The sequence below is a fragment of the Pseudomonas sp. W2Oct36 genome (assembly GCF_041060465.1).
Classification (GTDB): domain Bacteria; phylum Pseudomonadota; class Gammaproteobacteria; order Pseudomonadales; family Pseudomonadaceae; genus Aquipseudomonas; species Aquipseudomonas graminis_B.
This window is the reverse complement of the sequence record NZ_JAUERW010000019.1, coordinates 1-56451: the sequence shown is the minus strand read 5'-3', so window position 1 is coordinate 56451 and position 56451 is coordinate 1. Positions and strand designations below refer to the sequence as shown.

Below are 56451 nucleotides of genomic sequence, written 5' to 3'. Positions count from 1 at the left end.
GGTTCGCGCCGTTCGGGCGCATGTCCTTCAAGTACGAATCCTTGTCAGCCGAGAGCTCCAGGCTCACGGTGGACTTGCGCTTGCCTTCATTGCGAACCACCACCGCGTCTTTTTGATCGCGCAGGAACTTGGTCGTCACCTTCAGGTGAATCAACTCATCCGTGCTAGGCGTGTGCAGAAGCAGATGCAGCCACTCGTACTGACCCACTGCCAGACGGCTCATGGGCAAATCAAACCACCAGATATTGCGCTTGGGGTCGAGCACGGCGAAGTGCGTGTTATTGGTGCCGAGGACGGCGCCGCCGAGCTGTTCATTACGGCGCGCAATGGCCTGCTGCTTATCGAGTTTCATAACATTCCTGGATCACGGTCTCGTCAACCTGGCCCGACGCCCTGAGCGCCGCCGGTTCGGTCGCGCATTCTCCGGGGTTCTCGGGGAAACATAAAGGCAAAATTGGCCGGCGCGATTCGCGGTCTTCGACAGGGACGCGGAGCGCCCCGGGCTGCATTCCCGCGCGGAGCGTGGGAACGATCAAATGTCAGCGCCTGAACGGGCCTCTTCCCGGCTAAAGCCGGTCCTACTAAAAGCAACGCTCGCAGCCAGTGGCACCGGCGCCGCCCGCTGTAGGACCGGCTTCAGCCGGGAAGCCCTTGATCTGCTTAACGCGCTTTTGAGCTGCTCTTGATCTTCGTACGCATAAAGTCCAGACACCACCAAGCGCGACTTGGGCGCAGGCCGAACGCAGACGATGCGCAGTGGGCCGAGCCGCATGGATGCGGCGAGAGCGCCGTCAGGACATGGATGTCCGTTCGGCGCGGGCCCACGGAGCGTCGTCGGAGTGAGGGTATTCCGACGGAGGAGGAACCTAGCCAGGAGCAAGCACCCTTGGTTACTTGGGGTGCTTTTCCAAGTAACTCGCCGAAGGCGAAACGTTCTGCCGTTAGGCAGGACCTAAGCAAACCACATATCCCCCAGACGCATTAAAAACCCAAGCCCACGACGCCCAATCAATCCAGTCGCGAATTAATTGAACCTCTGATTCACCGCTCCGGTCAGTTCTAGTGTCGAGTTAATGACATCCTATTTCCACCCTGGAGTGAACCCTATGAGCAGCACCGGCGATAAAGTCAAAGGCATGGCTAACGAAGCAGTAGGCAACGTCAAGCAGGGCGTCGGCAAAGTGACCGACAACGACAAACTGCGTGCCGAAGGCAAAGCGCAAGAAATCAAGGGCGAAGCCCAACAGACTGTTGGCGAAGCCAAAGACGCTGTGAAAAAAGGCGTCGACAAGGTCTAAATCCCTTGCGCTCTGAGCCCAATGGCTCCAGGCGACCTGATTTGCGACACCGTAACGGCCATCCTCTGATGGCCGTTATCATTTGCGTCACCGACCGCCTGAAACACATCAAATGTACCCAACACCCCGGGCACCCTGTAAAAAGCCAGCCCGTTCGGGTAACTGACGGAATTTCAACGCCATTGCCCGCTCGTATGCATACCGCTTGTAGATACGCTTGAATCAATAATCGTGCTTCGGCTACATCTGTGTCGCGAAAGGAGACGCCATGATATTCCCGGACTTGCGCCAGCTCAGCATCAAGACAGTGTTGGTCAGAACGGTCAAAGAGTTTCTCGATGACGAGATGTCGACCTACGCCTCGGCACTGGCCTACCAGATGCTGTTTTCGCTGTTCCCGTTCCTGCTCTTCCTCATTGCTCTGATCGGCTTCCTGCACCTGCCGGACTTTTTCAGCTGGCTGCGACTGCAATCGGAACTGGTCCTGCCGCCCCAGGCCCTTGACCAGGTCAACCCGGTCATTGACCAGCTGCAACAGTCCAAGGGCGGTTTGCTGTCGATCGGTATCGTCATCGCGCTATGGACCGCCTCGGCTGGCGTGCGGCTGATGATGAGCGCCATGAACGCCGCGTATGACGTGGTCGAAGCGCGCCCGGCCTGGAAGCGCATCCCGCTGTCGGTGTTCTACACCATCGGCATCGCCGGCATGTTGCTCACGGTTGCCGCGCTGATGGTCACCGGCCCGGTGGTCATGAACTGGCTCGCCGCGCAGATTGGCATGGAAGATTTCATCGTCACGCTGTGGACGGTTCTGCGCTGGCCGCTGATCATCATCCTGCTCATGGTCGCGGTGGCGATCATGTATTACGTCATGCCCGATGTTAAGCAGAGCTTCCGCTTCATTACCCCGGGCTCGGTGCTCGCGGTCGTGGTGTGGATCGTCGCATCGCTGGGCTTCGCCTACTACGTCAAAACCTTCGCCGACTACAACGCGATGTACGGCAGCATCGGTGCGATCATCGTGTTGCTGCTGTATTTCTACATTTCGGCGGCGGTGTTATTGCTGGGCGCTGAGATGAACGCGGTGATCGAGCACATGTCCGCCGAAGGCAAGGAGAAGGGTGAGAAGGAAGAAGGCGAGCGCGATGGCACGGCCGATTTTAATACGGTGCACCTCAAGCAGCACGTCTCGGGTCTCGGTCGCGATCACACCCATGACCATGACTACACGCCAACGCCGCCGGTGCTGAAGACCGACAAGTTCTGATAACGCTCAAGGCAGACGGCGCCCGCTGATGGCGCCTCTGCCCGTTGCAGAGGGCCCGCAATGATTCGCGAAATTCTGAAAATGGGCGACGAGCGCTTGCTGCGCATCGCGCCACCTGTCCCCGAGTCGATGTTCGGCTCCCGTGAGCTGAAGACACTCATCGAGGACATGTTCGAAACCATGGAAAGCGTCGGCGGTGTCGGCCTGGCCGCGCCGCAGATCGGCATTGACCTGCAGTTGGTGATCTTCGGTTTCGAAAGCAGCGATCGTTATCCGGATGCCGAGGCGGTCCCCCAGACCATCCTCCTCAATCCGCTGATCACCCCGCTGGAGCAAACCCTGGAAGAGGGTTGGGAAGGCTGCCTGTCGGTGCCGGGCCTTCGTGGCGTGGTCGATCGCTACGAGCACATCCGCTACGAGGGTTTCGACCCGGACGGCAAGCTTATCCAGCGTGAAGCCCGCGGTTTTCATGCGCGGGTCGTCCAGCACGAGTGTGATCACCTGATAGGCCGGTTGTACCCGTCACGCATTACCGACTTCAGCCGCTTTGGATTCATCGAAGTGCTGTTCCCGGGGATGGACCCGAACGCGGACGATTAACGCTTCGGAATTTCACAAAATCTTGGAGCAGATGAGTACCTATGCGGGAGTGAGCGCTCACGAAGAGCCCGGTACATCCGCTAAACATCCGGCGGCTGAGCGAGCGCTTTCGTGAGCAAGCTCACTCCCACAGGTTTCGCAGCGGCATCGTAAACAACCTCGCTTCCACAGGTTGTTCAGCGTTATCAGGGCGAGCACATTCGGCCGAGATTCTCTGCAGCTCATATTATTTCGCTGGCTTGATGAACCGCAGCGTCATGCGGTCGGACTCGCCGATCGCCAGAAACTTCGACTTGTCCTGCTCACCTTTGACCAACGCCGGCGGCAGCGTCCAGACGCCGTCGGGGTAGTCTTTGGTGTCCTTGGGGTTGGCATTGATTTCGCTCTGGCCAGCCAGTGTGAAACCCGCGTTCTGCGCCAGTTCGATCACGTAATCCGTCGGCAGGTATCCGTTTTGTGCGTTGTCCCTGGCCGTGGTGCCGGGTTTGGCCCGGTGGTCGACCACGCCCAGCGTCCCGCCCGGTTTCAATACCTCGTAAAACGCTTTGAACGTCGCCGCTTCGTTGCCGGCGTCGACCCAGTTGTGCACGTTGCGGAAGGTCAGCACCGTGTCGGCTGAGCCTGGCTTACCGAAGACCGGCACCCGGGGCGCGTAGGCCACGACCTCGACCTTGCCGTAATGCGCTGGGTCGGCCGCGTATTTCTGCTTCAGGCTGTCGGCGGATTTTTTCGCGTCATCGCCGGTGGCAGGGTCGACGATGGCTGCCACGTAATGGCCTTTATCTCTGAGCAGCGGCGCCAGCAGTTCGCTGTACCAGCCGTTGCCCGGCGTGATTTCGATAATCGTCTGATCAGGGCGCAGGTCAAAAAATGTCAGGGTTTGCTCGGGGTGACGGTATTGATCGCGGGCCGTATTTTGCGGCACGCGCCAGTCGCCGCTGAGGACGGTCGCGAACTGCTCGTGGCTGACGGTGGATTCAGGTGCAGCAGTTGCCGCCGCTGCCAGGCCCGTCGCCGAAAGTGCCGCGAGAGAGAAAACCATAAGCGCCGGGTTCATGTGCATCCTGCTTGATCGAGAAATGACCGGCGAGGCTAGCACGCGAGGCCGGGCCTCGGATGGCACGTTTGGTTTGGTCCACCGCAGGAAAGGTTCTAAGCCTGCCAGCATCATCCGCCGATCAATCGGCACATCGAACAAGCGAGATCAACGATTTGGTCTGTCGATAACGCGCCAGCCGTGCGGCCAGTTCCTGAGGCAGATCCTCAACCCCCGTGAAGCCGAGTCGCTGATAGAACCCGCCGAGTTCAGGCTCACAGAACAACCAGACATTGCCTTCAACCGACGTCAGCGCGGCCGCGATCAAGCCCGCCGCGACACCTCGCCCGCGCTCGGCTGGCGCGATAAACAGCCCGGTCAACCAGTGCCCGCCAGCGACCGGCGTCAGGCACAGGGCGCCGATAATGCCTGGCTGGCGCGCCACCCACACCTGCGCCTCGCCCCTGGCGCGCATGGACGACCGATGGGCGCGGTAGAACTTCTCCAGCAACGGGCGCTGCACGTCGGGAAGGGTTGAAAACTGGATGTCGGGCATGTGCGGCAGGCGTCGGCTTGAGGGTGGATTCAGCGCATCGTTCTACCCTCATAACCAATCGATCTACAAGTTTTTCCTGCGTCGTTGCACAACCGGTTATCAGCCCGAATGCAGGAACCGGCAATGCCCCACTACCTGGACGACGCGCAGCGCGAAGAGATCAAGCGCCTGCGTGCAAGCTTTACAGGCCGCACGGAATGGCCGACCTGGTTACTGCTGATCGGCGTATTCGCAGGCTGGCCGACGTTGCTGGTTGCCAGCCCGCAGCTGGGCGTTTGGCCGACCACGCTGTTGATGGTCCCGATGCTGGTGCTGTGGATGTCGGTGCAACATGAGGTGCTGCACGGCCACCCGACGCGTTCGTTGCGACTGAACAAGGTGCTCGGTTACGCGCCATTCGCGGTCTGGTACCCGTACACGCTGTATCGCGACACCCATATGCAGCACCACTGCGATGAAGACCTCACCGTTCCCGGTCGCGACCCGGAAAGCCGCTACCTTAGCCAGTTGGAATGGAAGCAGACCGGCATGCTGATGCGTGCGCTGCGCTGGCTCGACAAGACCCCGCCCGGGCGTCTGGTGTTTGGCGTGCCGTTGGCGCTGAGCAGTCTGATCGTCGGCGAAACCCGTCGATTGCTGCGTGGCGAGCGTCAGGCCTGGGCGATGTGGTCGACCCATGGTGGATTGCTGGTGCTGACGTTCCTATTCATCGAGCATTACGCCGCGATCTCGGCCCTGCATTACGTGATTTTTTGCAGCGTGCCGGCGCTGGCGGTGTCGATGGTTCGCTCCTATTACGAGCACCGTCCTGGCGTGCAACCCCAGGAGCGCACTGTCATCAATGAGGCGTCGTGGCCGTGGGCCTGGCTGTTCCTGAATCTGAATCTGCACCTCGTCCACCACGACTTGCCTGGCTTGTCGTGGTATCACATGCCCGTCGTGTATCGGGCGCGGCGCGAGGAGTGGCTGGCACGCAGTGGCGGTTTTCTGGTGGCCGGTTACGCGGAACTCTTTCGTCGCCACAGCTTCAATCCTATCGACAGCCCGCAACATCCCCATGTTTGAAACCCTATGTCTGAAACCCCAGGTCTGATGAGGAACACCGAACATGCCCCAAGGTTTCGCTGAACTGTTGATGTATGTCGCGCCGCCGCGCATTCGGCAGGCGCAGGAACAGTGGCTGAGCCGTGTGCTGGACATCCTCGGCGTGCAGCGTCTCGATGCTCAAGACCTGGAGCTGAAAGCGCTTTGGCTGTCGCCGCAGTTGCTGCTGACGCAAACCTGCGGTTATCCGCTGATGACTGAATTGCAGGGCAAGGTACAGGTGGTCGGGCGGCCTGTTTATCAGCTGCCCCACAGCGCCAATGGCAACCACTGCAGCCTGTTGATCGCCCGCGAGGACGATCCGCGTCAGGCACTCGTCGAATTCAGGGGCAGTCATGGCCTGCTCAATTCGCGGGATTCCAATTCCGGCATGAACCTGTTCCGCCACGCCCTGGCGCCGCTTCAACAAAACGGGGCGTTTTTTGCTGATGTGACGCTCACCGGCGGCCACCGCAGCAGCCTCGCTGCGATCAAAGCGGGTGACGGCGATCTGGCCGCCATCGACAGCGTGACCTTCGATTATCTGGCGCGCGACGGTAGCGAGGAGGTCGCCGGCGTGAAAGTGATTGCTCGAACGGCGGAGGGGCCGTGCCTGCCGTACATCACGCGCCTCGGCGCCGAGGCTGATGTCATCCGCGAGGCAATGAATCAGGCGCTGACCGAACTCCCCGATGTCGCCCACGTGTTGGCGATCAGCGAGGTGATGTCTGCGAGCGTGGAGGATTATCAGGTGTTGCTGGATTACCGGCAGCAGGCGGTATCACAAGGCCTGGCTTCGCTCTAGTTATTCCTCGATGGTCTATAAAGAACACTTTTAAGTATTTTTACTGCATAACCGCGCTTGCTAGCATGCCCACTCGGAAGGTCCCGATGATAAAAATTTCAGGGCAGGGGATGTCTTATGGCTGGCGCCGATATGATGCATCGCCAATACCTCGGCGAACTGTTTGAGCAGCACCACGCCTGGCTATGCCTGCGCCTGCGTCGGCTGCTCGACTCCGAGCAGAGCGCCGAAGACGTCGCGTCCGAAACCTTCCTGCAACTGCTGGCCTCGCCGAACGTTGTGCCAATTCGCGACCCGCGCGCGCTGCTGACCACCATTGCCCAGCGACGGGTGTATGAGCGCTGGCGGCGGCGTGACCAGGAGCGCGATTATCTGGAGGGATTGGCCCTGGAAGATGCTGTTCCGTGTGCATCCGCAGAAAGCCACGCCGCTACGCTGCAAATCCTTGACCGTCTGGATCGCCGCCTTGACCGCCTGCCTGCGAAGATCAAATCAACCTTTGTGCTCTCCCGTCGCGGCGGGCTGACCTATCCTGAAATTGCCGCGCAGCTGGGCATTTCGCAGCGTTCGGTGAGCGACTACATGGATCAGGCTGAAACCTGTTGCCGCCGCGCTTGTCTGGAATAAAGCGTGTGCTGTGCCCGGCCAACTGTGCCAAACCGATTGAGCTCCTCCCATCCTCGAGCGACGAGAGACATCCATGACACCAATCAAAAAACTGCTGGGCGGCTCGCTGCTGGCACTGGCTGCCCTGACGGGCTCGGCGTACGGCGCAGAAAAAACCGCGCCGATTCATTTCGGCGACATCACCTGGGAGAGCGGCAGCCTGATCACCGAAATCCTGCGCACCATCGTGGAAAAAGGCTACGGCTATCCCACCGACACACTGCCCGGCAGCACGGTGAGTCTGGAAGCGGCGCTGGCGAAGAACGACATTCAGGTGATCGGCGAAGAGTGGGCGGGCCGCAGTCCTGCGTGGGTCAAGGCGGAAGCCGAAGGCAAGGTCCACGGCCTGGGCAACATCGTCAAAGGCGCGACCGAAGGCTGGTGGGTGCCGGAATTCGTCATCAAGGGCGACCCGGAGCGCGGCATCAAAGCGCTGGCGCCAGACCTGAAATCGGTATCGGACCTGCCCAAATACAAGGACGTGTTCAAGGACCCGGAATCGCCGGACAAGGGCCGCTTCCTCAACAGCCCGACCGGCTGGACGTCGGAGATCGTCAACACCCAGAAGCTCAAGGCCTACAAGCTCAACGACAGCTACGTGAACTTCCGTACCGGTTCGGGGGCGGCGCTGGATGCTGAAGTTGCATCGTCGATTCGCCGCGGCAAGCCGGTGTTGTTCTACTACTGGTCGCCGACGCCGCTGCTGGGTCGCTTCAAGCTGATCAAACTGGAAGAGCCGCCATTCAACGAAGCCGCCTGGAAAACCCTCGCCGACGCCAGCAATCCCAACCCGATCGGCTCCAGCTCCCTCGCTGCGCACCTGGCCATTGGCGTGTCGGAACCGTTCCGTCAGCAGTACCCGGATCTGGTGAGCTTCTTCGAGAAGGTGGACCTGCCCATCGACCAGTTGAACAAGACTTTGGGCGAGATGAGCGAGAAGCGCCAGGAGCCCAGCGTTGTGGCGAAAAGCTTCTTGAAGGATCACCCGGAAGTCTGGTCTTCCTGGGTGCCAGCTGAGGTGGCCAGCAAGGTGAAAGCCGGCCTGTAAGCGCTTTCCCTTCAAGCTGTGGGCAAGCGGGCTGCCGCTTGTCCCACAGGCAACCCTGTTCATGTACGAGTCACGCTTCATGAACCCTTTATGCCTTCCCCTTCATACCGAACGCCTGATCCTGCGCGAACTCACCCCTGACGACACCCCGGCGCTGGCGCAGATTCTGGGCGATGCCGAGGTGATGCGTCATTCGGTGGCGGGCGTGTTGTCGGAAAAGGCGACAGGGGAGTTCATCGACTGGTGCCGGATTTCCTACCGTGAGCGCGGCTTCGGTCCGTGGGCGGTGGTGGAAAAATCCACCTCAACCCTGGCCGGCTTCTGCGGTCTCAATGCCGAGCGGGTCGATGGCAAGGACGAGATCGAGATCGCTATCGGCTCGCCACCGGGTTCTGGGGGAAAGGCCTGGGCACTGAAGCGGCGCGCAGCGCTCTGGCTTATGGTTTTGAAGAACTGCAGGTGCCGTCGCTGATCGCCATCGTTCAACCGGCCAATTTCGCGTCGGTGAAGGTGATTCAGAAGCTCGGGTTCGGCGGGTTCGTTCACAGCCAGTATCATCGACAGGGCGTGAGAATTTACCGCATGACCGCGCAGCAATGGGCGCTGGGTCGTGCAGTAGAATCACAAGATACGCAATTCCCGTAGGGCCGGCTTTAGCCGGGAAGGCGTCAGGCGTTTCAATGCAGAACTCACGGCGTGCGCGCTGGCCTCATCCCGGCTAAAGCCGGTCCCACAAGGTATGCATCGTTCGGCCAGAGATCGCTCACCGATGGATATCTCGCCCCTCAACTGTTAGCGTCCAGCAGACAATCAAAGCGTTGATCACCGATAAAAAGTCGCCGGGAGAGGACATGGAATATTGCAGATCGACAGCAATGACGATAATGAAGGCGTCACTCGGGCTGACTTTAGTGGGGGTGATGGCCCTGCAGAGCGTGGCATTGGCCGGCGAAACCGCGCCCGCCCCCGCTCCCGCACCCGTGGCCGGGGATTCCGCGCTGACCTTCGTGCAGGAGCGGCATCTGGGCGAAAGCCTGGGCTGGCTGGGTTATCAGGTGGCGTCCCACACGGTGACCTTCGCCACGATCGTCGAGACCGTCGGCCGTACCAAGGCCCAGGAAATCGTGCAGGACGAACTGCAAAGCCTGCAGCCGCAGTATCAGCAGGAATGGGACCGAAACCTCGCGGCCGCCTACGCCGCATCCTTCAGCCCTGAAGAGCTGAAGGCACTGGACGCCGCAGACCCGGCGCCGGACGTCGCCAACACATTCCGCAACAAGCAGCGCGATGTCGGCGCTGACATGAAGGACCGCTCCAGCGAGCTGCTCAAGGTTTACGTGTCCACCGCGCTGGACAACGCATTGAAAAAAGCCAAGCCTTGAGCGCGCGTTTTTATGAAGCGTTTTTTCGATCATCCCCGTCACGAAGGAAAGGAGAGACCATGGACCCGTTCATGCAAGCGGCCATTGATGAAGCGCAGAAGGGCCTGGACGAAGGCGGTATTCCCATCGGCTCGGTCATCGTCCACGACGGCAAGATCATCGGTCGTGGCCACAATCGTCGCGTCCAGGAAGGCAGCGCCATCAAGCACGGCGAGATGGACGCCTTCGAAAACGCCGGTCGCCAGCCCGCCCGCGTTTATCGCGAAGCCACGCTTTACACGACCCTGTCCCCCTGCGCGATGTGCAGTGGCGCGATCCTGCTGTACGGCATCCGCAAAATCATCGTCGGCGAACACGAGACGTTCATGGGTGAGGAGGAATTGCTCAAGTCCCGTGGCGTGGACGTGAATGTGCTGCACGACAAGACGTGCGTCGGACTGATGAAGCAGTTCATCGCGGACAAGCCTGAGCTGTGGAATGAGGACATTGGGGAGTAGGTCAGCGTCAGGCCTTGACTCGCGCCGTCCCGAATAACTGCACCTGCTGCAACTGCCCGTCGCGCTCGATCAGGCGCAACGGCGCGGTGCCGCCGGGCATCACCACGTCCACCAGACCCGCTTGGACCCAGCCGCAGAACCACGCTGCCGACGCGACCGCGCTGGCGCTGGTGCCCGATGACGCCGTCGGGCCTTCGCCCCGTTCGAACACCCGCGCTGTGATGCGGTTTGGCCCCGAACGCGCGGCCCATTGCAGATTGACTCCGCCAGGGCAGGGGTCGCCGCTCCCTGATTCGCCGGCGACGAAGGCGATGCGGGTCAGGGCGGCGTTCAACTCGGTTTGGTGAAGGTTTGCGAAGCCGGGCAGATCATCCACATCCGCCATCAGCGTGACGCAATGGGGGTTGCCCACCCTGACGAACACGCTGGTCTGCCATGCGGGGTGCAACGCCGCTATACGCTCGACCCGGTTAACCTCCCGCTCATTGAGCATCGCTTTACCGACACCGGCTCCTGTCGCGCCCACCGCCTGTGGGCCGAAAGTGGGGGCGCCGATGTCCAGCCAGAACCCGTTCACGCCGTCGACGGTTGCAGAAACCGCCTGGGTTGCTACGGGGCTTGGCATGTCAGCATTGTCGTGATGAACGCGCAGGCTGAACGGCGCGCTGTCGGTGCCAAGGGCTGAGTCTTTGAGTGATTGAGCGAAGATGGTCAGGCCGTTGCCGCTGCGTTCAGCGAGGGTGCCGTCGGTGTTGACGATCAATAGGTCGAACGGCGCGGTGTCCTGGAACGGGCCGACCAGAAGACCGTCCGAGCGGTGAGATTTGCTCCCCGGTGGACGCTGGCCAGCGGGCCAGTCACAGATCGCCGCGACGGCTTGAGCGGTCCAGGTGTGGCGGCCAGTGGCGGCTTCTATCGGTGACTGGGGCAGAGGGACGCCGAGGGTGCGCAGGGCATCGGGAGCAATCACCGCGTAGATATTGCCGCGAGCGTCGTAGAAGCGAGCCATGGTCAGTCCGGATCAGGGAGTCAGCGCGCATTAAATCACGCCGACCCGCGCGTTGCTGCCCACCCTTCACACCACCAACGTCAACCACGCCGATACCAGCAACAGCACCGCCATCGCCTGATTGAAGCGCTTCATGCTCTGCGCCGAGCGGCAGAATGTCGCGGCGCTGACGCCCAGCCAGGCCCAGGCGCTCATGCACGGGATCGACACCAGGAAGAACGCCAGCGACAGCCATATCACCCGCAGCATGCGATCGGCGTCGGTGCCGGCGAACACGCTGACCACGGCCAGCGCCATCATCCAGGTTTTCGGGTTCACCCACTGCAGGCTCGCCGCGCCCCACAGGCCCAGGGTCGGGCCGCTGCAGCGTTGCGTCGGGTCGATCGCTTCGGCGGGCGCGCTGAATATCTGCCACGCCAGCCAGGTCATCCAGGCGATGCCGACCCATGACATCAGCGTCTGCACCTGTCGATGCCGCGCCAGCACGTCGCCCAGCCCGGTGCCGACCATCAGCACCAGCAACGCCGCACCGGCGCAGGCCCCGAGCACAATCGGCAGCGTGCGGAGCAGGCCGTGGCGCGAGCTGTTGGTCAGTACCAGAATGTTCGTCGGGCCGGGCGTGATGGACGCGACGAAAGCGAACAGCAGAAAGGGCAGGAGGGTTTGCATAAGGCCACTCGGCGGTCATTGATCGTGGAGCAATGATCCGCGCGCCGTGGGCGGTCAGTCTGGAACAATTGAGCAGCGTCGGCGGTAGTCCGCCGGGGTCATGCGATAGGCGCGCTGGAACCAGCGGCCCAGATGGCTTTGATCCGCGAAACCCAGGGCCGCCGCGACGCTGACAGGCGCCTCGCCCCGCGCCAGCAGATGGCGGGCGCGGGTCAGGCGCAGCTGGATCAGGTAGGCATGGGGCGCCAGGCCGAACGCGGCCTTGAATGCGCGGCTCAGGCGGAAACGATCGACGCCGGTCACCTGCGCCAGATCGTCCAGGCCAATGTCCTGCTGCAAATGGCTGTGCAGATAGTCACGCGCTCGCTGGGCCACCAGCGGCAGGCGGGGATCGGGGTCGATCAAGGTGCGCCAGCGCAAGTGGCTGGTCAGGTTGGCCAGCAGGTGGTCCAGCGCGGTCTGGCGCACGATGCGCAGTTCGTCGTGGTGCATCGCTTCGAAGGCGTCGGCCGTCGCGATGGCGAGGCGCGGGTCGTCCGCCAGCGTTGCCGCGAAGCTGAGCTGGGCGTTGTCCGGCGCTTCTTCAAACTGCGCGCGTAACTCTCGGTCAAGCCAGCGCGGGTCCAGATACAACGTGCGGTAGGTAAAGCCGCCCGCTTCCGGGGCCGTGCCGTCGTGGATGTCGCCCGGCTCGAGCAGGAACACTTTGCCCGGCGTGCTGTTGTGCTGCTGTCGACGGCAATTGAATTGCTGCAGACCCTGTTCGGTGATGCCGACCAGATAGCTGTCGTGCCAGTGGGGATCGTAGGCATGGCCCTCGAAATGCGCGCGCACTGTCTCGATGCCGGACGTGGCGTCCTGCTTGAGCTCGATCCAGTTGCTGTCGGACATCGCATGGCCTCTGAAGGGGTAGCGGGTTTGGGTAGGCGGTCAAGCTTGAGTACGTTACCGCGCCGCTTACGGCAGGTCTGGAAGAATCGTGCAGCGGACGACGAAGTGTCGGCGCATGGGACGGTCCGGCGGGTCGGCGACTATTCTTGTTACAAAGCGAAAGGTCCTACACGTTGCTCATCCACCGTGACAGCGCGAACCTACGCGCTCGATCGCCATCAAAGACCGGAATCGTTACCCATCCCACAGAAGGTAAATGATGAACAGTTTTCCGCGACGCCTCGCCGTCGTCTTGCTCGGCGGACTGTTGTCCGCCGGGCTGGCGCAGGCCGATGATCACACCGCGCACTCGCCGCCGCTTCTGGCGGCCGCCGGTTACCCGAGCCGCTCGATCAACGTTCCCGATAACGGCGCCGTGCGCCGTGCCAATCCCAACAGTCGTCAGGGCACCGAGTCCATCGCGCCACGTGTCGGTGGCCCGAATCTCGGACCGACGCAGCCACGTCCGCCCACCCTTGAAAACGGTGGCATCGGCAACGGTTATCCGACCCGGCAGCAACCCGCCCGGCCTTCCGGCGATACCGAACGCCGCAGTAACTGAAATCACTGCCAGCCTCTCTTCCATTTCAGAAGGAACCGCCTATGTTGCGCGCCACCCCTTTTTACAAGCTCGCCCTCCGCAAGACATTGCTGGCGACCTTATGCGCCTCCGCATTATTGGGCCTCTCCGTGCAGGCCACTGCTGCGACCTATCAGAGCGAGGCTGGCACGCTGACCGTCGATGAGGTCGTCGGCGGGTTGCAGCATCCCTGGGCGGTGGCGTTTCTGCCGAACTCCCAGGGAATGTTGGTCACCGAGCGTACGGGCAATCTGCGCCGGGTGACGCCTGACGGCAAGTTGTCGGCGCCGATCTCCGGCGTGCCGAAGGTCTGGGTGCAAGGGCAGGGCGGTTTGCTGGATGTCGAGCTGTCTCCGGATTTCGCCAAGGACCGCATGGTGTACCTGACCTACTCTGAGGCCGCGAGCGACGGAAAAACCGGCGGTACGGCGGCGGGGCGCGCAAGGCTCTCTGAGGACATGACCAAGCTCGAAGGCTTCACGCGCATTTTCCAGCAGCAGCCGAAACTGTCGGTGGGCAACCACTTCGGCTCGCGCATCGTCTTTGATCGCGACGGCTACATGTTCATCGCCCTGGGCGAAAACAACGATCGCGCCACGGCTCAGGACCTCGACAAACTGCAGGGCAAGGTCGTGCGCCTGTACCCCGACGGCACCGTGCCCAGGGACAACCCTTTTGTCGGCCAGAAAAACGTTCGGCCGGAAATCTGGAGCTACGGTCACCGCAATCAACAGGGCGCCGCGCTCAACCCCTGGACCGGCACGCTGTGGACCAACGAGCACGGTCCGCGTGGCGGGGACGAAATCAACATCATCGAACGCGCCGGCAATTATGGCTGGCCCATCTCGACCTTCGGCATCGACTACAGCGGCGAGCCCATTTCCGAGTCCAAGGGCAAGGTAGTGGAGGGCGTGAAAAACCCCTTCCACGTGTGGGAGAAGTCCCCAGGCATCAGCGGCATGGCGTTCTACGACTCAAGCACGTTCAAGGCGTGGGACCACAACGTCTTCATTGGCGCGCTGGCATCGGAGGAGCTGATCCGCCTGGAGCTCAAGGAAGACAAGGTGGTGCACGAAGAGCGTTTGCTCGGCGAGCTCAAGTCCCGCATTCGCGACGTGCGACAAGGGCCGGATGGGTATGTGTATGTGCTGACGGACGAGGACAACGGGAAGTTGTTGAAGGTCGGGTTGAAGGTGGAGCAATAGGCTCTTGTAACGTGTATGGCTCACTTCTAATGGGTGAGCCTAATAGGGCTCATTATCGCGAAAATGTAATCTATAGAGCTCATTTGTCAGAAATGAGCCCTATATAGCTCATGCCTCTTGACCTGAGCCATATACATTACATACTCGCTGCTCGACAGTGAGGCTCCCATGAAAACTACCCTGCTGGACCAAATTAGAAAGCGGCGCCTGGCGCTGGGCCTGCAGATTCAGCAGATGCCACTGCGTGCGGGCCTGACACGTCAGCAGTACGGCAAGATAGAAGCAGGTGGGAATCCGCGGTTGACGACCCTCGACCAGATTGCAGAGGGACTCGATGCGGCTCTGCTTCTCGTCCCCAAGTCAAAGCTTGCGGCGGTGCAGCGAATCCTCGACAGCGAGGCCGCCCACGACATTGATCGCCCGTACGCGGCGCAGGTGAGTGAATCTTCAGGTCCAGAGCATTTCATTCATGAGGCTGACGAGAGTCCGTGGGGTGATCTCTGATGGCTGATGAAACAGTTGCGGCATTGCAGCTGACCCTTCAGGGGGAGCGTGTGGGGTACGTGGCGGGATATTCCAATGGCAAAAACGTATTCACGCTGGAGCCCGAGTACATCGAGAATCAAGCCCGACTCCCGCTGACGCTTTCACATACTGACCCTATGGCATTTGCGCAGCAATTGGCCAAACGGCACCCCTACGTCAGCGCCCATAAACTGCATCCGGTGTTGAGCAACCTCCTGCCGGAAGGAGCGTTGCGCGATTATCTCTCGCAAGCGATGAAGGTCCATCGCGATAACGAGTTTCCACTGCTCACCTGGCTGGGCCGCGACTTGCCGGGCGCTTTGGTTGCAGAGCGAATGGACGCTGCAGACATCCCCGGCCTTGCGTTGCAGCACCGTGGGAAAATCGCCCCGACCGTCATCGGCATTCCTGATAGCCAGGCGCATTTCTCACTGGCTGGGGTGCAGATGAAATTTTCCATGCGCGACAGAGATGGGCGGTACATCACCGGTGATCCTGATGCGCCTGGCGACTGGATCATCAAGACGCCTTCGACGATCCACCCGTTTGTGCCCCTCAATGAGTACACGGCGATGACGCTGGCAGCGCTCGCTGGTGTTGAAATTCCCGAGATCAGGCTGATCCCGATGGCTGACATCGAAGCGCTGCCAAATATAAACCTGCCGAATGAAACGCTCGCTTACGGCATACGTCGTTTCGACCGTCTGCCAGGAAACGTGCGGGTGCATGCTGAAGATTTCGCGCAGGTATTCTTCGCCTACGCACACGATAAATACCGCAATGCAAGCTCAGACCAGATTGGGAAACTGGTATATCGCAGCTCGCTCCACGCGCAGCGTGATGCAATACAGATGGCGAGGCGGCTACTGGTGAATGTGCTACTCGGCAATGGCGATGCGCACCTGAAGAACTGGAGCATGATTTATCGCGACGGTCGAAACGCCGAGCTTTCACCAGCCTACGACATTGTTACGACCAAAGCCTACATCGCCGACGAGAGCAAGCCTGCGTTGAATATGGCCAAAGCCAGAAACTGGTATGGTATGTCACTCGAACACTTCAAGAAGTGGGCTGAATACGGCGACATTCCTTGGCGACCGGTCCTTTACAACTTGAGAGCGACCATCGACAGCGCACGCACCCTGTGGCCCGGTGCGCTTGAAAATAGCCCCATGCCAGACGCGCAGAAGGACGCCTTGCGGGCGCACTGGAAAGATCTGCATCAAGACTTCCGTATCGGATGATTCTTCGCGATCTACTTCACGTTTATCCCTGCACTTAACATCAATCCCGGTTGTAAAAATTCCGCGCAGAACGTAAAAGAGGCGCCGCCGAACTGGCCTGTGTTTCTCGTTGCCCGACTGTCCCTCTCCAGGAATTCAACCGCCGATGATCACCTCGTCCCGTCCCGCTGCCGGCTTCACCCGTCGGCTGTTGCCGTTGAGTATCGCTTTCGCTTCGCCATGGCTGGCGGCCCAGGAAGCCGAGCCGGTGACCCTGGATGCACTGCGCGTAACGGGGGAGCAGGAGTCGATTTATCAAGCGAGTGGCGCGTCGGTTGGCGGTTTCAGTGAAGCGCCGCTGCGCGACACGCCGGCGTCGATTTCGGTGTTCACCGCCGAGCGGCTGAAGGACCAGCAGGCCAAGCTGCTCAGCGATGTTTTGCGCAACGACGCGTCGGTGGGCGACAGCTATGCACCGGTGGGCTATTACGAGAATTTCGTCGTGCGCGGTTTCTCGCTCAACGCGGCCAACAGCTACCGCATCAACGGGCGGAGCATCACCGGCGAGCAGAACGTGGCGCTGGAAAACAAGGAACAGGTCGAGCTGCTCAAGGGGCTCTCCGGCCTGCAGAGCGGCGTGTCGGAGCCGGCGGGCGTGATCAATTACCAGACCAAACGCCCGGAAGACGTGCGCTCGGTGACGGTCTCGACCAACGAGCACGGCGAGCGCTACATCGCCACGGACGTCGGCGGCTGGTTCGGCAGCGAGAAGCAATTCGGCCTGCGCGCCAACGTTGCCCACGAGGATATTCGCTCCTACGTCGAGCACGCCAATGGTCAGCGGGATTTCGCCTCCCTGGCCTTCGACTGGAACATCAACGACCAGTCCACCCTGCAGCTCGACGTCGAATACCAGACCAAAGAACAGCGCTCGGTGCCGGGCTACCAACTGCTGGGCGGCACCGCGCTGCCCCACGACGCTTCGCCGCGCAAACTGCTGGGCTATCAAAGCGGCTCGAACCCGGTGGGCATCGACTCGCTGAACATGAACGGCCGCTACGAATACCGCCTCAGCGACGACTGGAAAGCCAGCCTCAGCGCTTCACGCAGCCGCGTGGTCATCGACGATTACAGCGCTTTCGCCTACGGCTGCTATTACCAGAGCGACTGCCCTGCCGAGCCGTTGACCGGGCACTTCACGCCCAGCGGCGGTTACGACATCTACGATTTCCGCAGCCCGGACGACACGCGACGCAACGATGAAGTCGAAGCGTCCATGACCGGCCTGTTCGACACCGGCTGGCTTAAGCATGAGCTGACCTTCGGCAGCAGCGCGTTCCGGCGCACGGTCGACACCCGGCCGTATTTCAGCGAATACGTCGGCTCCGGCAACATCCACGAGACGCCAGACACCTTCGCGCCGTCGGACCTGTCCGTGGGCCACACCGAACGGCGCCTGGACAGCCGCCAGTACGGGCTCTTCGCCACCGACCGCATCCGTTTCAACGAGCATTGGCAGACGGTGATCGGCGGGCGTGAGGTGAAGCTCGATGAAAAGGCCTACAACGAGGACGGCAGCGACAACCGCCATACCGAGCGCTCGATCTTTCTGCCCCAGGCCGCGCTGATTTACAAGCCGATCGACAACGTTTCGCTGTACACCAGCTACAGCAAAGGGTTGTCCCTGGGCGGCACGGCGTCGGTGTTCGACAGCAATGTCGGGGAAATCCTCGCGCCGACGATCTCACGTCAACTGGAAGCCGGGGTCAAATACGACTGGCGCCGCATGAGCTTCACCGCTGCCGTATTCCAGACCCGCCAGGCGTATCAGTATTCGAAACCCAGCGACGACGGCAGCCTGACCTTCGTCCAGCGAGGCCAGCAGAAAAACACCGGCGTCGAGCTGAGCGCCAATGGCTACGTGACCTCGCAGTTGCAGATGTCGGCCAGCGTCGCGGCCATTCGCGCGCGGGTTGAAGACAGCGGCACCGCGGCTTACGAAGATCATCAGGCAATCAACGTGCCCAAATTCCGCGGCAGCCTGTCAGCCGATTACGCACTGCCGATTCAGGGGCTGGCGTTACTGGGCGGCGTGCAATACAGCGCCAGCAAATACGCCAACCGCGAAGGCTCAGTGAAAGTCGATGACTACGCGGTGTTCAACGCGGGCAGTCGCTACAGCACGAAAATCGAGGGCTACGACACGGTCTTGCGCCTGACCGTGGATAACCTCTTCGACAAGCGCTACTGGCGCGACGCGGGCGAATACCTGGGGGACGATTACCTGTTCCTCGGCGCACCGCGTACGGCGCGGGTGTCGGCGACGGTGAATTTTTAAATCAGCTGCTGAAACGCGTCAGCCGTCAGCGATCCGCCCGCAGGCCGTCAGCTTTGTTATCCTGCGCGCCTTTGTCGCACCCGCGTGCGTTTCAACCTGTGATTTGGGGTCTTTCATGACAGCCATTCTTCGACCACGCCCACAACCCATCAGCCGGGGAGACTACAAAACCCTGGGGCTGGCGGCACTGGGCGGGGCGCTGGAAATCTACGATTTCATCATTTTCGTATTTTTCGCGCTGACGCTCAGTCAGCTGTTCTTTCCGCCGGAAATGCCCGAGTGGCTGCGCCTGCTGCAAAGCTTCGGCATCTTTGTCACCGGCTACCTGGCGCGCCCGCTGGGCGGGATTCTGATGGCGCACTTCGCCGACAAACTGGGTCGCAAGCGGGTGTTCAGCCTCAGTATCCTGATGATGGCGCTGCCGTGTCTGCTGATCGGTGTGATGCCGACCTATGCCGACATCGGCTACTGGGCCCCGTTGATCCTGCTGGCGCTGCGCATCCTTCAGGGCGCAGCCGTGGGCGGCGAAGTGCCAAGCGCCTGGGTGTTCGTCGCCGAGCACGCACCGAAGGGCCATCGCGGTTATGCGTTGGGCGTTTTGCAGGCCGGGCTGACCTTCGGCTACCTCATCGGTGCACTGACGGCGACCTGGCTGGCGAAGGTCTTCAGCCACGCGGAAATTCTCGATTACGCCTGGCGCATCCCGTTTCTGCTGGGCGGGGTCTTCGGCGTTATCGGCGTGTGGCTGCGCCGCTGGCTCAGCGAAACCCCGGTGTTCATGGCGATGCACGCCCAGCGCGAGGGCATGACTGAGCTGCCGCTGCGCGCCGTCCTACGTCAACATCGGCAATCTCTGCTGCCGGCTGCGTTACTGACCTGCGTGCTGACGTCCGCCGTCGTGACGCTGGTGGTCATCACGCCTACGGTGATGCAGCAGCGTTTCGGCATGGCCCCCAGCGACACGTTCGCCCTCAGCAGCGTGGGTATCGTCTTTCTCAATATCGGCTGCGTGCTGGCCGGCATGCTGGTCGACCGAATCGGCGCCTGGCGCGGGGTGGTGCTTTACAGCCTGTTGCTGCCCGTGGGCGTCGGCGTGCTCTACGCCAGTCTGGTCAGTCACTGGCTGCCATTGAGCCTCGCTTACGCGGTGGCCGGCCTGGCCTGCGGCATTGTCGGCGTCGTGCCTTCGGTCATGGTCGGACTGTTTCCGGCGAACATTCGCGTCTCCGGCATCTCATTGACCTACAACATCAGCTACGCCCTGTGGGCAAGCACCACGCCGCTGGCGCTGATCGCCTTGATGCCATGGAGCCCGTGGGTGTGCGTCGGCTACTGCGTGATCATGGGCGCGGTCGGTCTGGTGACGGCCATGTTCTTTGGCCTGCGCAAGGGCATGCAGGTCGATGATCCGCGGGTGGTACAGGCTGGAAACTGACAGGGCAGGGGGCGTCGCAATGGCGCCCCTTGTCGACATGAGGGTGCGGATTTCAAATCCGTGCCATTTCAAACGAGATTGATCCGCTGATTTGTAACAGATGATTGTAATTATCATTTGCAGCGTTTATTGTCCCCCGTCTATACAACTCACCCGCTGTTATATAACCAAATGGCTCTGCATTGGGTCGTGCGTGGATCAATTGTCTGCTGGTTCAGTGGGGATGTTTCGCCAATATTTGTAGGAAACTTTACTTATCATTGTTCGGTTATTAACCGGGCTTGACTGTGCACATTCTCTAACCGTTAGAGATTTAAAAATCAATAAGAACACTATTACGGCCATGGCTGAGTTACCGCCAGGGTCGGCACGTCGCGGAGACTGTTGAGGGCCAATGATAGAAGAACAACGCAAACGTAGACCATTGAAAAAAACCACCCCCAGAGAGCAGGAAGTCCTTCAGCTGGTGCTTCAGGGGCACACCAACAAAGCGATCGCCCAGCGGCTGGGGATCAGTGATTACACGGCCCGCGACCATGTGTCGGCCTTGCTCAGGAAGAACGAAGTCAGCAATCGGGCGCAGCTCATCGCTCTGCACGTTTCGGCAGCGCGCAAGAAAAAACTGGCACCACCCCTACATCTGACGGATTGTTCCGTCGAGCGGTAAGTGCATAATTAACCCGATTTAATCACTGAACTTTTAAAGCTGTCTTCGGCCTTTGCTTTGCCGCGATGACGCTGGCGTCGTAATAAGTGGTCTTTTGAGTGATGACCCTGTTTTCGCCACTTCGATGTGTCTTCACGAAGTGTTCGCGATGATGCACCCACAATAACGATCAATAATAAGGATGAAATCGATGACCCTTCAAATCGCAACGTCTGAGCCCTTGAAGCAACCGTGCATCGATGCAGACTTTAATGTGGACGCGTCAAGCGCGTTTCAGCAATTGGTCGATGAGCAAAGCCAGCTGTCCCGAGACCAGTTGAGCGAGCTGCACAAGCAATGGCTCGGGCCCCACGGGGTGTTTGCCACCTTCAGCGCTGAGGTCGAACGACTGGGGCGTCAGGCCCCCGCGCTGGATGATCTTTCCAGCCTGGGCAGCGCGGAGCGGATGAACGAAGCCGAACGGGCGGTAGCGTTCGCGCTGGCGCAGAGCAATCGCCGGCGCGCGACCAACAACCCCTTCGGCTCACGCTCGCGTCAGGACCTGTGTTGCGTGGTGTTCGACGAGACCGGCGCGTACACCCTGGCGGAGCGTTATGCCGCGTACGAAGCCATGCGCCAGAGCGACTCGGATTTCTTCATCAAACTGATCGCCACCACTCGCGGCGTCACCGAACGGCGCATCGTCTTCCACGGTTTGCTGGAACATTACGACCGCCTGCTGCCGATCGAAAAAAGCATCTACCCCGAGGCCTACCGCGACGTGCAGCAAACGCATCTGGATCGGGAAGAAGGGTTGTATGGGCCGCTTATGTTGGGCGACAGCCTGCAGAACCTGCTGACGCAAATGACACCTCTTGAGCTGCTCAAGCAGATTAAGGCACCGACCGACGCCATGGCCTGCAGCGAATAGCGAGTCTTCAAGAGATCAACAACGCTGCCGACTCACCCCAACGCCGCACCCTCGCGCGCGCGCACGTCGCTGGACGGCTGCGCCGGAGTGACCCGATTGCGCCCGGCGCTTTTTGCGTCATACAGCGCCATGTCGGCTTCGTGCAGCCACATGGCGGCGTCGGTTTGGTGCGCGCCATAGGCCGCGACGCCGATGCTCAGGCTCAGGCTCAGCTTGAGATCGGGGAGGGCCGAGTGGGCGTGGTCATGAACCGTACGCCGCAGGCGTTCGAGTATTTCGGTGGCCTGGGCCAGGGTGGTGTCGGGGAAGATGACGCAGAACTCGTCGCCGCCGTAACGGCCGGCCATATCGGTCTGTCGCAGGCTGGCGGACAGCGCGTTGCTCAGTTGCTTGAGCACGTTGTCGCCGGTGATATGGCCGTAGGTGTCGTTGATGATCTTGAAGTGGTCGATGTCAATCAGCGCCACGCTGTGCTGGCGGTTGAGCTTCTGGCATTTCTCGAACTCCAGCGTCAGTCGATCCTTCCACGCGCCGTGGTTCATGAGCCCTGTAAGGCTGTCGGTGGCGCTGAGTTTTTCCAGCCCCTTCTTGCTCTTCGAGAGTTGCACCGCGACCTGATAACAGACCAGCCCGATGGCCATCGGGTAGATCACCAGCATGGGCAGGCAGGCGAATAGCTGCAGCTGAGAGACGTGGGGGAACAGCGCCGGCAGGAAAATCTTGTACGACACCAGGGCGCCCGCGATTTGCGCCAGCGAACCCAACATAAACAGACGTAAACCACCGGCCGCGATGTTATTCATCGCCATCATCGACAGCACCGTCACGGTGGGAAGCGGGCTGATCCCCATGGCGCCCGCCCAGAAACCGCCGCCCAGCGAGTCGTAGATCAGGTTGCGGCGCTCGGCGGCATAAGGCTGAGGTGAACGCTTGGCGAGCAGAAAAGCCATGTGCGGCCAGCCATAACCGTGGGCGATCATGGCGATCCACACCCAAGTCGGTGGGTGAGAAGGGTACAGCGCTGCAGCCACCGCGAAGAACCCAATGCCCAGGCCGATGCTGCGCGGCAAGTACATGCGTCTGGCGTAGGAGAGACCTTTTTGGACCGGAGTGTTCATAGCGCTCTACTGGGTAATAACGCAGCATCCCGACAGCCACATCGGTCACGACCAACGCTCCGAGTGTCCCCCGCCGACGGCGGTACTGGGAAGAGCATTTAGCCACTATTGGACAAATAATTTACGCCCGCGCCGTCGGAGGGTGCGCGTGTGCAGGTGCCGTTGGGATAAGTGACGGACGCCGTCTGTCATGGCGTGTTTTCCGGCCATCTGTGTATAGACGGTTCTACGGAGGTTGGCTGAAATATGCCTGCCATTCGGCACGGCCCGGATGCATTCGATCACGCCGGCAGGAGCCTCTGATGCCCGAACTCTCAAACCTCATCGCTTTTTCCCTGATCGCCCTCGGCATGGTGCTGACGCCAGGGCCGAACATGATTTACGTCATTTCGCGATCCATCTCACAAGGACGCAAGGCGGGACTGATCTCCCTCAGCGGCGTGGCCGTGGGCTTTATCTTCTACATGCTGTGCGCGGCGTTTGGCATCACCGGGTTGGTGATGGCAGTTCCTTATGCCTACGACACGCTGCGCATGGCCGGTGCCGTGTATTTGCTGTACCTCGCCTGGCAGGCCGTGAAACCGGGCGGTCGCTCGCCGTTTCAAGTGAAGGATTTGCCCAAGGACAGCAACCGGCAGTTGTTCCTGATGGGCCTGATGACCAACTTGTTCAATCCCAAGGTGGCGGTGCTTTACCTGTCGCTGCTGCCGCAATTCATCACCGTCGGCGACGGCACTGGCGTGCTCAGCCAGTCGCTGATCCTGGGCAGCGCGCAGATTGTGGTCAGCCTGAGCGTCAACGCCATGGTTGCTATGGCGGCGGGCTCCATCGCCGTGTTTCTGACCCAGAAGCCCGGTTGGGCGGCGGTGCAGCGCTGGCTGATGGGCACGGTGTTGTTCGGGTTCGCGGTGCGGATGGCGGTTGAGGGCAAGCGGTGAGGGCGCCGTCAGGCTTTGAGAAATCACGGCTGGCCCTTGCCAGACGCTCCGCGATTCGGGAGATTACTGGCCCCACTCGTTAGCATCATCACAAGGGACGTCTGATGCCTGTTTCTCTCTCCGTTTTGCGTATCACCTGCCTCGCCGCGCTGGTCGCGCCATTCACGCTGCACGCCGAGAATGCGGTCCATGTGCTGACAGGCACCTTGGGAAAATCGCCCATCGTCGTCGAGCTGGATCTCACCAGCCCGGAAGACGTGACGGGTCGCTATTTCTACGAGAAGTACCATAAGGACCTGGCGCTGTCCGGCACCTCAAAAGGGAATGATCTGACGCTGACCGAAGGCCTGAGCTACGACGATGAGGCCAGGTTGCCGAAGCTGGTCCTTCATAAAAATCCGGACGCGAGCTGGACCGGGGACTGGAGCAGCAAGGGCAAGTCCTACAAGGTGCAACTGGCCGAACGCGCTGTCACCGCGCCAGATGCTTCCGCTGAATCGGGGTGGCAGGCCATTTACAAACAGTCGGCCTATGACTACCTGCGGCTCACGCACCTGCCGCTCAAGGCGGATAAAACAGCTACGTTTATGGGCCATTCGCTGCAGTGGTGGGTCGAGCCGGAATCGGGCGTCTCGATGTTTGAAATCACATCGGGTTATTCGCCCGAGCAGGCTGCACCTATCAATCAGCGGCTGCGCTCCCGCCTGTGGCAAGAGGTTGTCAGCTATCACCAGTGCATGCTCAATGCGAGTCGCAACGGCGGCGACTTTGCCCAGACGGTCACGCCGCGCTTGCTTGCGCCCGGCATCGTGAGCCTGAGCGTCTTCACCGATTACGATTGCGGCGGCGCACACCCGGACTTCGGCGACTCGCCGCTGAATCTGGATGCCAGCACGGGCAAAGAATTGACCTTGGAAGATGTGGTGTGGGTCGGCAAGGGCGCGCCGTTTCACTACGAACGTGATGAAGAAGGTGGCACGAGTTTCGACACGTATTCCGACTACCGCAGCAAAGCCTTCGCCCCTTGGCTCGTTGACCAGTTGAAAGCGGCGCACCCTGCAGACATGGTGAAGCCTGCTACCGAAGACGACTGCGACTACGCCGACCCGTCGGTCTGGGAATTTCCGTCGTGGTATTTCACTGCAAAAGGCATCGTTTTCGGTCCGTCTTTCGCACGTGTTGCGCGCGCGTGTGAAGGTCCGGAATGGTCGGTCCTGCCTTACAGCGTCATCAAGGCGCATCCGGGCGGGAGCGAACTGACGCTGCCCAAGTAACTCAGCCTCTGTTGTTGTGTACCCGCATCTGACGACGGGGGGGGCTGGAATCGCTGCTTTTTCGGCTGCAATCGCTGCCCAAAAAGCCGCACTCCTCATTTCCCGCCGGTCACGCCCTTCACCACGTCGGCGTGGGCCTTGGCATCCTTCGCCAGGGAGATGACGTTGACCATTGCCGTGCGTTTACCGTAGGCCGCCGTAATCGTCGTACTCAACACTCGGCCGCCGTCTACGCTGCCTGAGATATCAAGCTGACGCATGCCGAGGCCTTTTCGTACGATCTTCTTCTCGCCCAGCTTTTTGAAGTCCTTGTAGCTGGACTGCTGCTGTTGCAGCGTGTCGGCGATGATGCCGTCGAGGATTGGCTTGTCGTTGGCGCCGACCTTCTGGTCATTGGGCAACGGCGCTTCGGTGATGATCACCACGCGCTTGGCCGGCTTGTTCATGTACAGCGAGCCGGTCACGCCCGCGGCCCTGGCCTTGGCGTCGATCTCTTCCATCGGGCCTTTGACATAGTCCTTCGGCAGGGTGAAGGCGAATTTGCCGCCGAGCATCGCGACTTTTTGCCCAGAAGGTTTCGGCGCGGGTTTGGTTTTGGACGCCGCCTGCGCGCCGACCATGCCCAGGCATGAGGCTAAAGCGGTGCAGACCAGCAGGGTTCTTAAACTGAACAAGCGCATTCCGACCACTCCTGGGGATGATTCCTACAAAGATCCGGCATTTTGCCTGAGGGTGATGGCAGGTTGATAGTCATGTGGGCGATGGTGTCAGCGGGACTCGCTAATGCCAGTCCTACGCGATGATCGCGGTGTATCTGTAGGACCGGCTTCAGCCGGGAAGAGGCCAGGATGTACAACACAAGATTTGCAGCGTGACGCCCGACGCCTTCCCGGCTAAAGCCAGTCCCCCAGGGTAAGCGGCGTGAGCCAATTTCCTGGGTGTACGCGGTGTCTAATAGGAACGGCTTCAGCCGGGAAGAGGCCCGCATGGACAACACAAGATTTGCAGCGTGACGCCCGACGCCTTCCCGGCTAAAGCCGGTCCCACAGGGTAAGCGGCGTGAGCCAATTTCCTGGGTGTACGCGGTGTCTAGTAGGAACGGCTTCAGCCGGGAAGGGGCCGGTATGGACAACACAAGATTTGCAGCGTGACGCCCGACGCCTTCCCGGCTAAAGCCAGTCCCCCAGGGTAAGCGGCGTGAGCCAATTTCCTGGCTGTACGCGGTGTCTAGTAGGACCGGCTTCAGCCGGGAAGAGGCCGGTATGTACAACACAAGATTCGCAGCGAGACGCCTGACGCTTCCCCTGTACAACACAAGATTTGCAGCGTGACACCCGACGCTTTCCCGGCTAAAGCCAGTCCTACGGGGTACGCGGTGTCTAGCAGGACCGGCTTCAGCCGGGAAGAGGCCGGTATGTACAACACAAGATTTGCAGCGCGACGCCCGACGCTTTCCCGGCTAAAGCCAGTCCTACTGGATGATCGCGGTCCTACCAGGCCATATGCAGGTCCGATGATTGTGAGCGCCCTCCACGGTTGGCTTTCCGTGCCAAAGGTGTACATTGAATTCAAAATACAATAAGCACAGGAGACAGACATGACCCATGCCACTGATCGCACCTTGCAAGTCCCTTTCGCCGGTCCCACGTTGTTGGGCACTCCACTGCTGAACAAAGGCACAGCCTTCAGCCTCGACGAACGCGAAGCCCTGGCCCTGCAAGGCCTGCTCCCCGAACGCGTCGAAACCATCGAACAACAGGCGAGCCGCGCCTATCACCAGTACCAAGCCTGCGCGACCGACCTGGACAAACACATCCTCCTGCGCTCGATCCAGGACTCCAACGAAACACTGTTCTACCGCGTCGTCGACGACCACCTCGACGAGATGCTACCGATCATCTACACCCCCACCGTGGGAAAGGTCTGCCAGGAATTTTCCCGCATCTACCGCAGCCATCGCGGCCTGTTCATCAGCATCGCCGACAAGGACCGCATCGACGAAATCCTCAACAACGTCACCAAAGACAACGTCAAAGTCATCGTCGTCAGCGACTGCGAGCGCATTCTCGGCCTTGGTGATCAGGGCGTCGGCGGCATGGGCATCCCCATCGGCAAGTTGTCGTTGTACACGGCGTGCGGTGGCATCAGCCCGGCCTACACGCTGCCGGTGGTGCTCGACGTCGGCACCAACAACCCGGCGCTGCTGGCGGATCCGCTGTACTTCGGCCGTGGCCAGGAGCGTGTTCGCGGCGCTGAATATGATGCCTTCGTGCAGGCATTCGTGGAGGGCGTGCAGCGCCGTTGGCCGGAAGCCATTCTGCAGTTCGAAGACTTCGCGCTGACCAATGCCATGCCCTTGCTCGCGCGCTTCCGCGATCAACTCTGCTGCTTCAACGATGACATCCAAGGCACTGCCGCCGTCACCGTCGGCACCTTGCTGGCCGCCTGCAAGATGAAGGGCCAGCGCTTGTCCGATCAGACCGTCGCCTTTGTCGGCGCCGGATCCGCGGGTTGTGGGATCGCCGAGCAGATCATCGCCGCCATGCAGCTTGAAGGCTTGTCCGAAGACCAGGCGCGCAGCCAGGTGTATCTGCTCAACAGCAAAGGGCTGCTGACCGATCGCCAGCCGGGCCTCTACGATTTCCAACAGCGCCTGGCCCACTCCAGCGATTCCCTCAACGACTGGGCGTTCAGCGCCCACTGGCCCTCGCTGCTTGAGGTGGTCAGCAACGCCAAACCCACCGTGCTGATCGGCGTGTCGGGCAAGGCCGGACTGTTCACCCAGCAGATCGTCGAGACCATGCACAGCCATTGCCCGCAGCCGATCATCATGCCGCTGTCCAACCCGACCTCGCAGATCGAAGCGCACCCCAAGGACATCCTGCAATGGACCGACGGGCAGGCGTTGGTGGCCACGGGCAGTCCGTTTTTACCCATTGAGGTGCTGGGCAAAACCTTTCCCATCGCGCAGTGCAATAACTCCTACATCTTCCCCGGTATCGGCCTCGGCGCCATCGCCAGCAAGGCGACCCGCGTCACCGACGGCATGCTGATGGCGTCGGCCCAGGCGCTGGCTGAGTGCGCAGCGGCAGGGCAGATGTTGCCGCCGCTTCGGGATGTTCAGGCCGTCAGCAAACGCATCGCGTTTGCCGTCGGCATGGTGGCCCAGCGCGACAGTGTGGCGCCACCGCAATCGGAAGATGAACTGTCAGCGGCCATCGAGAAAGACTTCTGGCAGCCCGTTTACCGCTCGTACGTTCGCCGCCCTGACTAAAACCGTCGCATACAAAAAGAACCCGCCAGCTCGGCGGGTTTTTTTATGGCAGCGAGGTAAAGCGTCAGGCCAGCGTCAATGAAACCGGCGGCAACCCTTCGATCTGCCCCAACACCTCAGCCATGCCCTGGGCGAAGTGCATGCCGGTGTATGAACCCGTCGTGATCACCAGGTCCTTGGACAACGGCAGTCCATTCAGGGTGTGATGGTTGACCAGCCACGGCAATAGCCGGCGCGGGTCGCCTGCCGGATTGCCGACTTTTGACGGCACGATGCTCTCGCCATTCACCGTGAAGGTCAGCGTCGGTGCAACAAAGGGAAACGACCCGTCGTAGGGTACGAAATCACCCACCACCAGGGCGCCGTGGTTAAGCAGATCGGCCAGTTGCGTCAGCGGCTCGATCTTGGGCCACGCCGCAAACCGGCTGGAAACCACCTCGACGGACGCCGCCATTTCGCCGATGCCGGCCATGACCTCCTCGTCGCTGTACGCCTCATCCCGTGGGCTGAAGTCGCGGTTTAAGCGGAAGGCAATTTCCAGCTCCAGACCCACCGGCGGATAGACGCTGCGGTCCAGTGTGCCAGTCGACGGGAACAGGCAGTCGCGGGGCAGGGGCGACCCCTGAATCGGCCCGTCCGTGGACTTCGAACCGATCTTCCAGCCGCCTGCTTCAACCCCACGCAAGCGCAGGATTTTCTGCTGCGTGAGGTACGCCGCGTCGCGGTCGGACGGGGTCAGCTCGAAATCCAGCTCGCCCAACAGGTCATGCTTGTTCTGCGCATCGACGATCAGCTGCGCCAGGCGCGAAGGTTGGGTGTCAGTGTCCAAAAGCGTTCTCCATTGAAGTGGCTCGATTGCAGGTGCCGGGCAGAAGCTTTATGGGTCAAGCACCGCCCGAAGGCGGCTCCCGGTGTCGCTTTATTTACTGACCACCGAAGCAGGTTCCGCGCCCGGCGTCAGCGGCGCAGCCGGCTGTCCGTAGTCAAACTTGTTCTGCGGCTTCATGCGGAATGACAGCACGACACCAATCGCCAGCAGAACAATGCTGACCAGAAACGGCAGCTGCCAGTTGCCAAACTTGTCGATCAACAGACCGGCGGCCACTGGGCTGACGATGGCGGCCATGGCCGATCCGGTGTTCATCATGCCGCTGGCGGTGCCGCAATGGTCGGGCGCGATGTCCATCGGAATCGCCCACATCGGGCCGATCGTCATCTCGGAGAAGAAGAACCCGATCGCCAGGCAGGCCAGGGAAATGTGCATGTCCTTGGTGAACATCAGCGGCACCAGCGACAACAGCGTCAGGCCCAGGCACACGGCAACCATCAGGCTGCGCGCCTTGTTCAGGTCCTTGGTGCGCGCATAAATGCGGTCGCTGACAATGCCGCCCAGGGTGTCGCCGACCACGCCGCCGAAAAACACCGTCGACGCGAAAATCGCCGTGCCCTTCAAATCCAGACCCATGTTCATGAAGTACATCGGCACCCAGCTGAGCAGCAGCCACAGCGTCCAGCCGTAGCAGAAGTAAACGATCGTGACCGGGGCCATGCGCTTGAACAGGCGACCCCATGGCAGCACGATACTGGATTTCACTTTTGGCGGCGGCAGGGTGTCCAGTTCCTGCTTGGAGATGCGCGGGTGGTCTTTCGGGTGCTCGGTGAACACCGCCATCCACAAGATGACCCAGACAAAGCTGGTGGCCGCGCAGACATAAAATGATTCGCGCCAGCCGTAGGTGGCCATCACCGCGATCATCGCTGCCGGCGCCAATGCGTTGCCGAGGCGGGCGAAGGCGTGGGTGATGCCCTGGGCGAAGCCGCGTTTTTCCTTGGGAATCCAACGGGACATGGCGGCCGTTGCTGCCGGGAAGGTCGCGCCCTCGCCGAGGCCGAGGAGGATCCGCGCGACGATCAGCGAGACGAAGCCGCCCGCCAGGCCGGTCAGCACCGTGGCGCTGGCCCAGATCAGCCCGCACACCACCAGCGTGCGCTTGGCGCCAAATCGGTCGCTGACCCAGCCGCCGATGATTTGAAAGATGAGGTAGGGGTACGCGAAGGCCGAGAAGACGATGCCGATTTCGGTTTTGCTCAGGTTGAACTCTTTACCGAAACCGACCGCGGCGGTGCTGACATTGACGCGGTCCAGGTAGGTGATGAAATACATGGCGCACAGCATGAACAGCACCACCGTGGTGGGGCGCAGACGTAAAAACTTCATGTGCTATCTCCAGTTTCTTATTGTGTTCGCTGACAACGCGATGATTCGGGATAGTGAGATGTGTCAAAAAAGCTGCGGGCGTGCCGCAGCCAGGTGTGGCATTAGTCGCGTCGCAGCGGCACCGATTGCCCTCCCAGGTAATCCATGGCGGCCAGCACGCCGCTGGACTGAAGTTTTACGCCGGCCATCTGCAGGCCCATTTCGCAGCCGGTCAGGGTGGCCATCAGCATCAGATCGTTACAGTCGCCCAAGTGACCGATGCGGAACATGCGGCCTTTCATCTTGCCCAGGCCGGTGCCGAGGGACATGTCGAAGCGCTCGTAAATGGTCTTGCGCAGCTGGTCGGCGTCGATGCCTTCAGGCGTCATCACGCCGGTGAGCACGGGGCTGTAAACGCTCGGGTCGGCGCACTGGATTTCCAGGCCCCAGGCGGTTACCGCGGTGCGGCACGCCTTCGCCAGACGGTTGTGACGGATGAACACGTTGTCCAAGCCTTCGCCGAGGATCATGTCCAGCGCTTCGGACAAGCCGTAGAGCAAGTTGGTGTTCGGCGTGTAGGGCCAGTAACCGGTCTTGTTCATCTCGATGATCTCGTCCCACGCCCAGAAACTGCGTGGCAAACCGGCGCGTTTGCTGGCCTCGATAGCTTTCGGCGACAGGGCGTTGAAGCTGATGCCCGGCGGAAGCATCAGGCCCTTCTGCGAGCCGGAGACAGTCACGTCCACGCCCCATTCGTCATGACGATAATCGGCGGAGGCCAGGCCAGAGATGGTGTCTACCAGCAGCAGGGCAGGGTGGCCCGCCGCATCAATGGCCTTGCGCACGGACGCGATGTCCGAGGTCACGCCGGTGCTGGTCTCGTTGTGCACGACGCACACGGCCTTGATGCGATGCCCGCCGTCAGCGCGCAGGTGGTCTTCGATCATTTGCGCATCGACGCCACCGCGCCAGCCTTCAATGCCCGGCCGACCGATGAACTGCGGTTTGAGGCCTAGACTCAGGGCCATCTTCTGCCACAGCGTCGCGAAATGGCCGGTCTCAAACATCAGCACTTCGTCGCCCGAACTCAGCGTGTTGCACAACGCCGCTTCCCAGGCCCCGGTGCCCGACGCTGGATAAATCACTACCGGATGCACGGTTTTGAAGATCTGCTTAATGCCTTCCAGCACCTTGAGCCCCAGCTCGCCGAACTCCGGGCCGCGGTGATCGATGGTGGGGTAACTCATCGCCCGAAGGATGCGATCCGGCACTGGGCTGGGCCCTGGAATCTGAAGGAAGTGGCGACCGGCAGGGTGGAAATCGAGCTTCAGCATCGGTGACTCCTGGTTTTTTATAGTTTTGTATTTTGAATTCAAAATTAACCTAGCACAGGGCGATGCTGTGTCAAACGGCCTAATTACGCTAATCTTCCCAGCGAACTGGAGCATTTTCGAATAAGGACTCGATGCCAGAGCGGGTCCGATAAGGATTTTGTATGCAAAATTTTAACGAACTATCCGACCAACCGGCGCCCCGTCTCATTCCCAAGGTCGAACGCCAGCGCCTCCATGACATCGTCATTGATCACCTGCGCGGCTTTATCACCGAAGGCGTGCTCGCCCCGGGCACCAAACTCAACGAGCGCGAGCTGTGCGAAACCCTTGGCATCTCCCGCACGCCGTTGCGCGAAGCGTTAAAAGTGCTTGCCGTGGAAGGGCTGATCGAAATCAACCCCAACCGTGGCGCCAGCGTTGCCCGCATGTCGGAGCTGGAGATTCGCGAAACCTTCGAACTGATGAGCGGCATCGAAGCCTTCGCCGGAGAGCTGGCCTGCGAGCGCATCACCGCTCAGGAAATCGAAGACATTAAAGCGCTGCACTACGCCATGGTGGTCAGCAAAAACCAGAACGACCTGCCGGGTTACTACCAGCGCAACCGCGCCATCCACGACCTGATCAACCTGGCCGCGCGCAACTCGGCGCTGCGGCAGGTCTACCTGTCGCTGAACCGGCGCATCCACGCATTACGCTTTCTCTCCAATCATCAAGCCCCGAAATGGGACCGCGCGCTGCACGACCACGAAGAAATGATCGAGGCCCTACAAGCCCGGGACGGCAAGCGCCTGAGCAGCATCCTGCGGCACCACCTGCTTGAAAAACGCGACGCCCTGATGCTGCTGGTCAGGGACGAGTCCGAGCACCCGGATTCCATCCGTCGTTGATGCGTCATTAAGGGAGCTGCCGACCATGCCCCGTGATCTCGATGCATTGCTCGCCGCTTGTGCCGACCGGTTGCCGCAACTGGAAACCCAGCGCCTGATGCTCTATGCCGGCGCCAACCTCCCCAGCGCCCGCGCCATGGCCGCGTACAACCCTGCGCTCAGCGCCTACCCGGCGATGGGCCCCACCGGCCACAAAGAACAGCCCGACACCGAACTGGTCAGTGAGCTTGAAAGCTTCACCCGCCAGGCGGCCATGACCCTGTTCGGCGCGGCATGGGCCGAAGTGCGGTTAGCCAGTTGCACCCTGGCCAACTTGGCCATCTTCCACGCCTACTGCCGACCGGGGGACAAAGTGCTGGCACCCGCTGCCGGGCACGGCGGGCACCTGAGCCAGCGCCGGGGCGGCACCGCAGAATTGGCAGGTCTCATCGTTGAAGACCTGCCGTTCGACCGCCGCAATTGCCAGCTCGACGCAGCGCGCGCGGCGGAAATGATCACGCACACCCGCCCCAGGCTCGTCGTGCTCGGACGCAGCGTCATGATCAAGGCCGACGACATCGCCTCGGTGGTCAGCGCGGCCCGAGCGGTCGGCGCCAAAACCCTGTTCGACGCCTCCCACGTGCTCGGCCTGATTGCCGGCGGCACATACCCCAACCCCTTTGACGCCGGCGTCGACCTCATCAGCAGCTCCACCTACAAAACCCTGCCCGGCCGACCCCAAGGGCTGGTGCTCGGACGTGACCCGGACGATGCACCGGCGCTGCACAACCTGCTCGACACCCGCCTGCTCGCTAACTACGACGCCGGCCGACTGCCCTCCCTGGCGGTCACCCTTACCGAGGCCCAGGCCACTGGCCGGGAATATGCCGCCAGTATCGTCAGCAACAGCGCGGCGCTGCATCGCGCGTTGGTCGATGCGGGTTTGCCTGTCATAGGGGCTAATGACGGCGAGGTGCATACCCATCAATTGCTGCTGCCGCTGTCACTGGATGCTGATCCGCGCGCTGTGATGCACGCGTTGCAGGCGCAGGGGATTCTGATTGGCACTTGTGTTGATCCTTCCCGTGCGGGGCATCAGGCGTTGCGGTTGGGTACGCAATTTATTACCCGGCAGGGGATGGAGGCGGGTGGCATGGTGGAGGTGGCGCGATTGCTGGGTGATGTTTTGCGTGTCGGCGGTTGCGGTCGGCTGCATGCTCGGCCGGTCGCTGATACCGCGCAGATATCAGGTCGGATTCAGCAAATCCTGAGCAAAAAAAAGCCGCTGGGGAGCGGCTGAAGTTTGGAGCTTGGAGGCACCACGTCGGGAGCAACGACGCAGCGAACGACAGAAACAAAATGCTAAAAGCTGATCAGGCGTTTGACGTTCTCCGGCTTGGGTGTGGGTTTCCATCGTTCCTGCGCTGGGCGGGTTCGATGGGGTGAAGCCACTTTAGGAACGAAGGGCGGCGGGGGCAAATGAAACCCGGGTAACTATTGGTTAGCGAAAATGTTATGTGCGGGGAGGGGGTGAGGGCGGAACTTTCTGGGTTTCGTGGTGCTTCGCGGCACGGCGCTTTGTATGAGGGCCGCCAGATAGTTCCTGCCAGGCACACATCCACTGTAGGAGCGCGCTTGCCCGCGAAAATCGTGCAGCACCTGATTCGTCACTGACACACCGCCATCTCATACCGCCGCTAGCGTGTTGGCGCGGCGGGGGCTGGTTGGTGCGAGATTTGTGCGGAACACGTCAGGGGTTAGCTGACGTGCTCATTTGGACTGGCGGCGTTACTTCACCGTCATCGGCGCGAAAATCGCCCGGATCCCACGGCATTTTGGATAAGCCACACAACCCCAGAAATTCCCGCCCGCGTTGGCGCCGGTTCTCGCGACACGTATCACCATGGTTTTGCGGCAGTGTGGGCACAGAGGCGCTGGGGGCAGGGCAGCGGGTTCAGGCTCGGCTTCTCGTGTGACGGGTGGCGTCGCGGTTGGAGCTGGCGCTTGAACGGGGATCGGAGCTGGAGCGGGACTTGGCGTAACGACCACCTCTGGCTCAACGATGGCTGGCTCGACACGCTCTGACACCACCTCGACCGTCGGCCCTGGACCAGGCTTCTTCGCCTCGGCGATCCACTGCTTCAGCACCGATCCGTCGACCAGTTGCACGTTGCGACCTGCTGCAAAATCCCTCGCCGGTTTGGTGAATGTCCCACTGGTGACCACGAAACCGCCGACAGCGCCCTCAGCCGCCATCGCGCCATACAACTCCCGCACCACCGGCACACCGACCTGCACCGAACGCCACTGCTTGCACTGCACCACGTACGTCTCGCCGTCTTTGCGCGCGATCAAATCAATGCCGCCGTCCGGGCCGTTTTTGCCTGTTTCCCGTACTGAGTAGCCGCGCCGGCCTAGGGCTTCGCCCACCAGTAACTCGAACTCGTGCCAAGAGATGCTCAGCAGTGGGTTGCCTTTGGTGGCGGCGGCGGATTCGAGGAGATTGCGGCGTTTGCGGCGGCCGATGATAGAAGCGATGGCGCCGGCGGTGAAGATGAATGGCAGCAGGTATTGCCCAAACAAAGCGCCGGTGTGCGCCATGGTGCTGAAGACTACCGACTGCAAATGCTGAGGGTCGGAGTAGACGGGCATTGGCGCGGTCGCTACCGAGTGCAGGTAGAGGCCGGAGCTGATCGCAATGAGCGCGCTGATCCACCAGGGCAGTTTGCTGGCGATGTGAAACAGGTCTTCGAAGAGGGAGGTTTTTTTGGCCATGTCCTTGGTCTTTTGTTTGGTCCGTGAGGGTGGAGATTTTGCGAGCGCTCAAAAATCTGTAGGATTGAGCTTGCTCGCGATGCGGCGTGGCGGATAACCGTGTATCGGCAGGATTACTCACACCGATAGAGCATTCACTTGTACCTACGTTGGTACTGCGGACTTTTTCGATCTTTTAGCTTCTTGCAAAGCTTTGGCTAATGCATTCTCCTTCGTCATTATCGCGACACGAAGTTCTTCATTCTTCTTGCTGCCATCTCTCCCGTAGTGAATCTCGCGATGGCACGTCGGACACACCCCGCCCACGAAGTTGGGGTGATCCAATCCCCCGTCAGAAAGTCGATTTACATGGTGGGGCTCTAGGTATGGAGCGCCGTCGACTTTGTAGAAGGGGGCAGGTTTTCCGCAGCTCTCACAGGTCCCATCTGCTCGCAGTAACACGTAGCGTTTTACTTTTTTACTCCGAGCGTAAACAGTTTTTAACACAAGGTTTTGGTCTCCCTCAGGCGTGTCGGAAGCCTCAAGCGCCGTCTTTCTTGCGGCCGAGAGCGACATGTCCACCGCCTCGTCTTCTTCGTTATCTGCATCAGGTTTGACCTCATCCTGCACATTCACGCTCACGGGGACTAAGCGGAAGACGATAGTTCTTCTCTTGTTGCCGTGTTTGTCGAGGCCTTCGCCCCATTGATAACTTGCACAGCAGAACTCATCTAGATAGCGATGTCCTTTTCCGTGACCCAGCGATTCAAATAGGTGCAGCGCTCGCCCCTCACGCGCATGGTTCAGAATCGCGAGGTTTCCTTTCGACAGCGTCATGTCTCCGGTCTGACCTTCCCCTGTGTAGGAGTAGACACCCAGGTCGTCTTTCTTATCGTGGTAGCCGTACTGCTCCCCGGATTTACCGGTGAATATGAAAACAGCACTCGATTTTGTTGAGCGAGTAATTCCCGGCTGATAACTGCCTCCATAGGGGAGGTGGATGTCGCGCTGTCGTTGGTAGATTTCTCCTTTGGTGAAGCGCGGCTGAGCGCGCTCAGGCTGAGTAGAATCAACCTCCTTTGACGACATCCTCTGGCTTAACGTGGGGGGCACTGTTCCATTCCGCGTGTAGGAAAAATTACCTAGCACTGTACGAATGGTTTGGATTTTTGGCTAGTAGCCTTACGCCTCTTATCCTTGGCCTCGCGATTAGCCGATCCCCTCAGACTTCGGGCGGGCTACCACCTTGATTTCAAAGTTCAGGTGATCCGATCGTTCCCACGCTCTGCGTGGTAATGCAGCCCAGGACGCTCCGCGTCCTTCAGCACCAACGTTGTACCTCGATCAAACCCGACTCACCTTGATAATCACGCGCACTCGAATATCGCCATTGCTCCCCGAAGTCGACATACCCTCGCTTCACAGGGTTCTGGTGTATGTAGTCGAGCTTCTGCTGCATGACATTCTCGCTGTAGACCATCTCCGCATGCACGCCTTCCTGCCAGACCTGATAAACGCGGTCGACCTTATGCGCGCGCTTAGCGAATCGAAGGCGTTGGAGGGTGCTCTCAGCATTCGCGAGTTGGAGGTAGTCGATGATGTTTCGCGCCGTGTAAGACTTGAACCCAGCTACAGATTTTGCGAGGTCTGGTGATTGGGCGAGATAGTGAAGATGATTTTCTAAGACGACATACCCATAGAGCTGTAGACCCTGATTCGCTTGTTGATAGCGCCATGTATTAAGCACGATGTCGACCAATGCCGGGCGGGTAAAGAGCGGCAGCCATTCGACGATGGTGCAGGTCAGGAAATGGGGTTTATCGATTTCCGTGATCATGTAGCGGCTTCGGCCCATGGATTCGTCCTTTAATCTGAATGGGGGCGGAGCGTCGGAGGCTAGTTTAAGTGGGTGGTAGGGAGTACCGCATTGGTGTTGCTGGGTGCTTCAGCCTGTTTAGTCGGCTACGGCGTGATGGACGCGGAGCGTCTAGGGCTGCATTCCCACGCGGAGCATGGGAACGATCAAGGTGCCTGCTCGGCGGTCCGCAATAAAAAGGGCCGCCATTTCTGGCAGCCCTTTCGTGTGCAGTTCACTAAGTCGAGATCAAATCAATCCCAGCTCAAAGCCCCACCCGTCTGATACTCAATAACCCGTGTCTCAAAGAAGTTCTTCTCTTTCTTCAAGTCCATGATCTCGCTCATCCATGGGAACGGGTTCGTGGTCCCTGGATACTCTTCCTTCAAACCAATCTGGCTCAAACGACGGTTCGCGATGAACTTGAGGTAGTCCTCCATCATCGCAGCGTTCATGCCCAGTACACCGCGAGGCATGGTGTCGCGGGCGTATTCGATTTCCAGTTGGGTCCCTTGCAGGATCATCTGAGTTGCTTCTTCCTTCATTTCGGCGTCCCACAGGTGTGGGTTTTCGATTTTGATCTGGTTGATCACGTCGATGCCGAAGTTTAGGTGCATGGACTCGTCACGCAGGATGTACTGGAACTGTTCTGCGACGCCGGTCATTTTGTTGCGGCGACCCATGGAGAGGATCTGGGTGAAGCCGCAGTAGAAGAAGATGCCTTCCAGGACGCAGTAGTAGGCGATCAGGTTGCGCAGCAGTTCTTTGTCGGTTTCGACGGTGCCGGTTTCGAACTTCGGATCGGAGATCGAACGGGTGTACTTCAGGCCCCAAGCTGCCTTTTTGGCGACCGACGGGATCTCGTGGTACATGTTGAAGATCTCGCCTTCGTCCATGCCCAGCGATTCGATGCAGTACTGGTAGGCGTGGGTGTGGATCGCTTCCTCGAAGGCCTGGCGCAGGATGTACTGGCGGCATTCAGGGTTGGTGATGAGGCGATACACGGCCAGCACGAGGTTGTTGGCAACCAGGGAGTCGGCGGTGGAGAAGAAGCCCAGGTTGCGCAGGACGATGCGGCGCTCGTCGTCGGTCAGGCCTTCCGGGTCTTTCCAGAGGGCGATGTCCGTGGTCATGTTGACCTCTTGCGGCATCCAGTGGTTGGCGCAACCGTCGAGGTATTTCTGCCAGGCCCAGTCGTACTTGAAAGGCACCAGCTGGTTGAGGTCGGCGCGGCAGTTGATCATGCGTTTTTCGTCGACCGCGACGCGGGCGGCGGAGCCTTCGAGTTCGGCAAGACCTTCAGCGACGTCCAGTTTGTCCAGCGCGGCTTTGGCGCGGGCAATGGCGTCGGAGTCGTTTGCGCTGACGGCGCGGGCTTCAAGCGCAGCAGCACCACCGGCGCTGTCGAGTTTGTCCATCGCGGCTTCGGAAGCGTGACCGGCGTTGGCGCCTTTGGCGGGTTCAGCGGCGTCTTCTTTGTCGAATTCGTCCCAGCTCAGCATGGTGAGGAGGCTCCTGCTAGAGGACCGGTTTTACGCGGCCTGTGGATTTTAAAGTATGCGTTGCCAGCGTTGCTGATAGCGGGGCTGGCAACGGGAATAGGTTGGGCGGTTCTTAGTGCTTACTGTGATTGATCGACAAAGATGCTAAACGCTGCTTCGGATCGATCGACGAACATGCTGCGAGGGTTGCCTGCGTTGCACCTGCGGAACAAGTCAGCAGAGGCTGATTTCAGAGTGACGATTTTGCGAGTGCAAGCGGTCATTTTGAGTACCCTGGATGAGCGCGGGATTATACAGATTTTGCCCGGCGCAGGTTCGTCCGTGACGGAATTTGAGGGCCGATTTGCCGTCATTTTCCTTTGCGTTAATTCCCGATTCGTGCGTTGGGAAAACGGCCATTGAATCAGGTTGGATCACGTATCTAGTGTGTCTACGTGTTGCGAGACACATCATATAGTGCGTCAGATCGCGCGGCAATCGGTTGACAGGCGTCAATGTGTCGCTACGAATGCGGCGACAGAAGCGGCTTTTTTGCTTTCAGATGGTAATCGTTGCGGATTCAAAGGGCCGTAGCTTCAGGCGCCATCGCATCGGCCGTTATAGGCCCGCAATGTTGATGAAAAAATTGGGACCTAATCGCGACGAATGGCGTTACGCAGGTGACCGGTCACCCAAATCAAGCTCCTTTGCAATCAATTGCAATCGCCCCCCCAACACACCGCTCAAACACCCGAACCAACCCCTCATAATCACACCCCACCGCATCCACATTCGCCCGTATCCATTCCTCCGCTTCAACCGGCCACCAGCTGATCTCAAACCCCGCATTCACGATGAGGTGTTCAAACAGAATCCGCTGCGCCCGCCCATTTCCTTCTCGAAACGGATGAACCACGTTCAAATCCCCAAACAGCTCCGCACTGGCCGCAATCAAGCGCCCCCGATCCAGCTCCTGAAACCAGTTCGCGTCGGCCAATGCCTTGAACAGCTTGTTGGCCTCGGGCTCGATGCGGTGGGTCACGCAGAAGTGGGTCTGGTCTTTGGAGATGTCGACGGTGCGCAGTTCGCCCGCCCAGTCATAGAGATCGGCGAACAGCTGGCGGTGGATGGCTTGCAGGTAGGGCAGGTCGTAGGGAGGAGGGGAGAAGTCGATGGCTTCGGCGGCGACTTCGGACAGGTCGCGCTCGGCTTGGGCCAGGGTCTCTGCGTCGGTGAGGTCGAGGCGGTTGCGCAGCACAGTGCTGCCGGGCGGACAGTAAGGGTCCTGTCCGACGCCGTATTTGTCGACCATCAGGCCTGTTTTTTGCGGTAGCTGGTGAGCAGCTCTTCCCGGGAGGGCAGGCGGCGTTCGGAGTCGGCGGGCGAGCTCTCGTAACCTTCCAGACGCAGGCTGGCGGCGTAGTTGGAGCGGCGCGTTTTGGCGCAGTAGGCTTTTTTGGACTCTAGCGAGGCAGCTGGCATGGGCATTCTCCTGGCTGGGAATGAGGGGAGTGTAACGCAAGAAGGCCCCGCGCCCTAGGGGACGCGGAGCCTTCAATCAGGGCGTCACCCGAAGGTGACGCTTGACGCGCTGTTACTGGCAGGCTTCGCAGTCCGGCTCGTCGATCGCGCAAGCTTTCGGCACTGGCGCTGGACCGGCCGGAGCCGCTTCGGCTGGACGCGGGGCGGTGATCGCCGAGTCGTCCGGGCCGTGGCCACCGCTGGAAACGGCGTTCAGCTTGCCGGTGTTGATGGTCGACTTCTCGGTGCTGGTCGCGGCCAGGGCACGGAGGTAGTAAGTGGTTTTCAGACCACGGTACCAGGCCATGCGGTAGGTCACGTCCAGCTTCTTGCCCGAAGCGCCGGCGATGTACAGGTTCAGCGACTGGGCCTGGTCGATCCACTTCTGACGACGGCTGGCCGCGTCAACGATCCACTTGGTGTCCACTTCGAAGGCCGTCGCGTAGAGGTCTTTCAACTCCTGCGGGATGCGCTCGATCTGCTGCACCGAACCGTCGTAGTACTTCAGGTCGTTGATCATGACCGAGTCCCACAGGTCGCGGGCTTTCAGGTCGCGAACCAGGTACGGGTTGATCACGGTGAATTCGCCCGAGAGGTTCGATTTCACGTACAGGTTCTGGTAAGTCGGCTCGATCGACTGCGACACGCCGGTGATGTTGGCGATGGTCGCGGTCGGTGCGATGGCCATGATGTTCGAGTTACGAATGCCTTTCTGAACGCGAGCACGCACAGGCGCCCAGTCCAGGAATTCGTTGAGGTCGACGTCGATGTACTTCTGGCCACGCTGCTCGATCAGGATCTGTTGCGAATCCAGCGGCAGGATGCCTTTGGACCACAGCGAACCCTGGAACGTCTCGTAGGCACCGCGCTCGTCCGCCAGATCGCAGGAAGCCTGGATCGCGTAGTAGCTGACGGCTTCCATCGAGCGGTCGGCAAATTCCACGGCAGCATCGGAACCGTAAGGAATGTGCTGCAGGTACAGCGCGTCCTGGAAGCCCATGATGCCCAAGCCGACCGGACGGTGACGGAAGTTGGAGTTCTTCGCTTGCGGCACCGAGTAGTAGTTGATGTCGATCACGTTATCGAGCATGCGCACGGCAACATCGATGGTGCGCTTGAGCTTGTCGGTGTCCAGCTTGCCGTCGACGATGTGGTTCGGCAGGTTGATCGAGCCCAGGTTGCAGACCGCGATCTCGTCCTTGTTGGTGTTCAGGGTGATCTCGGTGCACAGGTTCGAGCTGTGAACCACGCCCACGTGCTGCTGCGGGCTGCGCAGGTTGCACGGGTCCTTGAAGGTCAGCCATGGGTGGCCGGTTTCGAACAGCATGGACAGCATTTTGCGCCACAGGTCTTTGGCCTGAATGGTCTTGAACAGCTTGACCTTGCCCGGGTACTCGGTCAGCGCTTCGTAGTACTCGTAGCGCTCTTCGAAGGCTTTACCGGTCAGGTCGTGCAGATCAGGCACTTCGGACGGCGAGAACAGGGTCCACTTGCCGTCGTCGAAGACACGCTTCATGAACAGGTCAGGGATCCAGTTGGCGGTGTTCATGTCGTGGGTACGACGGCGATCATCACCGGTGTTCTTGCGCAGCTCGATGAACTCTTCGATGTCCATGTGCCAGGTTTCCAGGTACGCACAGACAGCGCCTTTGCGCTTGCCGCCCTGGTTTACGGCCACGGCCGTGTCGTTGACCACTTTCAGGAACGGCACGACGCCCTGGGATTTGCCGTTGGTGCCCTTGATGTAAGAGCCCAGCGCGCGAACCGGCGTCCAGTCGTTGCCCAGACCGCCTGCGAATTTGGACAGCATGGCGTTGTCGTGGATCGCGTGGTAAATGCCCGACAGGTCATCCGGAACGGTGGTCAGGTAGCAGCTCGACAGCTGTGGACGCAGGGTGCCGGCGTTGAACAGTGTCGGGGTCGAGGCCATGTAGTCGAAGGACGACAAAAGGTTGTAGAACTCGATGGCGCGGTCTTCGCGGGCTTTCTCTTCGATCGCCAGACCCATGGCCACACGCATGAAAAAGATCTGCGGCAGTTCGAAACGGATGCCGTCCTTGTGAATGAAGTAACGGTCGTACAGGGTTTGCAGGCCCAGGTAGGTGAACTGCTGATCGCGCTCGTGGTTGATCGCCTTGCCCAGTTTTTCCAGGTCAAATTCGGCCAGCACAGGGTTCAGCAGTTCGAACTGGATGCCTTTCTCGACGTAAGCCGGCAGCGCCTTGGCGTACAGGTCGACCATTTCGTGGTGGGTGGCGCTTTCGGCGACACCGAGGAAACCCAGGCCTTCGGCGCGCAGGGTGTCCATCAGCAGGCGGGCGGTGACGAACGAGTAGTTCGGCTCACGCTCGACCAGGGTACGCGCGGTCATCACCAGTGCAGTGTTGACGTCTGTCAGGGCAACGCCGTCGTACAGGTTCTTCAGGGTTTCGCTCTGGATCAGGTCGGCATCGACCTCGGCCAGGCCTTCACACGCTTCGGTGACGATGGTGTTCAGGCGGCCCATGTCCAGCGGCGCGAGGCTGCCGTCTTTGGCGGTGATGCGAATCGACGGGTGCGCTTGCACGGGGGTTTCGCCAGCGCTGCGACCGGCACGCTCCTTGGAGCGCTCGTTGCGGTAGATCACGTAGTCGCGGGCGACTTTCTGCTCGCCGGCGCGCATCAGCGCCAGTTCGACCTGATCCTGGATTTCTTCGATGTGGATGGTGCCGCCCGACGGCATGCGGCGCTTGAAGGTCGCGGAGACCTGTTCAGTCAGGCGCGCAACGGTGTCGTGGATACGCGACGAAGCGGCAGCGGTGCCGCCTTCAACTGCGAGAAAGGCCTTGGTGATGGCGACGGTGATCTTGTCATCGGTGTACGCAACGACGGTGCCGTTACGCTTGATCACACGCAGCTGACCCGGCGCGGTGGCGGACAGGTCCTGCTGGGTCGCACCTGTCTGCGGCGCGGTGGCCTGCGGATTCTCGCGAGTTGTGTCGGTTTGCATGGGTGTCTCCACGTTCTTTAAGTTTGTTTGGACGCGGAGTACGCGCCCACCGTTTCGTCTTGCGGCAGTGAACTGACAAATGTCAGGCCATGACTTCAAGACGAATGGGAAGGCGGATTTACCCTCCCTGGCGTTGAAGTCGAAAAGGGTGCCGGACTTAAGCCCGTCACCCCAAAAACTGTTGCAGAATGCGCATGTGATGTTGCAACACGTGTGCCGCTGCGCGCAGATCCCAAGGCTGGGTGGTCTGCCATTCGCGCTGGCGGGGTAGAGCGGTAGATTCGGGGGTAATTCAGCCCTTCGTACACAGGTAACGCGCGAGAAAAAAACCTTGAAATCGCGACATGACTTGTGTTTGGGATTTAGACAAAAACCCCACATGTAGGGTCTATGCCGTCGAAGGGCTACAAGATATGCGTTTCGGACACTTACTGCAACGCATGACCTGTGGATAAGGCTGTGTGTAATTTGTGTGTGAAACGGCGAAATCCCGTGTAGGCCGCATGGCGTCTGGGATGAGCGCTTTGTCGGCGGCCGAAATCATTTTTTCGGGAATTTTGCGGACGTGAACGCGATCGCGAAAGCCCGTTGCGCAAGCACTATTAATAACAAAAAACAAGGAGCCTCACCGTGCAGCCACAACCCTGGCAGGTGCTGATCGTCGAGGATGACCAGCGGCTGGCCGAGCTCACCCGCGACTACCTCGAAAACAATGGCCTGCGCGTGAGCCTCGAAGGAGACGGCGCGCGGGCGGCCCGGCGAATCGTCGACGAGCAGCCGGATCTCGTGATCCTCGACCTCATGCTGCCCGGCGAGGACGGCCTGAGCATCTGCCGCAAGGTGCGCAGCCGCTATGACGGCCCGATCTTGATGCTCACCGCGCGCACCGACGACGGCGACCAGATCCAAGGCCTGGACATGGGCGCAGACGATTACGTCGGCAAACCGGTGCACCCCCGCGTACTGCTCGCGCGAATCCATGCCTTATTAAGGCGCAGCGAAACCGTCGAAAGCCCCGTCCAGGCACAGCACCGTCTGGAATTCGGCGCGCTGGTGGTGGACAACACTCTGCGCGAAGCCTGGCTCAACGACCAGAGCGTCGAGCTGACCAGCGCCGAATTCGACCTGCTGTGGCTGTTGGTCAGCAACGCCGGGCGCATCCTCTCTCGCGAAGAAATCTTCACCGCCCTGCGCGGCGTCGGCTACGACGGCCAGGACCGCTCCATCGATGTGCGCATCTCGAAAATCCGCCCGCGCATCGGTGACGACCCCGACCACCCGCGCCTGATCAAGACCGTGCGCAACAAGGGTTACCTGTTCGTGCCCCACGCCGCCGCGCAACTGCCATCCCCCAAGCGCGACGGCTGACCGATGAATTCCATCTTCCTGCGCATCTATGGCGGCATGCTCGGCGTTCTGGTGCTGGTGGCATTGCTCGGCGTGCTGACCCTGCATCTGGTCAACGCCGTGCGCGCCGATCAGTACCGCGAGCAATTGGCCCACGGCACCTTCACGCTGATGGCCGACAATCTGCGTGGCATGAATGACATCGAACGCACCCGCGCCCTCGCCGTGTGGGAGCGCCTGCTGGGCATTCCGCTGACACTGCAAACCGCCGAGCGCGCGCACTTGGACGGCGGCGCGCGCAGTCGGCTGAGTCGCGGGCAGGTGGTGGTCGAACAGACCGGACCCCATGCCGCGCAAGTGTTTCGGGAGGTCGAGCCTGGGCTGTCAGGCAATCCGTCCAGCGGCTTGCTCCTGACCGGCGAGGTGCGGCAGATCAGCGAGCAACTGGCCCGCGCGACCATCTTTCTGTTGCTCGACGAATTGGTGCGTCTGCCCGTCGATGAGCAGCCGGCGCGGCTGGAAGACTTGCGCCAGAGCAAGGGTTTTGGCTTCGACATGCAGCTGATCCGACTGGAGAAGCTGGACGTGGATGACGACCAGCGTCGGCGCATCGACGAGGGCGATACGGTGATGGCGCTGGGCAAGGGCGGCGATTCGATCCGCGTGCTGTCCGGTGTCGGCGAAACCCCGTGGGTGCTGGAGATCGGCCCGCTGTTCCAGATGAACCCCTATCCGCCGGAGCTGCTGATCCTGATCGCGTTTCTCGGTCTGTGCCTGATCGGTCTGGTGGTTTATTTGCTGGTGCGTCGGCTCGAGCATCGTCTGCGCGGACTGGAAGCGGCGGCCACGCAGATCGCCCAGGGCAGCCTGGAAACCCGCGTGCCTGTAGCAAGTGCGGGGGCGGGCGCGGATTCGGTCGGGCGGCTGGCGTCGGCATTCAACGGCATGGCCGAGCACCTGCAGCGTTCGCTGATGATCCAGCGCGAGCTGGTGCGCGCGGTGTCCCATGAGCTGCGTACGCCGGTGGCGCGGTTGCGTTTCGGGCTGGAAATGATCAACGACGCCACGACCCCGGAAGCGCGGCATAAATACATGGTCGGCATGGACAGCGATATTCAGGACCTCGACAAGCTGGTCGACGAGATGCTCACCTACGCGCGCCTGGAGCAGGGCGCGCCGACCCTGAATTTCCAGCGCATCGACCTCGACGCCCTGATCGATCAGGTGATTGCCGAACTGGCGCCGCTGCGGCCGAATATCAGTGTCAGGCGCGGGGAGTGTGTTGATGCGCTGCATCGTGTCGGATCGGGCGAAGAGCACTGGGTGGAGGCCGAGCCGCGATACTTGCACCGTGCGCTGCAGAATCTGGTGAGCAACGCCATGCGCCACGCCGAGTCGGAGGTACGCATCGGCTATCAGTTGAGTGAAGAGCGCTGTCGCATCGACGTGGACGATAACGGACCCGGCGTGCCGGAAAGTGCCTGGGAGCGGATCTTCACGCCGTTTATGCGTCTGGACGACAGCCGCACCCGGGCGTCGGGCGGGCATGGGCTGGGATTGTCGATCGTGCGCCGCATCATCCACTGGCATGGCGGCCGCGCGCTGATCGGGCGCAGCCAGACCCTCGGCGGCGCGTGTTTCAGCCTGGCCTGGCCCCGCCAGCAAGGGGAGGCGTGATGTTTGACGGTGCCTTGGCCGGGTTTGCCCGCACGGTGGTGGTTGATCAAAAGCGGCCTGTGTCGCCGTTGACCGAGCTGTTGCAGGATGAGGTTTTGGATCGCCTGCTGCTTAAGGTGTACGGGCCGGCATTGCTGAGGGAGCAGTTGCCGGTGCTGGTCTCGCAATGGATGAAGTACTACGCCATGCAGCTGATCCCGCCGGTGGTGGTGGCGAGTCTGTCCTATGGCTTGGGGTGGACGCTGGGGCTGGATCGCCTGAGTTTTGCCCTGCATGAACGTGGCTATCTGGATGGGGTGAGGTTTGAGGGGGCCGTTACGCCGGTGGCGGTTTCGGACGATCCGTTCGAGCGGTTTGCGCCGCTGCTGGAGAATCTTCAGCACGTGATCGATCGCTTGAGTGCCTACGGCGATGTGCCGACGGCGGTGCTGTGGGGCAACGCCGGAGATTATCTTGAAACCTGCTTGCGGCAGTTGTCTGCGGCGAGCGAGGTTTCAGTTGCGGCAGGGTATGGGCTGTTGCGGGAACGGCTGAGGCCGGATGGGCGGCGCAATCCGCTGTTCAATGCCGTTAGCTATATAGAAAAGGAAGGGCAGATGGTTCGGCAGCGGCGCACGTGCTGTTTGAGTCATCGGGTGGAATGGGTGGGGCGGTGTGGGCATTGTCCTTTGGGCGCGGCCGTCAGCCTCGAATCGCCACCAGACTCAACAGCTGCCCATCCTGCACGCTGAACTGCGCGTCCAGCGCCTTGCCGTTGTGCCATTCCGCCGACAGATCGATGTTCAGCCGCAGGCGCGCAGTGCCTTCGTCTGACCAGTCGAGCAACTCGGCGGCCTCGAAATAGAACCGCTTGAGCACGATGGGGTAGAGCGCCTTGAACAGGCTTTCTTTCAGGGAAAAGGTCAGGGTGACGAGCTTGGCTGCTTCATGCTCGGGGCTGGCGTTCAGGCGTTGCATTTCCGCCGGGGTCAGAATCTCACTGGCCAGACGCACGGCGCGCTCGTGGCTCATCAACTGTTCCACGTCCAGCCCTAGTCCGCGCCAGTCTGATTTGCGCGCCACGATCGCGGCGGCCCAGCCGGTGCTGTGGGTGATCGAGCCGGTGACGTCTTCAGGCCAGACCGGCGCGCGGTCTTCGCCAATCAGCGGGACGTGGAAGCGGCCGTCCAACCGGCGCATCGCCTCCCGCGCGCACAAACGACCGGCGAGAAACTCCGTCTTCCGCTTGGCCACCGACCGCTGAATGGAGGCGGGCGGCTCGATGAGACAGCGCTGAAAATCGCCGTCAATGAGCTTTTGCGGATCGAAGCGACTGCTCACCAACACCACATCCGCCAGCCCATGGGGCAAGGGCCAGTGGGCGGTGAGGGCGGGGCAACAGTCAGGCAGTGTCGGGGATCGAGTCATGCCCGGCATTCTGCCGGAACCGCGGTGTTGGGCGCAAAACGGGTTTGCGGGCAGGCAAATCGTCTTCGCGAGCAAGCTCGCTCTGCTAGCCTCTTCCCGGCTGAAGCCGGTCCCACAAAGAGCAGCGCGTGCACTCAGTGAAATGCGTGTTGATCAAACCGGCCTCTTCCCGGCTAAAGCCAGTCCTACAGTGGCCGCGGTAGATCTGTAGGACCGGCTTCAGCCGGGAAGCTTTTGATCTTCATGCGCAGAAAGCTCAGACACCGCCAATCGCGACTTGGGTGCAGGCTGAACGCAGGTCTCGCGCAGTGGGCCGAGCCGCATGGATGCGGCGAGAGCGCCGTCAGGACATGGATGTCCGTTCGGCGCGGGCCCACGGAGCGAGACCGGAGTGAAGGAACCCTGAGGAACGAAGGGCCCAACCAAGAGCAGGCACCCTTGGTTACTTGGGGTGCTTTTCCAAGTAACTCGCCGAAGGCAAAACCCGAGGCCGTTAGGCCGACACAAGAGATCTTCGCTGCCCGGGAATTCAGCGCCAGGCACAGAACCTGTGGGAGTCAGCTTGCTGACGAATGCGGTGGGTCAGTACGTGTTCAGGAGGGGTTCAGCGCTGGCTGGGTATGCTCCAAACCGTACCCAACAAGGCGCCTGGCGCCGGAGGACCTGCTCATGCTGACGTTCAACAAGCTCTTTCTGGCGCTGGCGTTCCTTGGCAGCAGCGCGGCGGCGCAAGCGGCTGATGGCAACGCGGACCTGTCCCGCACCGACTTCGGCAAGAACACCGAACGCGCCGACCGCCTCAACGGCCTGCGCCGCAGTCTGGCCACCACCAGCCAGGTCGGCAATTGGAGCCAGGCTTTCAGCCAGCAGCCTGTGGACGATCCCTACGCCGCCGGCTACGGAAATCTCACCGCCCGCGTCAATGGGATGAGCGTTCAAACGGGCAATCTTCCGGCCTTTTACAGCGTGCAGATGTCTTCACCGGGCACGTCTAGACTGTTCGAGACCGGCGCACCAGCCCGCACAGCGCAGCAACCGCCCTCGTTGAGCCTGAGCGAGAGCCCGTACACCTATTTACCTGTCCACCACGTTTTATAAGCCGGTTTATAAGCCGCCAGCCTGTTTTTAGCGGTGTCTGGATTGCACAATCACTGCCGGGCTCGTCACACTGCACGCGCTCGGCAGCGTCGTTGAGACTCTTGAAAAAAGAGGGTTGCCTTTGCCTGGGAGAGCGTCATGAAATTGCTGGTTGTCGAAGATGAAGCCCTGCTGCGTCACCACCTGCAGACCCGTCTGACCGAAAGCGGTCACGTCGTCGAAGCGGTGGGCAACGCCGAGGAAGCGTTGTATCAGGCGGGCCAGTTCAACCACGATCTGGCGGTCATCGACCTGGGCCTGCCGGGGGTGGGCGGTCTCGACCTGATCCGCCAGCTGCGCGTGCAGAACAAGGCATTCCCGATCCTCATCCTGACCGCGCGCGGCAACTGGCAGGACAAGGTCGAAGGCCTGGCTGCCGGCGCCGACGACTACGTGGTCAAGCCCTTCCAGTTCGAAGAGCTCGAAGCGCGCCTCAACGCCTTGCTGCGACGCTCCAGCGGTTTCACCCACGCGACCATCGTTGCCGGGCCGCTGACCCTGGACCTCAACCGCAAGCAGGCGTCCCTGGACGAACAGCCCCTGGCGCTGACCGCCTACGAATACCGGATTCTCGAATACCTCATGCGCCATCACCAGCAAGTGGTGCCCAAGGAGCGCCTGATGGAGCAGCTGTACCCCGATGACGACGAGCGCGATCCGAACGTGATCGAAGTGCTGGTCGGCCGGCTGCGGCGCAAACTCGAAGGGCCCGCCGGCTTCAAACCGATCGACACCGTGCGCGGCCTGGGCTACCTGTTCACCGAGCGCTGTACATGATTCGTTCGCTGCGCCTGCGTCTGATGCTAGGCGCCGCGACCTTGGCCGTCATCTTCATGCTGCTGATGCTGCCGGCGCTGCAGAGCGCCTTCAGCCTGGCGCTGGAAAGCTCCATCGAAAAACGCCTGGCGTCCGACGTCACCACGTTGATCTCCGCCGCTCGGGTCGAAGACGATCACCTGTTGATGCCGTCGTTATTGCCCGGTGAACAATTTGCCCTGCCCGACAGCCGCTTGCTCGGCTACATCTATAACCGCGCCGGCAAACTGGTGTGGCGCTCCCGGGCCACCGAAGACGAAGCCATCGACTACCAGCCACGCTACGACGGCCGCGGCAACGAATTCGCCAAGATCCGCCAACCCAACGGCGAAGAGTTTTTCGTCTACGACGTCGAAATCAAACTGCTCGGCGGGCGCAACGCCGCTTTCAGCATCGTCGCCCTGCAACCGGTGCGCGAATACCAGGAAACCATCTCCGGCCTGCGCCAGAAACTCTACCTGGGCTTCGGCGGCGCGCTGCTGGTTCTGTTGATTCTGCTGTGGGGCGGGCTGACCTGGGGCCTGCGCGCCCTGCGGGGCATGAGTCAGGAACTCGATCAGGTCGAGGCCGGCTCGCGGGAAAGCCTCAGCGAAGAACACCCCAGCGAACTGCTGCGCCTGACCGACTCGCTCAACCGCCTGTTGCGCAGCGAACGGGAGCAACGCATTCGATACCGCGACTCCCTCGACGATCTCGCCCACAGCCTGAAAACCCCGCTGGCCGTGCTGCAGGGCGTCAGCGAGCAGATTGCCAAACGGCCGGAAGACCTGGAGCAGGCGCGGATTCTGCAATCGCAGATCGAACGCATGAGCCAGCAGATCAGCTATCAATTGCAGCGCGCCAGTCTGCGCAAAAGCGGGCTGGTGCGTTATCACGTGGCCCTCAGGCCGGTGGTGCAAAGTCTGTGCAACACGCTGGAAAAGGTCTACCGCGACAAGCGCGTCAACGTGGTCCTCGACCTGCCGGACAACGGCCAGGTGCAAATGGAAGAGGGCGCCTTGCTGGAGATGCTCGGCAACCTGCTGGAAAACGCCTACCGCCTGTGCCTGGGCGAAGTGCGCGTGAGCTGGCGGTCATCGATGATGGGCGACGAGTTGTGCATCGAAGACGACGGGCCGGGCGTTCCGGAGAGCCAGCGCGCACGGATTCTCGAACGCGGTGAGCGGCTGGACACGCAAAACCCGGGGCAGGGGATTGGTCTGGCGGTCGTCAAGGACATCATCGAAAGCTATGGCGCGCAGCTGACCCTGGGCGATTCGGAACTGGGCGGCGCGGCCTTCCGCATTCAGTTCGCCATCTAACCTCAAGGCGTTCCCACGCCCGTCGAGGCGGATACCCGCCAGTGTGGCGAGGTATTTGCCGCCAAACGGCGGAAAACCGCCATCCCTTTCCGGTTTACGGGTCTACCGTTAAACAGACGGTTCACGGAAACCGGGCCTCTCCTGCGATTTATCAACACTGGCACGGTGCCTGCAAAGCACTGGGCAGAGGTCTGCCGCGCGCAGCTCGACAAAAACAAATCCCTCCGAGCAGGAGGGTTCGCACTTTAGGCGTCACTGCAACCGGAATGCTGCAGCTCGATGCTCTTGAGGAAACTGCAATGACGACTCGTCAGCCCATCTATAAATCCCTTTACGCCCAGGTGATCGTCGCGATCATCGTCGGTATCGCCCTCGGCCACTGGTACCCCGAAACTGCCGTAACGCTCAAACCGCTGGGTGACGGTTTCATTAAACTGATCAAAATGGTCATTGCACCGATCATCTTCTGCACCGTCGTCAGCGGCATCGCTGGCATGCAGAGCATGAAATCCGTGGGCAAGACCGGCGGCTACGCGCTGCTCTACTTCGAAATCGTCTCGACCATCTCGCTGATCATCGGCCTGATCGTGGTCAACGTCGTCCAGCCGGGCGCCGGCATGAACATCGACGTGTCCACCCTCGACGCTTCCAAAGTCGCGGCCTACGTGACCGCCGGTAAAGACCAGAGCATCGTTGGCTTCATCCTCAACGTGATCCCGAACACCATCGTCGGCGCATTCGCCAACGGCGACATCCTGCAAGTGCTGATGTTCTCGGTGATCTTCGGTTTTGCCCTGCATCGCCTGGGCGCGTACGGCAAGCCGATCCTGGACTTCATCGATCGCTTCGCCCACGTCATGTTCAACATCATCAACATGATCATGAAGCTTGCCCCGATCGGTGCGCTGGGCGCCATGGCGTTCACCATCGGTGCCTACGGCGTCAGCTCGCTGGTGCAACTGGGCCAACTGATGCTGTGCTTCTACATCACTTGCCTGCTGTTCGTGCTGCTGGTGCTGGGCTCCATCGCTAAAGCTCACGGCTTCAGCATCCTCAAGCTGATCAAGTACATCCGCGAAGAGCTGCTGATCGTGCTGGGTACGTCGTCCTCCGAGTCGGCACTGCCACGCATGCTGATCAAGATGGAGCGTCTGGGCGCGAAGAAATCCGTCGTCGGTCTGGTGATCCCGACCGGTTACTCGTTCAACCTCGACGGTACTTCGATCTACCTGACCATGGCCGCGGTGTTCATCGCTCAGGCCACCAACACCCACATGGACATCACCCATCAGGTCACCCTGTTGCTGGTGCTGCTGCTGTCGTCCAAAGGTGCGGCAGGCGTGACCGGTTCAGGCTTCATCGTGCTGGCCGCGACGCTGTCCGCCGTGGGCCATCTGCCGGTGGCCGGTCTGGCGCTGATCCTCGGCATCGACCGCTTCATGTCCGAAGCCCGCGCCCTGACCAACCTGTGCGGTAACGCCGTGGCAACCCTGGTGGTCGCCAAGTGGGTCGGCGAGCTGGACGTTCCGCAGATGCAGGCCGAGCTGGCGTCTGGCGGTCGTGCCATCGATAACACCGCGCCGACCGACGACCTGGGTGTGGCTGAAACCGCGCCTACCCCTGTTGTGCGTTCGTAAGATGCGTTAGCGGTAAAGGTTGTTCAAAAAGCCTGTCTTCGGACAGGCTTTTTTATGAGTATTTTTTGGGCGCTGGCCGCGGGCTACTCCGCGGACACAAAACCTGTGGGAGTCAGCTTGTTGAAGAATGCGGTGGGTCAGACAAAGGGGGGCGACTGACCCAATGCCTTCGCAAGCAAGCTCGCACACAATGGGTCTGCGGCAATCACTCCACCCGCGTCTCGCCGCTGAACACTAGAATCTCCCGGCAGCGCTTGCACAGATACCGGCGGCCTTTGCGCACTAGCTTGTGGCGCTGGGCGGTGAAGGGGAAATCACTTTCCGGGCACGGGCAGCGGTAGATGTAGCGAGTTACGCTGCGGCGCTGGATTTCGTAGGTGTGGCAACGGTTCGGCGGCAGCTCGTAGACGCCGCGCATGATCAGCTGCCATTCCTCGCCATGGGGCTGGATGGTGTCGCCGAACAATTGGTGAGCGATCAGATGCGCGACCTCGTGGGGGACGGTCTGGCGCAGAAAGTCTTCGCTGTTTTCGAGGTACAGCTGCGGATTGAAGCGCAGCATGTTCTCGTGCAGGTGGGCTACGCCGGCCTTCTGGCCGCGCAACTTGACGCTTACCACCGGACGTTTGAAGGGACGTTTGAAGAAGTCTTCGGCTTGCTGGTAGCAGGATTCGACGCGGGTGTTGAGAGGTTCGAGCATGTTTCATCGGTCTCCAGAGGAGGCGAGTATGCCGCAAAGCTCATGTACCGCCAAAACCCCAGGCGCCGAATGGTCACCCTGTATCAGTTCGTGAATTCCGGCCCGACTCCGACGCCCCACAGCACCACCGTAAAGGCCATGATCGCCACCAACACCACCAGCCCGACCGCCAGCACCGAGCTTGAGAACATGAAGCCTTCGTCGGGGTGGACGCCCATGAACACCGGCAAACCGACGTACAGCAGGTAAACCGTGTAGCAAACCGCCGCCAGCCCGACCATCATCCCCACCCACATGTGCGGGTACAGCGCGGCCAGCCCGCCGAGGAACAGCGGCGTCGCCGTATAGGTCGCAAAGGCGACGCAGCGCGCAGGGCTGGGCGTCGCGTCATAGGTGCGCGCCATCCAGTGGATGAAGCCGCCCATGATGCCGACTCCGGCGAGCATGGCGATGTACGACATCAGCGCCATCCACACTGCACTGTCGCTGGTCAGCATGACCGGCGCGCGGTCGCCTATTTGCCAGCCGACCTGCGTCGTGCCGATGTACGCCGACACCGCCGGGATCGCTGCCAGTATCAGTGTGTGGGTGAGGTACATATGGCCGATGCTTTCTTCACCTTCGCTACGTATCTGTTGCCATTCCTGATCGGGGTGGGTGAACAGCCCCAAGACGTGATGGATCATGTCCTTTACTCCCGTGAAGTGTGTCAGCGCTTGCGACGCAGCGCCTGACCGCCAGATGCCGTCAGGACAAGGTCTCAGTCGAGCAAGGGAAATGGCTGGGACCTCTCAGGTCAGTATAGAAAGCTGATCACTCCAAAACCGGATGCGTTAGAGCGATTGAGGTGTTCAAACACGCGGCTAATAGCGGTTAGCGATCAGAGACCCTCCGAAACCGACCGCGATCGAACCCGCAACCGGCCATTACCCGAGGCGGTCTTTTTGCGTAAAATGCCGACCCTTTCCCCACCTCACTTCACACCACAGCGAGCGGATACCAGCGCCATGGGCACCCTTTCAGTCAATCAGAACAAACTGCAGAAGCGTCTGCGTCGGCTCGCGGGCGAAGCAGTGGCCGACTACAACATGATTGAAGAGGGCGACAAGGTGATGGTCTGCCTGTCCGGCGGCAAGGACAGTTACACGCTGCTGGATGTGCTGATGCATTTGCAGAAAGTCGCGCCGATCCACTTCGACATCGTCGCGGTGAACATGGACCAGAAGCAGCCAGGCTTCCCCGAGCACGTCCTGCCGGCGTACCTGGCGCAATTGGGCGTCGAGTACCACATCGTCGAGAAAGACACCTACTCGGTGGTCAAGGAATTGATCCCCGAGGGCCGGACCACCTGCTCGCTGTGTTCGCGCCTGCGTCGCGGCACGCTGTATACGTTCGCGGATGAAATCGGCGCGACCAAAATGGCCCTCGGTCACCACCGTGACGACATCGTCGAGACGTTTTTCCTGAACATGTTTTTCCAGGGCAGCATCAAGGCCATGCCGCCCAAGCTGCGCGCCGACGATGGCCGCAACGTGGTGATCCGTCCGCTGGCCTACTGCGCCGAGAAGGACATTCAGGCCTATTCGGACATCAAGCAATTCCCGATCATCCCGTGCAACCTGTGCGGCTCCCAGGAAAACCTGCAGCGTCAGGTGGTCAAGGACATGCTGCAGGAATGGGACCGCAAAACCCCGGGCCGCTCCGACATGATTTTCCGCAGCCTGCAGAACGTCCAGCCGTCGCAACTGGCGGACCGCAACCTGTTCGATTTCACCAACCTGCGCATCGACGACACCGCCGCCTCGCGGTTTGTGAATGTGGTGAATGTGTAACGCCGACATCCCGGTTCCCGGCTAAAGCCGGTCCTACAATGGTCGCGAGTTCCGTCAGTAGGACCGGCTTCAGCCGGGAAGAGGCCGGTCTGTACTCCATAGATCTGCGCCGAAACACGCAAATCCGTCACCCCAAAACCGCAGGCATCACAACCCCACATCCGGCAACACCGGCTTGTTCGCCAACGCGGTCTTCATCAATTTCTCGACATATTCCCGATCACTGTCCGGCAGCGCCAGACGCGGTGGGCGGGTGAGGGCACTGCCGCGTTCCATGATCGCTTCGCACAGCTTGATGCACTGCACCAAGTCCGGACGCGCATCCAGGTGCAGCAGCGGCATGAACCACTCATACAGCGCCATCGCCTCGGCAAAACGCCCTCCCTTGGCCAGACGGAACAAGGTCTCGCCCTCTTTCGGAAAGGCGTTGGACATCCCCGACACCCAGCCCACCGCGCCCACGGCGACGCTCTCCACCAACACATCATCGAGCCCGGCAAACAGCACGAAGCGATCACCGACTTCGTTGCGCACGTCGATAAAGCGGTTGGTGTTCCCCGACGAATCCTTGAAACACGCGATGGTGTCGCAGTCCGCCAGGGAGATGAGGATGTCCGGCGTGACGTCGTTCTTGTAGATCGGCGGGTTGTTGTAAACCATCATCGGCAGGTCGGTGGCGGCGGCCACGGTGCGGAAGTGCGTGGCGGTTTCGAAAGGCTTGGCCGAGTACACCAGCGCCGGCATCAGCATGATCCCGTCGGCGCCGGCTTTCTGCACTTGCTTGGCAACGTCACAGGCGTTGGCGCTGGTGAACTCGGCGATGCCGGAAATCACCGGCACGCGCCCGGCCGAGGCGTCTTTGGCGGCTTCCACCAGGCTGATTTTTTCAGCGACGCTCAGGGAGGTGTTCTCGCCCACCGTCCCGCAGATCACCAGCCCCGACACGCCATCGCGCACCAGGTTGGAAATGACCTTATGGGTCGCCTCCAGATTGAGGGAGAAATCGTCATTGAATTGCGTGGTAACGGCAGGGAAGACCCCGCTCCAGGATACGGACTGGCTCATGATTGACTCCTGATTGGGTAAAGGTATTTCGTATACGTTCTGGTTTGGGCGTATGACGCCCTTCTTTTTCTGCGTTAGCGGTGCTTCAGGCTGTCCCCGACCCCTTGTAGGAGTGGGGGTGGTGGGGGCTGCGGCGGGGGGGGGGCCACCACCCACCCCGCCCCTACCCCCAAGCCGGCCGCCCCCCACCTCCCCGCTGTTG

General features: G+C 60.8%; 54 protein-coding genes (1 of these 54 only partly in view). 32 read left to right on the top strand and 22 right to left on the bottom strand.

Annotated features, from left to right (window positions below; genetic code table 11):
* On the bottom strand, positions 1-352 hold the 5' portion of the coding sequence (locus QWI18_RS21170) for a hypothetical protein (protein ID WP_065992698.1). It extends 29 nt beyond the left edge of the window; only the first 352 of its 381 coding nucleotides appear in the window; the start codon lies at positions 350-352; the stop codon falls past the left edge of the window.
* Positions 353-1106: 754 nt separating this feature from the next.
* Between QWI18_RS21170 and QWI18_RS21165 the strand changes: the two genes are divergently transcribed.
* The 3 genes from QWI18_RS21165 to def all read left to right on the top strand — a co-directional run bounded on the left by QWI18_RS21165 (position 1107) and on the right by def (position 3165).
* Entirely contained in the window at positions 1107-1298 is a 192-nt protein-coding gene (locus QWI18_RS21165) for a CsbD family protein (RefSeq protein WP_065992700.1), read from the top strand.
* Positions 1299-1566: 268 nt separating this feature from the next.
* Positions 1567-2565, top strand: coding sequence for a YihY/virulence factor BrkB family protein (locus QWI18_RS21160; RefSeq protein ID WP_065992702.1), 999 nt, complete (start codon positions 1567-1569; stop codon positions 2563-2565).
* A 60-nt stretch (positions 2566-2625) separates the two neighbouring features.
* The gene (gene def, locus QWI18_RS21155) at positions 2626-3165 is read left to right on the top strand and encodes a peptide deformylase (RefSeq protein ID WP_192134000.1); all 540 of its coding nucleotides are present in this window, start codon (positions 2626-2628) and stop codon (positions 3163-3165) included.
* A 226-nt stretch (positions 3166-3391) separates the two neighbouring features.
* On the opposite strand, the gene QWI18_RS21150 is transcribed toward def, so the two are convergent.
* Together QWI18_RS21150 and QWI18_RS21145 are read right to left on the bottom strand one after the other, a co-directional pair.
* Positions 3392-4222, bottom strand: a complete 831-nt coding sequence (locus QWI18_RS21150) for a class I SAM-dependent methyltransferase (protein WP_369319761.1) — start codon at positions 4220-4222, stop codon at positions 3392-3394.
* A gap of 121 nt (positions 4223-4343) precedes the next feature.
* Complete coding sequence (locus tag QWI18_RS21145; protein ID WP_369319760.1) at positions 4344-4757, bottom strand: GNAT family N-acetyltransferase; 414 nt, start codon at positions 4755-4757, stop codon at positions 4344-4346.
* 123 nt (positions 4758-4880) lie between these two features.
* On the opposite strand from QWI18_RS21145, the gene QWI18_RS21140 reads away from it, so the two are divergent.
* From QWI18_RS21140 to QWI18_RS21105, 8 genes are all read left to right on the top strand, one after another.
* A complete protein-coding gene (locus QWI18_RS21140; RefSeq protein WP_369319759.1) occupies positions 4881-5822 on the top strand; it encodes a fatty acid desaturase in 942 nt (313 codons plus the stop codon).
* A gap of 43 nt (positions 5823-5865) precedes the next feature.
* Positions 5866-6645 carry a phosphate/phosphite/phosphonate ABC transporter substrate-binding protein gene (locus QWI18_RS21135; protein WP_369319758.1) on the top strand — a complete coding sequence of 260 codons (780 nt, stop codon included), beginning with the start codon at positions 5866-5868 and terminating at the stop codon, positions 6643-6645.
* 117 nt (positions 6646-6762) lie between these two features.
* Positions 6763-7272, top strand: coding sequence for a sigma-70 family RNA polymerase sigma factor (locus QWI18_RS21130; RefSeq protein ID WP_369319757.1), 510 nt, complete (start codon positions 6763-6765; stop codon positions 7270-7272).
* Positions 7273-7345: 73 nt separating this feature from the next.
* A complete protein-coding gene (locus QWI18_RS21125; RefSeq protein ID WP_296306758.1) occupies positions 7346-8359 on the top strand; it encodes an ABC transporter substrate-binding protein in 1014 nt (337 codons plus the stop codon).
* Between the two features lie 61 nt (positions 8360-8420).
* Positions 8421-8831 carry a GNAT family N-acetyltransferase gene (locus tag QWI18_RS21120; RefSeq protein WP_369319756.1) on the top strand — a complete coding sequence of 137 codons (411 nt, stop codon included), beginning with the start codon at positions 8421-8423 and terminating at the stop codon, positions 8829-8831.
* Entirely contained in the window at positions 8765-9004 is a 240-nt protein-coding gene (locus tag QWI18_RS21115) for a GNAT family N-acetyltransferase (RefSeq protein ID WP_369319788.1), read from the top strand. Before QWI18_RS21120 ends, QWI18_RS21115 begins: the two co-directional genes overlap by 67 nt.
* 239 nt (positions 9005-9243) lie before the next feature.
* A complete protein-coding gene (locus QWI18_RS21110) occupies positions 9244-9741 on the top strand; it encodes a hypothetical protein (protein WP_369319755.1) in 498 nt (165 codons plus the stop codon).
* Positions 9742-9800: 59 nt separating this feature from the next.
* Entirely contained in the window at positions 9801-10238 is a 438-nt protein-coding gene (locus QWI18_RS21105; protein ID WP_065992720.1) for a nucleoside deaminase, read from the top strand.
* 7 nt (positions 10239-10245) lie between these two features.
* Here the strand turns inward: QWI18_RS21105 and QWI18_RS21100 are convergent, their stop codons facing one another.
* The 3 genes from QWI18_RS21100 to QWI18_RS21090 all read right to left on the bottom strand — a co-directional run bounded on the left by QWI18_RS21100 (position 10246) and on the right by QWI18_RS21090 (position 12807).
* Positions 10246-11247 carry a diaminopimelate epimerase gene (locus QWI18_RS21100; RefSeq protein WP_296306764.1) on the bottom strand — a complete coding sequence of 334 codons (1002 nt, stop codon included), beginning with the start codon at positions 11245-11247 and terminating at the stop codon, positions 10246-10248.
* A gap of 66 nt (positions 11248-11313) precedes the next feature.
* Positions 11314-11916 carry a LysE family translocator gene (locus tag QWI18_RS21095; RefSeq protein WP_369319754.1) on the bottom strand — a complete coding sequence of 201 codons (603 nt, stop codon included), beginning with the start codon at positions 11914-11916 and terminating at the stop codon, positions 11314-11316.
* A gap of 54 nt (positions 11917-11970) precedes the next feature.
* Entirely contained in the window at positions 11971-12807 is an 837-nt protein-coding gene (locus QWI18_RS21090; RefSeq protein ID WP_369319753.1) for an AraC family ligand binding domain-containing protein, read from the bottom strand.
* Positions 12808-13066: 259 nt separating this feature from the next.
* On the opposite strand from QWI18_RS21090, the gene QWI18_RS21085 reads away from it, so the two are divergent.
* From QWI18_RS21085 to QWI18_RS21050, 8 genes are all read left to right on the top strand, one after another.
* The gene (locus QWI18_RS21085; RefSeq protein WP_296306770.1) at positions 13067-13408 is read left to right on the top strand and encodes a hypothetical protein; all 342 of its coding nucleotides are present in this window, start codon (positions 13067-13069) and stop codon (positions 13406-13408) included.
* A 41-nt stretch (positions 13409-13449) separates the two neighbouring features.
* Positions 13450-14631: a PQQ-dependent sugar dehydrogenase gene (locus tag QWI18_RS21080; RefSeq protein ID WP_369319752.1), complete on the top strand. Its 1182-nt coding sequence runs from the start codon at positions 13450-13452 to the stop codon at positions 14629-14631.
* Between the two features lie 168 nt (positions 14632-14799).
* Positions 14800-15135: a helix-turn-helix transcriptional regulator gene (locus QWI18_RS21075; RefSeq protein ID WP_065992734.1), complete on the top strand. Its 336-nt coding sequence runs from the start codon at positions 14800-14802 to the stop codon at positions 15133-15135.
* Positions 15135-16400, top strand: coding sequence for a type II toxin-antitoxin system HipA family toxin (locus QWI18_RS21070; RefSeq protein WP_065992736.1), 1266 nt, complete (start codon positions 15135-15137; stop codon positions 16398-16400). The genes QWI18_RS21075 and QWI18_RS21070 overlap by 1 nt, the downstream gene beginning before the upstream one ends.
* Before the next feature lie 145 nt (positions 16401-16545).
* On the top strand, positions 16546-18717 hold the full coding sequence (locus QWI18_RS21065) for a TonB-dependent siderophore receptor (RefSeq protein WP_369319751.1): 2172 nt from the start codon (positions 16546-16548) through the stop codon (positions 18715-18717).
* Between the two features lie 115 nt (positions 18718-18832).
* Positions 18833-20152, top strand: coding sequence for an MFS transporter (locus QWI18_RS21060; RefSeq protein WP_192133970.1), 1320 nt, complete (start codon positions 18833-18835; stop codon positions 20150-20152).
* Positions 20153-20576: 424 nt separating this feature from the next.
* The gene (locus tag QWI18_RS21055) at positions 20577-20819 is read left to right on the top strand and encodes a LuxR C-terminal-related transcriptional regulator (protein WP_296306780.1); all 243 of its coding nucleotides are present in this window, start codon (positions 20577-20579) and stop codon (positions 20817-20819) included.
* Positions 20820-21009: 190 nt separating this feature from the next.
* Positions 21010-21729 carry a hypothetical protein gene (locus tag QWI18_RS21050; protein ID WP_369319750.1) on the top strand — a complete coding sequence of 240 codons (720 nt, stop codon included), beginning with the start codon at positions 21010-21012 and terminating at the stop codon, positions 21727-21729.
* A gap of 32 nt (positions 21730-21761) precedes the next feature.
* On the opposite strand, the gene QWI18_RS21045 is transcribed toward QWI18_RS21050, so the two are convergent.
* Positions 21762-22847, bottom strand: a complete 1086-nt coding sequence (locus QWI18_RS21045) for a diguanylate cyclase (protein WP_369319749.1) — start codon at positions 22845-22847, stop codon at positions 21762-21764.
* Between the two features lie 302 nt (positions 22848-23149).
* Here QWI18_RS21045 and QWI18_RS21040 point away from each other — a divergent pair, with 302 nt between their 5' ends.
* Together QWI18_RS21040 and QWI18_RS21035 are read left to right on the top strand one after the other, a co-directional pair.
* Entirely contained in the window at positions 23150-23785 is a 636-nt protein-coding gene (locus tag QWI18_RS21040; RefSeq protein ID WP_296314565.1) for a LysE family translocator, read from the top strand.
* A 104-nt stretch (positions 23786-23889) separates the two neighbouring features.
* Positions 23890-25059: a hypothetical protein gene (locus tag QWI18_RS21035; RefSeq protein ID WP_369319748.1), complete on the top strand. Its 1170-nt coding sequence runs from the start codon at positions 23890-23892 to the stop codon at positions 25057-25059.
* 95 nt (positions 25060-25154) lie between these two features.
* Here QWI18_RS21035 and QWI18_RS21030 read toward each other — a convergent pair whose 3' ends face one another.
* A complete protein-coding gene (locus QWI18_RS21030; RefSeq protein ID WP_369319747.1) occupies positions 25155-25739 on the bottom strand; it encodes a polyribonucleotide nucleotidyltransferase in 585 nt (194 codons plus the stop codon).
* A 917-nt stretch (positions 25740-26656) separates the two neighbouring features.
* Here QWI18_RS21030 and QWI18_RS21025 point away from each other — a divergent pair.
* A complete protein-coding gene (locus QWI18_RS21025) occupies positions 26657-28333 on the top strand; it encodes an NAD-dependent malic enzyme (RefSeq protein ID WP_369319746.1) in 1677 nt (558 codons plus the stop codon).
* Positions 28334-28397: 64 nt separating this feature from the next.
* Here QWI18_RS21025 and QWI18_RS21020 read toward each other — a convergent pair whose 3' ends face one another.
* The 3 genes from QWI18_RS21020 to QWI18_RS21010 all read right to left on the bottom strand — a co-directional run bounded on the left by QWI18_RS21020 (position 28398) and on the right by QWI18_RS21010 (position 31864).
* Complete coding sequence (locus QWI18_RS21020) at positions 28398-29162, bottom strand: 2-keto-4-pentenoate hydratase (protein ID WP_369319745.1); 765 nt, start codon at positions 29160-29162, stop codon at positions 28398-28400.
* Between the two features lie 90 nt (positions 29163-29252).
* Complete coding sequence (locus tag QWI18_RS21015; RefSeq protein WP_369319744.1) at positions 29253-30551, bottom strand: MFS transporter; 1299 nt, start codon at positions 30549-30551, stop codon at positions 29253-29255.
* 101 nt (positions 30552-30652) lie between these two features.
* Positions 30653-31864 carry an alanine--glyoxylate aminotransferase family protein gene (locus tag QWI18_RS21010; protein ID WP_192133952.1) on the bottom strand — a complete coding sequence of 404 codons (1212 nt, stop codon included), beginning with the start codon at positions 31862-31864 and terminating at the stop codon, positions 30653-30655.
* 161 nt (positions 31865-32025) lie between these two features.
* Here QWI18_RS21010 and QWI18_RS21005 point away from each other — a divergent pair, with 161 nt between their 5' ends.
* Positions 32026-32751: a GntR family transcriptional regulator gene (locus tag QWI18_RS21005; protein ID WP_192133950.1), complete on the top strand. Its 726-nt coding sequence runs from the start codon at positions 32026-32028 to the stop codon at positions 32749-32751.
* A gap of 25 nt (positions 32752-32776) precedes the next feature.
* Positions 32777-34030: a glycine hydroxymethyltransferase gene (locus tag QWI18_RS21000; protein WP_369319743.1), complete on the top strand. Its 1254-nt coding sequence runs from the start codon at positions 32777-32779 to the stop codon at positions 34028-34030.
* A 488-nt stretch (positions 34031-34518) separates the two neighbouring features.
* Here the strand turns inward: QWI18_RS21000 and QWI18_RS20995 are convergent, their stop codons facing one another.
* The 7 genes from QWI18_RS20995 to QWI18_RS20965 all read right to left on the bottom strand — a co-directional run bounded on the left by QWI18_RS20995 (position 34519) and on the right by QWI18_RS20965 (position 43330).
* Positions 34519-35505, bottom strand: coding sequence for a restriction endonuclease (locus QWI18_RS20995; protein ID WP_369319742.1), 987 nt, complete (start codon positions 35503-35505; stop codon positions 34519-34521).
* 144 nt (positions 35506-35649) lie between these two features.
* Positions 35650-36573 (bottom strand): HNH endonuclease, encoded by a 924-nt coding sequence (locus tag QWI18_RS20990; protein WP_369319741.1) that lies wholly within the window; start codon positions 36571-36573, stop codon positions 35650-35652.
* Positions 36574-36805: 232 nt separating this feature from the next.
* A complete protein-coding gene (locus tag QWI18_RS20985; protein WP_065992778.1) occupies positions 36806-37339 on the bottom strand; it encodes a transposase in 534 nt (177 codons plus the stop codon).
* 254 nt (positions 37340-37593) lie between these two features.
* Entirely contained in the window at positions 37594-38841 is a 1248-nt protein-coding gene (locus QWI18_RS20980) for a ribonucleotide-diphosphate reductase subunit beta (RefSeq protein ID WP_037012114.1), read from the bottom strand.
* 676 nt (positions 38842-39517) lie between these two features.
* Positions 39518-40132 carry a putative adenosine monophosphate-protein transferase Fic gene (locus QWI18_RS20975; RefSeq protein WP_369319740.1) on the bottom strand — a complete coding sequence of 205 codons (615 nt, stop codon included), beginning with the start codon at positions 40130-40132 and terminating at the stop codon, positions 39518-39520.
* Complete coding sequence (locus QWI18_RS20970) at positions 40132-40302, bottom strand: YhfG family protein (protein ID WP_122535490.1); 171 nt, start codon at positions 40300-40302, stop codon at positions 40132-40134. The genes QWI18_RS20975 and QWI18_RS20970 overlap by 1 nt, the downstream gene beginning before the upstream one ends.
* Before the next feature lie 112 nt (positions 40303-40414).
* Entirely contained in the window at positions 40415-43330 is a 2916-nt protein-coding gene (locus QWI18_RS20965; protein ID WP_065992783.1) for a ribonucleoside-diphosphate reductase subunit alpha, read from the bottom strand.
* Positions 43331-43960: 630 nt separating this feature from the next.
* On the opposite strand from QWI18_RS20965, the gene QWI18_RS20960 reads away from it, so the two are divergent.
* Genes QWI18_RS20960 through fhuF form a run of 3 tightly spaced genes read left to right on the top strand, consistent with a single transcriptional unit; the run spans position 43961 to position 47085 of the window.
* Complete coding sequence (locus QWI18_RS20960; protein ID WP_369319739.1) at positions 43961-44698, top strand: response regulator; 738 nt, start codon at positions 43961-43963, stop codon at positions 44696-44698.
* 3 nt (positions 44699-44701) lie between these two features.
* Positions 44702-46354, top strand: coding sequence for an ATP-binding protein (locus QWI18_RS20955; protein WP_369319738.1), 1653 nt, complete (start codon positions 44702-44704; stop codon positions 46352-46354).
* On the top strand, positions 46354-47085 hold the full coding sequence (fhuF, locus tag QWI18_RS20950) for a siderophore-iron reductase FhuF (RefSeq protein ID WP_369319737.1): 732 nt from the start codon (positions 46354-46356) through the stop codon (positions 47083-47085). The genes QWI18_RS20955 and fhuF overlap by 1 nt, the downstream gene beginning before the upstream one ends.
* On the opposite strand, the gene QWI18_RS20945 is transcribed toward fhuF, so the two are convergent.
* Entirely contained in the window at positions 47036-47761 is a 726-nt protein-coding gene (locus tag QWI18_RS20945) for a 4'-phosphopantetheinyl transferase (RefSeq protein WP_369319736.1), read from the bottom strand. The genes fhuF and QWI18_RS20945 overlap by 50 nt on opposite strands.
* Positions 47762-48430: 669 nt before the next feature.
* On the opposite strand from QWI18_RS20945, the gene QWI18_RS20940 reads away from it, so the two are divergent.
* The 4 genes from QWI18_RS20940 to QWI18_RS20925 all read left to right on the top strand — a co-directional run bounded on the left by QWI18_RS20940 (position 48431) and on the right by QWI18_RS20925 (position 52652).
* Entirely contained in the window at positions 48431-48859 is a 429-nt protein-coding gene (locus QWI18_RS20940; RefSeq protein ID WP_369319789.1) for a hypothetical protein, read from the top strand.
* 138 nt (positions 48860-48997) lie between these two features.
* Positions 48998-49675, top strand: coding sequence for a response regulator transcription factor (locus QWI18_RS20935; protein ID WP_192133924.1), 678 nt, complete (start codon positions 48998-49000; stop codon positions 49673-49675).
* On the top strand, positions 49672-51015 hold the full coding sequence (locus QWI18_RS20930; RefSeq protein ID WP_065992797.1) for an ATP-binding protein: 1344 nt from the start codon (positions 49672-49674) through the stop codon (positions 51013-51015). The genes QWI18_RS20935 and QWI18_RS20930 overlap by 4 nt, the downstream gene beginning before the upstream one ends.
* Positions 51016-51314: 299 nt before the next feature.
* Positions 51315-52652: a dicarboxylate/amino acid:cation symporter gene (locus QWI18_RS20925; RefSeq protein ID WP_192133922.1), complete on the top strand. Its 1338-nt coding sequence runs from the start codon at positions 51315-51317 to the stop codon at positions 52650-52652.
* A 205-nt stretch (positions 52653-52857) separates the two neighbouring features.
* Here the strand turns inward: QWI18_RS20925 and QWI18_RS20920 are convergent, their stop codons facing one another.
* Positions 52858-53352 (bottom strand): SprT family zinc-dependent metalloprotease, encoded by a 495-nt coding sequence (locus QWI18_RS20920; RefSeq protein ID WP_296316048.1) that lies wholly within the window; start codon positions 53350-53352, stop codon positions 52858-52860.
* A gap of 83 nt (positions 53353-53435) precedes the next feature.
* The gene (locus tag QWI18_RS20915; RefSeq protein ID WP_369319735.1) at positions 53436-54038 is read right to left on the bottom strand and encodes a Yip1 family protein; all 603 of its coding nucleotides are present in this window, start codon (positions 54036-54038) and stop codon (positions 53436-53438) included.
* Positions 54039-54359: 321 nt separating this feature from the next.
* Here QWI18_RS20915 and ttcA point away from each other — a divergent pair, with 321 nt between their 5' ends.
* On the top strand, positions 54360-55184 hold the full coding sequence (gene ttcA / locus QWI18_RS20910) for a tRNA 2-thiocytidine(32) synthetase TtcA (RefSeq protein WP_065992805.1): 825 nt from the start codon (positions 54360-54362) through the stop codon (positions 55182-55184).
* Between the two features lie 147 nt (positions 55185-55331).
* Here ttcA and QWI18_RS20905 read toward each other — a convergent pair whose 3' ends face one another.
* Complete coding sequence (locus tag QWI18_RS20905) at positions 55332-56249, bottom strand: dihydrodipicolinate synthase family protein (RefSeq protein ID WP_369319734.1); 918 nt, start codon at positions 56247-56249, stop codon at positions 55332-55334.
* Positions 56250-56451: the final 202 nt, after the last annotated feature.

Excerpts from the sequence above, each read along its gene's own strand:
- QWI18_RS21165 (WP_065992700.1), top strand. The coding sequence starts at position 1,107 with ATGAGCAGCACCGGCGATAAAGTCAAAGGCATGGCTAACGAAGCAGTA.
- QWI18_RS21160 (WP_065992702.1), top strand. The coding sequence starts at position 1,567 with ATGATATTCCCGGACTTGCGCCAGCTCAGCATCAAGACAGTGTTGGTC.
- def (WP_192134000.1), top strand. The coding sequence starts at position 2,626 with ATGATTCGCGAAATTCTGAAAATGGGCGACGAGCGCTTGCTGCGCATC.
- QWI18_RS21150 (WP_369319761.1), bottom strand. The coding sequence starts at position 4,222 with ATGAACCCGGCGCTTATGGTTTTCTCTCTCGCGGCACTTTCGGCGACG.
- QWI18_RS21145 (WP_369319760.1), bottom strand. The coding sequence starts at position 4,757 with ATGCCCGACATCCAGTTTTCAACCCTTCCCGACGTGCAGCGCCCGTTG.
- QWI18_RS21140 (WP_369319759.1), top strand. The coding sequence starts at position 4,881 with ATGCCCCACTACCTGGACGACGCGCAGCGCGAAGAGATCAAGCGCCTG.
- QWI18_RS21135 (WP_369319758.1), top strand. The coding sequence starts at position 5,866 with ATGCCCCAAGGTTTCGCTGAACTGTTGATGTATGTCGCGCCGCCGCGC.
- QWI18_RS21130 (WP_369319757.1), top strand. The coding sequence starts at position 6,763 with ATGGCTGGCGCCGATATGATGCATCGCCAATACCTCGGCGAACTGTTT.
- QWI18_RS21125 (WP_296306758.1), top strand. The coding sequence starts at position 7,346 with ATGACACCAATCAAAAAACTGCTGGGCGGCTCGCTGCTGGCACTGGCT.
- QWI18_RS21120 (WP_369319756.1), top strand. The coding sequence starts at position 8,421 with ATGTACGAGTCACGCTTCATGAACCCTTTATGCCTTCCCCTTCATACC.
- QWI18_RS21110 (WP_369319755.1), top strand. The coding sequence starts at position 9,244 with ATGAAGGCGTCACTCGGGCTGACTTTAGTGGGGGTGATGGCCCTGCAG.
- QWI18_RS21105 (WP_065992720.1), top strand. The coding sequence starts at position 9,801 with ATGGACCCGTTCATGCAAGCGGCCATTGATGAAGCGCAGAAGGGCCTG.
- QWI18_RS21100 (WP_296306764.1), bottom strand. The coding sequence starts at position 11,247 with ATGGCTCGCTTCTACGACGCTCGCGGCAATATCTACGCGGTGATTGCT.
- QWI18_RS21095 (WP_369319754.1), bottom strand. The coding sequence starts at position 11,916 with ATGCAAACCCTCCTGCCCTTTCTGCTGTTCGCTTTCGTCGCGTCCATC.
- QWI18_RS21090 (WP_369319753.1), bottom strand. The coding sequence starts at position 12,807 with ATGTCCGACAGCAACTGGATCGAGCTCAAGCAGGACGCCACGTCCGGC.
- QWI18_RS21085 (WP_296306770.1), top strand. The coding sequence starts at position 13,067 with ATGAACAGTTTTCCGCGACGCCTCGCCGTCGTCTTGCTCGGCGGACTG.
- QWI18_RS21080 (WP_369319752.1), top strand. The coding sequence starts at position 13,450 with ATGTTGCGCGCCACCCCTTTTTACAAGCTCGCCCTCCGCAAGACATTG.
- QWI18_RS21075 (WP_065992734.1), top strand. The coding sequence starts at position 14,800 with ATGAAAACTACCCTGCTGGACCAAATTAGAAAGCGGCGCCTGGCGCTG.
- QWI18_RS21070 (WP_065992736.1), top strand. The coding sequence starts at position 15,135 with ATGGCTGATGAAACAGTTGCGGCATTGCAGCTGACCCTTCAGGGGGAG.
- QWI18_RS21065 (WP_369319751.1), top strand. The coding sequence starts at position 16,546 with ATGATCACCTCGTCCCGTCCCGCTGCCGGCTTCACCCGTCGGCTGTTG.
- QWI18_RS21060 (WP_192133970.1), top strand. The coding sequence starts at position 18,833 with ATGACAGCCATTCTTCGACCACGCCCACAACCCATCAGCCGGGGAGAC.
- QWI18_RS21050 (WP_369319750.1), top strand. The coding sequence starts at position 21,010 with ATGACCCTTCAAATCGCAACGTCTGAGCCCTTGAAGCAACCGTGCATC.
- QWI18_RS21045 (WP_369319749.1), bottom strand. The coding sequence starts at position 22,847 with ATGAACACTCCGGTCCAAAAAGGTCTCTCCTACGCCAGACGCATGTAC.
- QWI18_RS21040 (WP_296314565.1), top strand. The coding sequence starts at position 23,150 with ATGCCCGAACTCTCAAACCTCATCGCTTTTTCCCTGATCGCCCTCGGC.
- QWI18_RS21035 (WP_369319748.1), top strand. The coding sequence starts at position 23,890 with ATGCCTGTTTCTCTCTCCGTTTTGCGTATCACCTGCCTCGCCGCGCTG.
- QWI18_RS21030 (WP_369319747.1), bottom strand. The coding sequence starts at position 25,739 with ATGCGCTTGTTCAGTTTAAGAACCCTGCTGGTCTGCACCGCTTTAGCC.
- QWI18_RS21025 (WP_369319746.1), top strand. The coding sequence starts at position 26,657 with ATGACCCATGCCACTGATCGCACCTTGCAAGTCCCTTTCGCCGGTCCC.
- QWI18_RS21015 (WP_369319744.1), bottom strand. The coding sequence starts at position 30,551 with ATGAAGTTTTTACGTCTGCGCCCCACCACGGTGGTGCTGTTCATGCTG.
- QWI18_RS21010 (WP_192133952.1), bottom strand. The coding sequence starts at position 31,864 with ATGCTGAAGCTCGATTTCCACCCTGCCGGTCGCCACTTCCTTCAGATT.
- QWI18_RS21005 (WP_192133950.1), top strand. The coding sequence starts at position 32,026 with ATGCAAAATTTTAACGAACTATCCGACCAACCGGCGCCCCGTCTCATT.
- QWI18_RS21000 (WP_369319743.1), top strand. The coding sequence starts at position 32,777 with ATGCCCCGTGATCTCGATGCATTGCTCGCCGCTTGTGCCGACCGGTTG.
- QWI18_RS20995 (WP_369319742.1), bottom strand. The coding sequence starts at position 35,505 with ATGGCCAAAAAAACCTCCCTCTTCGAAGACCTGTTTCACATCGCCAGC.
- QWI18_RS20990 (WP_369319741.1), bottom strand. The coding sequence starts at position 36,573 with ATGTCGTCAAAGGAGGTTGATTCTACTCAGCCTGAGCGCGCTCAGCCG.
- QWI18_RS20985 (WP_065992778.1), bottom strand. The coding sequence starts at position 37,339 with ATGGGCCGAAGCCGCTACATGATCACGGAAATCGATAAACCCCATTTC.
- QWI18_RS20980 (WP_037012114.1), bottom strand. The coding sequence starts at position 38,841 with ATGCTGAGCTGGGACGAATTCGACAAAGAAGACGCCGCTGAACCCGCC.
- QWI18_RS20975 (WP_369319740.1), bottom strand. The coding sequence starts at position 40,132 with ATGGTCGACAAATACGGCGTCGGACAGGACCCTTACTGTCCGCCCGGC.
- QWI18_RS20970 (WP_122535490.1), bottom strand. The coding sequence starts at position 40,302 with ATGCCAGCTGCCTCGCTAGAGTCCAAAAAAGCCTACTGCGCCAAAACG.
- QWI18_RS20965 (WP_065992783.1), bottom strand. The coding sequence starts at position 43,330 with ATGCAAACCGACACAACTCGCGAGAATCCGCAGGCCACCGCGCCGCAG.
- QWI18_RS20955 (WP_369319738.1), top strand. The coding sequence starts at position 44,702 with ATGAATTCCATCTTCCTGCGCATCTATGGCGGCATGCTCGGCGTTCTG.
- fhuF (WP_369319737.1), top strand. The coding sequence starts at position 46,354 with ATGTTTGACGGTGCCTTGGCCGGGTTTGCCCGCACGGTGGTGGTTGAT.
- QWI18_RS20945 (WP_369319736.1), bottom strand. The coding sequence starts at position 47,761 with ATGACTCGATCCCCGACACTGCCTGACTGTTGCCCCGCCCTCACCGCC.
- QWI18_RS20940 (WP_369319789.1), top strand. The coding sequence starts at position 48,431 with ATGCTGACGTTCAACAAGCTCTTTCTGGCGCTGGCGTTCCTTGGCAGC.
- QWI18_RS20935 (WP_192133924.1), top strand. The coding sequence starts at position 48,998 with ATGAAATTGCTGGTTGTCGAAGATGAAGCCCTGCTGCGTCACCACCTG.
- QWI18_RS20930 (WP_065992797.1), top strand. The coding sequence starts at position 49,672 with ATGATTCGTTCGCTGCGCCTGCGTCTGATGCTAGGCGCCGCGACCTTG.
- QWI18_RS20925 (WP_192133922.1), top strand. The coding sequence starts at position 51,315 with ATGACGACTCGTCAGCCCATCTATAAATCCCTTTACGCCCAGGTGATC.
- QWI18_RS20920 (WP_296316048.1), bottom strand. The coding sequence starts at position 53,352 with ATGCTCGAACCTCTCAACACCCGCGTCGAATCCTGCTACCAGCAAGCC.
- QWI18_RS20915 (WP_369319735.1), bottom strand. The coding sequence starts at position 54,038 with ATGATCCATCACGTCTTGGGGCTGTTCACCCACCCCGATCAGGAATGG.
- ttcA (WP_065992805.1), top strand. The coding sequence starts at position 54,360 with ATGGGCACCCTTTCAGTCAATCAGAACAAACTGCAGAAGCGTCTGCGT.
- QWI18_RS20905 (WP_369319734.1), bottom strand. The coding sequence starts at position 56,249 with ATGAGCCAGTCCGTATCCTGGAGCGGGGTCTTCCCTGCCGTTACCACG.